This is a genomic window from Citricoccus parietis, from assembly GCF_042433045.1.
Classification (GTDB): Bacteria; Actinomycetota; Actinomycetes; order Actinomycetales; family Micrococcaceae; genus Citricoccus; species Citricoccus parietis.
Genome location: NZ_JBHLWH010000045.1, coordinates 55,679 through 98,869 on the forward strand (window position 1 = coordinate 55,679; position 43,191 = coordinate 98,869).

Genomic DNA, 43,191 nt, shown 5'->3' on the forward strand with positions numbered 1-43,191 from the left:
CGTGGCGCGGGCCCGCACGTGCAGCAGGCCCTCCCAGTTGGAGATCTCCTCGATCTGCGCCGGGGTGGCGAGCAGCTCCTCCACGAAGGTCACGGCCTCCATGGCCACGAGCTGCTCCACGTCCTCGCGGTGCGTGGCGTAGGGCATGCCGAGGGTGCGGCACAGGCGGTGGGCCAGCAGCCGGTAGAGCTTGCGGCGGGAGGCGATGAAGTCGTCCCGCAGGGCGGTGCGCTGCGGGGACGGGCGACCGCTGGCGATCATCCGCAGCTGATCCAGGGTAGAGGTCTCCAGGGCGGCGTCCGCCGTGGTGATCAGCTCGGTATCCAGCTGGTCGGCGCCGCCGGGGGAAACGGGGCCACGAGACGTGCAGACGATGGTGGTCAACGGGCACCCCTGTTCGTCTCCGGGTCGATCAGCACGGACCGGGCCATCGGATCGGACCCCACGTTCAGGGCGGCCTGGGCCCGCGCGGTGGACAGCTTGTCCTGGGGGTGCTCGAGACGGTAGGCCGCCACGATCTCGTCCAGGGTGGCACCGGGCATCTGGGCGGCCACGCGGCGGACCTTGGGCCCGATGCGGGGGTCGCCGATAGCACGGCGGATGTGGTCCTCGGCATCGCGACGCAGATTGCGACTGAGGTACATCAACGGATCCACCTTGGCGAAGCGGTCTGGACGCAGGCAATGCTCCAATAACCGCGACACGCTGGCGTCTTCAGCAGAATCCACTGCCGTCTCCCCTACCATCATGACGTTCACCACCTGTTCGATCCCCGTCTCGTGCAGCACGGCCTGGACCCGTCCGGAGAGCGCGCCGATCTCATGGCTCACTGCGGAGTGGGCCTTGTGAACGGTGGCGGTGACGAACGGTTCGAGACTGAACAGCAATTGCCACTGGGAATGACGGCCTGCGCGCACGAGGTCATGGAGACCTTCGACGGTGTAGCGGTGGATCCCGGGGGCGGAATAGTTACCGTCAGAAACTATAGCGTTCAAGCTCGTGACACGCGAGGGATTTTTCGCCCGCTGAGAATTGTTCGGTCGAAGTTCACCCGGGTGGCTCAGGTCACCGGAATCTGCCCACCCCATGGAGTGTGCCGTCCACCGGTACGGACGTTCCGGGCCCTCAGGCCCTTCCACGCGGATCAGGGCGTCATTGCCGCCCCAATCCAGGCGAACGGGCATGAGCAGGGTCTCCCCTGACTCGTGGTCACGACCCTTCCGGCCGATCTCCATCGCCGGAAGACGCCAGTCCCACGCCGGCAACAGGACCAGGGTGCGAGGCCCGGCCCCGTTCTCGGCGACGGTCCCAGGGGCAGCTCCGGCGGTAGGTCCGGCGGCGAGCAGCTGCTCAGCCGCCCTCCCCCAGAGGATCGATTCGAGGTGGGAACACAGGGATTCGAGCGTCGGGTGCCGACGCGGAGCGCTCCCGCCCCCGTCCGGCGCCCCTGCGCTCAGTACCTGTGCCTCAACCATGCCGACCCTATGCACAACCCGACGCCCCGGCGGTCGATTAGCGCATAGGCCTTCCGTGCCCCACCCCATCGCGCCACCTAGTCACGCCGTCGGTCAGAGTTGTCCGCACTTGACCACTACGCAGAAGCCGGTAGAGTGCGCGGCTTCGGCGTACCACAGAGTAAACTTGACACATACAGCAATCCCCTGCTGCGGAAGGCACCTGCAACAGAAGAGAGTGGGTGGAAACCTTGCCGATTCGTGACGCCGTCTCCCGGTGGACCATCACCCGATGCGATCCGCTCGTCGTGCATGCCTATCGCGAAGCTGCCGATGACGAGTTGCGCACCACGTCCGCCGATTTCCCGGACTGGTTCGCCATCTGGGCCTCCGGCGTGCTCGCCGACCTGATCGAGACCCTGGATCCGGAAGACCCCTGGCGGAACACCATCGTCAACGGCGCCGGCGCGGTCGTCCTGCCCGATGGTTCGGCCTTCGGGACCTGGCACAACGCGACCGACCTCCTGCCGTTGCCCCCGGAAGGCGACCCTGCGCTGGATGTGGGACTGGCCGCCGTCGCGCAGCCCCTCTCCGCCGAGTCCGCGCTCCTGTGGCATGCGGCCCAGGCGGGCCGCGATCAGGCGCGGGAGCAGCTGCTGACCATCGAGGTGGGCGGCGCGTACCCCGTGGCCGCCCCGGTGATCGAGCGCGCCATGTTCCGCCGCCGCGTGTTCATGGGCCAGGAGGACGCCTACATCCCGCAGGTCTGCACCGACTGGTCCAAGCGCGCGGACCTGATCACCAACGGCCAGCCTTGGGACGAGGCCGGCGCCGCCCGACTGCGCGTCGGTTCCCGCGTGGAGCCCGGCAGCTGGCGCCTCCTCGCCTGATTTCTCCGATCACACTTCCCCGTTCCATCTGAGTCTCACAAATTGCCCCTCTTCACCCGTGATCAGGGCCAATACGTGTGACTCAGCTGAAGGGGTTCAGGCGTCGGGGCCGCAGAGCGGGATGCGGACCGTGAAAGTGGAGCCCACGTCCTTCTCCGAGGACACGAGGATCTCCCCGCCGTGGGCCCGCACGAAGCCCTGCGTGATGGCCAGCCCCAGGCCGGTGCCCGGGATGGCCGCCTTGCGCACGTGCTCGGTCCGGTAGAAGTTCGTGAAGAGCTTCCCCCGTTCCGCCGCCGTCATCCCGAAACCGGTGTCCCGGACCACCAGCTCGGCCCATTCCCCGCCGCCGTCCACGCCGCCCACACCACCCAGCTGGCGAAGCGAGACGGTAATGGAGCCGCCGGAGGGCGTGTACTTGATGGCGTTGGACAGCAGGTTGTCCACCACCTGGCCCATCTTGACCGGGTCGGCCTTCGCGTCCATCCGGTCCGGGAGGTCCGCCTGCAGGCTCAGCCCGGCCTTCTTGGTCTGGACCTCCACGGACTCCGCGCTGTTGCGCACCAGCCGCGCCAGGTTGACCTCTTGCACCGTGACCTTGGAACTGTTCGCAGCGGAGTCCAGCAGGCTCGTCACGAGCCCCAGCAGTCGCTCCGCGTTGCGCTGGGAGGTATTCAGGAACTTCCGCACGATCGGGTCCAGGTCCTCCTCCAGCGCGACATCCAGGTAGCCGATGATCGAGGTCAACGGCGTGCGGAACTCGTGGGAGACCTCGGCCACGAACCTATCCCGGGTCTGGATGGCGTCCATCAGATCCGTGACGTTCTGGAAGACCACCACGGTGCCGTCGAAGTTGTCCTCCTCGTCATACATCGAGGAGGCCGAGACGGAGAGGTGCTGCTGGGCGCCGTCCGTGCCGATCGCGATGATGCGGCCGCGGTAGTCATGACCCTGGAGAGCCTGAGTCACGGGACGATCCTCTGCCGGGATGGGCGTGACGCCGTCCGCCTCGAAGAGCAGCAGCTCGTGTTCGGCGCCGTCGTCCCGGCCGGGCGGCAGGCCGATGAAATGGGTGCGCCGTTGGGCCTGGTTCATCAGGACGTCGTGGCCGTCCCCGTCCACCACCAGGATCCCGACGTCCGAGGTCTCCACCACCGCCTGCAGCAGCCTGTTCTGCGTCTTGGACGAATCCAGCGCCGCGCCGAGATCCCGGCGCTGACGGTCCATGCTGCGGGTCAGAACACTGGCCGCCACGGCCAGGGCCAGCATGATGAACGGCACCACGACCGGCCGGTGCAGGTCGTAGTCGATGAGGCTTTCGGCAAAGGCGGGTGTACCCGGCAGGTACGGCCACCACGTGACGGCGGCGCTGCCCACGAAGCCCAGGATCACGCCGATCACCGGGTAGATCCCGGACCAGGCGAGCCAGAAGACGGGAAAGGCCGAGAGCATGACCATGCCGTCCAGGCCGTGCCGCGCGGAGGCCCATATCGGGGCGATGGCCACGAAGTCCAGGAGCGGGATCACCCAGTAGACCACCGGCGGGAGCCGACCCCAGGGCACCACACCGGCCAGCACGGTCAACAGGGCCACCCCGCCCACTCCGCCCAGGAAGTACGGGTGATCCGTCATGATGTGGGGATGGAACACCGCCACGGCCACCACGATCAGTGCGACGGACAGCGTCAGCGGCATCTGAGAGAGCAGCACGCGTCCTCGCAGGGAGAACTGACCGAAGTGCCTGCGCCCCTCGGCGGCCTCGGCCGGGGGCAGTGTTGTCGGGGTAGCGAGTGACACGGCAGGGCTCCGTTCGTTGCGGGGCATGAGACGCCCCTACTACACGATAGCCTTAGACCAAACAATGCTTTGGGGGTGTTTCGCGTGGAGGATCGTCGTGTCGCCGTCGTCGTCGAGGATGACGAGGACATCCGCGGGCTCATGGTGGCCCTGTTGGGCCAGTCCGGCTTCGAGGTGATCGCCGCCGCCAATGGCACCGACGGGGTCACCGCCGTCCACGAGTTCGATCCCGTGTTGGTGACGGTGGACCTGGGCCTTCCGGACATCGACGGCTACGAGGTCACCCGCCGGTTGCGCCGCTTCACCGACGCCTATGTGGTCATGCTGACCGCGCGCAGCGAGGAGATCGACACCCTGATGGGTCTCGACGCCGGTGCGGACGACTACCTCACCAAGCCGTTCCGGCCGCGCGAGCTACGGGCCAGGATCGAGGCCATGATGCGCCGCCCCCGCGGCGGTCAGGCCTCCGGTCAGGACAGTGCCGCCCCCATCCTTTCCACCAGGGGCTCGACGCCGGCCCCGACACCTTCCGCGAACCACGGCCAGGTTCCCGCCACGGCACCCAGTGCGACGCCGGCGACCCCGGCCGCCGGAGTACCGGTGGTTCCAGCGGCGGCCGGCGGGCCGACGTCGGGCCCGGTGTCCGTGCCCGGCACCGATGCCGGCCTGGACCTGGACGGGCTGAGGCTCTTCCCCGACCTGCACCATGTGGAGACGGAAGGGCGCGCGATCCCCCTGACGCCGACCGAGTTCCTGCTGCTGGAGACGCTGATGCGCAGCGGCCGGGTGGTGCGGTCCAAGGCGGAGCTGTCCCGGATCATCCGCGGGGACGAGCCGGACCATGGGAGTTACGTCTCCGCTGCGGACGAGCGGACCGTGGAGGTGCATCTGGGCAACCTGCGGCGCAAACTGGGGGACGCCCCGAAGTCTCCACGCTGGGTGCAGACGGTGCGCGGGATCGGCTACCGGATGGCGGGCAGCCCGCAGCTGGTCGGTTAGCCGGCGTCAAGAAGCCGAGGGAACCTGCTGGAGGAAGATCCTCAGCTGGCGGGCCGTCTCCGCTGCCAATCGCCGGAGGCACTCCATGATCTCGGCGAGGCGTTCCACGGCGGGCCAGCGAACGGGCGTGGGCGGGCGGCTGGCGAAGTCCTCCTGCAGCTCGGCAGCCAGGGTGGACAGTGCCTCTGCGCCGGCCATGGCGGAGGACGTCTTCAGGCTGAGGACGGCATCCATCCAGTCCTCATGGTCCTGGGCGGTGAGGGCGCGCTGAAGTCGCTCGACGCGCTGGCCCAGCATGGCTTCGTAACGGCGGATGAATCGGCACAGCATGTCGGTATCGCCTAGTTGTTCCCCCAACCGGCCCAGCGCATCAGCATCGAGTACTGGTGCAGTGGTCATAGCGCCATGATGCCCTCCTTTCCGCAGGAGCACGCCGGACTTTTCCCAAAGCTTTGCTCAAGAACCACTCTGGTCACACCGACCAAAGGGAACCTCAAGACAGCAGTCGCGAATCTATGGGAAACCTTGTGGCGAATCGTCGCAAATCCCGAGGACGGATTTGAGGGGCCGGGACTCAAATAGAGCCATCAGGAAGCGAGCTGCCGCCACGACATCCCCGTCTGGCCGGAAGCCCGTTTTCCGAACAGCCGTCTCAGTATCGACGCCGGCGCTGGCATCCCCGCCAGCCCCGGCGAAGATCGTTCTCATACAAGGGGTTTACAAATGAAGAAGATGACCAAGGGTGCCATCGTGACCGGCCTGGGCGTGGCCCTCCTCCTCGGCGGCGGCGGGACGCTGGCCACCTGGAACATGGACCAGTCCGCCAGCGCCGGCACCATCACCACGGGCAACATGAACCTGGCCGCGGAACCGGGCGCGTGGACCTCCAACCTCAAGTCCGGAACCGTCGCCACGGGCGAAACCATCAAGGGCTACCAGATCGTTCCAGAGGAGCAGATGACCTACACGCAGGTCATCAATGTCAGCGCCGAGGGCAATCTGGAGGCCGTGCTGTCCATGAGCACCGGGACCCTGTCATCCGAACTCCTCGACAACCTGACCCTTCAGAAGTTCACCGTGACCAAGCAGGGTGTCGGCGGAGGCACCACCGTCATGGACCGGTACGACCAATCGGTCACCGTCGCTCCCGGGAAGTACACGGTGTCTGCCACGGTCCGGTTTGACGCCAACGGCAAGGACGCCATGAACGCGTCCCTCGACCTCAGCAATATCAAGTACGTCCTGACGCAGAAGAACCCAACGCCGGTCAACTGACCCCGAGGCACCCGCCACCACCGCACGACCCATGAGGAGTAGAGATGCGCATCAAGAGCATGCTGCAGACCACTGCGGTCCTCGGTCTCGCGGTGGTGGTGGGTCTCCTCGGTGTCGGCGGAACGTGGGCACTGTGGAACGTCTCGGCCGCCGCCGGCGCCGGCACTGTGCAGTCGGCCAATCTGGTGGTGGACGTCAACACTTCACCGATGCTGACTGACGGCACCTCCACCACTGTTGCCCTGGAGGGTCCCACCGCTCAGTTGACGCCAGATCAGCCCGTCTACGCCACGCTGAAGCTCACGAACAACAGCACGGCCACCTCGGGGCTCACCCTCCGGTCAACACTGAGGTCGGACCGGGCCACCTCGGACAATGTGGAACTGTCCAAGGCGCTGACCGTCCAGAGCGCCGCCGGAAAGTGTGCCGATGCCACCTTCCAGGCAACATCTTCTGCCGTAGTGGCCCAGGGCGATTCGCGGACCTTCTGCCTACGCCTGAGCCTGTCGGCGAAGACACCGGGGTCTCTGTCAGACAAGTCCGCCACGGTGACCATCCCCGTCCACGTCGAACAGGTGAGGTGAGCTGCACGCCATGTCCACGCACCATGAGAAGCGTCTTGCCCCGGCCGGTCTGCAGTGGATCGGCCAGGCCGTCTCCTTCCTTGCTCCTGGTGGTCTTCTCCCTGGCCGCCATCGTGCTGATCATCATCCCGATGGTCACCGGGTCCCAGACCTACTCGGTCCTCACCGGCTCCATGGCGCCGAGCTACCCGCCGGGGACCTTCCTGGTGGTCAAGCCCACGGACTTCGATTCACTGCAGACCGGAGACGTGGTCACCTACCAGATCGAGTCCGGCCGGCCCGACGTCGTCACCCACCGGATCATCGGCTTCACCCCCGGTCAGGACGGCGAGCCCCAGCTCATCACGCAGGGCGACAACAACGACCTTGCCGACGAAACCCCCGTCATGGAGATCCAGGTCCGCGGCGAGCTCTTCTACGCCGTCCCCTACGTCGGGTTCCTGGCCAACGCCCTGGGGCAGACCGACCGCAGCTGGGTCATCACGGCTCTGGCCGTCGCGTTGATCGGCTTCGGCGTCTTCTCCATGGTCCGCGGCATCCTCAAGGACCGCCGGGAGGCGCGGGACCGCAAGCTGATCGAGGAGACCTCCTCGGAACTCGAAGCGGCTCTCACGAAAGACGATGCGGCTTCCGTAAAAGGCAAGGTCCTGACATGAACCCCGACCACAGCACCGGGGGCGTTTCCCGCCGGACCTGGCGCACCGCCGTCGTGCTGTTCCTGGTGGTGTTCCTGGGCGGACTGGGCCTGACCGGCGCGAGTGCCCTGTGGTCGCAACAGGGTACCGTCCAGGCCACCGTCTCCACCGGCTCCTGGTGCTCCACCCCGGAGGAGAAATGGGAGCTGCCCATGAGGATCTACGCTGCCGATTTCGGTTGGGACGGAAGTGCGTGGGTCCGCACCGCCTGGAAGCCCGAGAACGGCAGGTCGTTCGATCCCTGTGTGACGTTCAAGGCCACCTTGGAGCCGATGAAGTCGGAAGACGGTCGGGTGATCTCCCGGAGGACTGTCGACGCCGGCCAGGATCCCCAGGCTTCGTATTGGGTCGCAACGGGCCAGGACAATACCGCCACCTTCAGGCTCACGGTCACGCCCTACATGAACAACGTGGCAGGGAAGCCGGAATCCGTGAACATCATCGTCAGGGTGTGGGACAGGCACCGGTCGACAAGGCAGGGGTTCTCCACCGACGCTTCGACGGACGACGCCGCACAGGACGAGACGACGCCGCAGGTCGAGGTCGAAGTCATCGACCAGTAGGCGCGCTGCTGTCACCATGGGGCCATCCAGGCCCGCAGCGACGCCCTGAGACGGTCGGTCAGACCAGCCGCCGCCGCATGATCAGCGCGTCCACCCGGCCACTACCGGCTCGAGCCCCAGTACCGCCCGCAGGATCCCCCGGGTAGTAACCCGCCCGCGTGTGGATGTGCTCGAAGCCGTAGCGCGCATACAGCGCCTGCGCCCGCGGGTTGTCCTCGCGCACCTCGAGCAGCAGGTCCCGCGCGCGGCGCCGGCCGGACTCCGCCACCATCCACTGCAGCATCGCGGTGCCCAGGCCCTGCCCCTCGGCCTCGGGCACCACGGCGATCGTCTGCACATCGGCCAGCGGTGGCACGCACATCAGCCCGCAATACCCCAGCACGACGCCGGCGGCCTCCCCCGCGTCCGCCTCACCTTCCGCTTCGGTCCCGGCCTCCATCCGGGCGACAGTATCCGTCGCGGTTCCCGGTCCGGCATCCGGGCCGACGACGACGCGGTAGGCGCGCGTGCCGCCGTCGTGCTCCGGGACGGCGTGGGAGAGCTCCTCCTCGAAGAAGGACAGCGGCCAGGCGTCCAGCGGGAAGAGCCGCTGCTCCAGGTCGTGCACGGCCGGCAGGTCGGCCCACTCCAGGGGCCGCATCGAATATCCGGCGGGCAGCACGGGGTCGGCGGCTTCGGCTTCACTGGGGTCCACGGGCCAAGGCATGCGCACCATTCTATGAACCGCTGTTCAGGCCCGGACCACGGCTCTCACCGCTGACCCGGCATCGGGATTAGGGTGACGACGTGAAGACGAATGAGGCGGGGGTGAGCATGGGCGCCAAGGCAGGCACGGGCAAGGAACCCCGCACGGGCGGCCGCTTCGACTGGGTGTGGGAACGGGTGAAGACTCCGGCCTTCTTCACCGCCACGTCCCAGACCGTCAAAAGCGTGATCGCGGCGTCGTTCGCGTGGTGGTTCTCGGTGACGGTGCTGGGAACCGAGATGCCGTTCCTCGCGCCGTGGACGGCATTGCTGACCGTGCACGCCACCGTTTACCAGTCGATCTCACGCGGCACGCAGTCCGCGGTCTCCTCGGTCATCGGCGTCGGCCTGTCCTTCGTCATCGGCAACTACCTCGGCGTGGACGTGTGGACCTACGCCCTGGCCTTGCTGATCGGTCTGATCGCGGCCCGCCTTCGCTGGATCCGGGATGAGGGGGTGGCCATCGCCACCACGGCGATCTTCCTGCTCAGCAGCGGCTTCGAGGATCAGGAACCCCTGTTGGTGGATCGCATGATCGAGGTCGGCGTGGGCGTCGCCGTCGGCATCGCCGTCAACCTGCTCATCATTCCTCCCCTGCGGGACCAGCAGGCGGCCCGCCACGTCGATTCCGTCAACCGCCGCATGGGAGGAGTCCTGGTCGACATGGCGGACCAGTTGGCGCAGGACTGGGACACGGACAACGCCGACGACTGGATCGGTGAGGCCCGGTCCATGGAGCAGGACACGGCAGCGGCCTGGACTCTGGTGCGGTCCGCCCGGGAGAGCCACCGAGCCAATCCCCGGGTCTACCTCCATCAACAAGGCCTGTCCAAGGATCACCATCCTGCGCCCGCAACGGAGGAAGGGAGCGGCTACGCGGACATCCTGGGCCGCGTGGACGAGGGCATCTCCCACCTGCTCAACCTGGCCCGCACCCTGCGGCAGGCCTCCTATGTTGAGGGCCCGTGGAACGACCGGTTCCGCACTCAGTGGGTGGCCATCGTGCGCGACTGCGGACGCGCCATCGCCGACCCAGATGCCGAGGTGGAGCCCATCGACGACCGGCTGACCGCGCTGGCCAACGACCTCTCCGACGACCACGAGCTCCCGCAGTCCGCGTGGCCGATCTACGGCTCGCTGATCACCAGCCTGCGCCACATCGCCATCATCGTGGACGATGTGGCGTCCTCCCGCGAGGCCCGGGAACCCGACGCCTGACGGACGGCTGCGGCGTCTTGTCTTCCGTCCCCTGCGTGGCATAGGAATCGTCCATGGGAACCCGTATGTTCGTGGCCGTCTACCCGCCCGAGGACGTCCGCGAGGAGCTGGCCGAGTTCCTCTCCGTCCGTCCGGGCCTGACCTGGACCGGCCCGGAACAGATGCACCTGACCCTCACGTTTTTCGGCTCCGTCCCGGACCGTTCGCTCGAGCCGCTCGAGGAGAACCTGGACGACGCCGTTGCGAGCGTCGAGTCCTTCCCCTGCGGCCTGCACGGGGCCGGAGCGTTCCCCCATCCAGACAGCGCCGCGGTGGTGTGGCTGGGCGTCGAGGACGGCGCGGAGGACCTGACCCGGCTGGCGCGTAAGGCCCGCGGGGCGGGCAACCGGGCCGGCGTCGTGCCCGATGGCAAGGCCTTCCATCCGCACCTGACGCTGGCGCGCCCGGGCCGCACGAATGCCACGCGGTGGATCCGCGTGCTCGAGACGTTCAACTCCCGGATCTGGACGGTGGATGAGGTGCACCTGGTCGAGTCGACGCTCCAGGGGCATGGTCACCGGCCGCGGCATCGGACCGTGATGACGGCACCTCTGAACCCCTGACTCAGCGCGCCGTCGTCGGTACCGTGGGTGGTGCCATGCCGTGATGCGGTCGGCAGCTCCATCACCAGTCGGCGGCAGCGGCGCGAGGAGAGGGAACACCATGCTTCAGCACACTGCCCGCAAGACCACCCTGATACGCACGACGGCGGCCCTGCTGGGCCTGGGCGGCATGCTCGCCCTGGGCGCGTGTTCGGACGGCGGCTCTGAACCGTCCGCCCCGGCACCCGGGCTCACCGGCAGCCCCGGGGAGACCGCACCCGACGGCGGCACCCAGTCCATGAGTCCCGGCGCCACCGCGGGCGCCGAGACCTCGGAGGCGACGCCGGCCGGCTTCACCGCCACCCTGCAGGACGCCGACGGCGGCGAACTCGGCACGGCGGAGATCCGGGATGTCGAGGGCGTCATGGAGATCCAGGTGGATGCCGCCGGCATGGACCCCGGGTTCTACGGCCTGCACGTGCACGGGATCGGCGAGTGCGAGCCGGACAGCGCCGCCCCGGACGACCCGGAGGACACGGGCGCCTTCAAGTCCGCCGGCGGCCACCTTGGTTCCCAGGAGGCCGACCACCCGGACCACGCCGGGGACCTGCCGACTCTGCTGGTGCAGGAGTCCGGGGACGCCCACCTGACCTTCCGGACCGACCGGATCAGCCTCGACGACTTCGAGGACGAGGACGGCGCCGCGATGATGGTGCACTCTGCCCCGGACAACTTCGCCAACATCCCCGAGCGCTACGCCCCGGACGGTCCGGACGAGGACACCACCGGTGCCGGCGATGCGGGCGACCGCCTGGCCTGCGGGGTGATCGAGCCGGCGGCCTGATCCCGCATCAAGCTCACACCCCCCCACGTTACGATCACGCTTGCGGTCGAGAATCGCCGATGCACTCGACCGCAGGCGTGATCGTAACTGCCTCTTCGACGTCACCGCATAGTCACGGTCAGTCGACTGAGGCCTGACGCTGGATCGCTCGGCGCAGTCGTTCCAGGAACAGCTGCTCGCCCCGGGCGGTGTAGATGTCATCGGCTGCCTTGACGGATTCCCAGCCGTGGTCGGTGAAGTCGCTGTCACGGTGGATGTCGCTGTTCAGCTGGGTGTTCTCGCCATGATGACGGCCGTCGTACTGGATGGCGATCCGCCAGCCGGGATAGTGGAGGTCCGGACGCCGTTTCAGGGTGGGCGAGAGCCACACCTCCTGGTTGACCACCGGTTCGGGCAGACCGGCCTGCAGGATGAGCATCCGCACGCGGGTCTCCGCTGCCGAGTCCACTCCCGCTCGGATCAGCTCGCGCGCCCGCCGGACGGCGTTGATGCCCTTGGTCCGCCGCCGCCTGGCCATGGCCGCGTCGATGTCCGCCAGGGTGGCCAGCGGGTGAGGTCGGCCCAGGACCTCGATCCCCCGCAGCGGTCCATCCTGCCGCTGCAGCAGGGCATCACCGGCCGCCACGAGCCTCAGCGGATCGTGGATCTGCGTCGCCAGGTCCAACCACGTGCGTTCGGGCGTCGTCAACCGGTGCCCGTCGGCCTCCACCACGTCCGAGGGATGCAGCTTCGCCTTGTGCCCCACGATCCCGGGTCTCCGCCGCGACCCGGCGACCCCTTTGCGACCGGTGATGTGGATCGGCAGGTCCTCTTCCAGGGACGCCGGCATCCAGAGGCCCCAGAGCCGGGCTGCCGTCGAATGGCTGAGGTAGTGATCCCCCGGCAGGGAGGACACTGCCTGCACCATCTGCGGCCAGGGCCTCTCCCCCACGTCCCAGAACCGGATCCCCGGCGTCGCCGTCACCAGGGCCGGGTGCCTCAACTGATAGTCCGTCATCCCGGCCGCACGGGCCTCTGCCGCGGTGAACACCACCTTGTCGAGGCCCGCTGGATACGCGCGGTCCTCGGGCCCCTCACACCCGTCGGTCTCCAGTGTCACGTCCATGGACATCAGCATGAACGTGCGCGACGAACGCCGCAGGAGTTATCCACAGGCCGGTTACGATCACGATGGCGGGTGGGTGCATCGGCGATTCTCGACCGCAAGCGTGATCATAACCAGGGTGGGGTGGCCGGTCAGAGCAGCGCGATGACCTCGTCCAGCATCTGCTCCGTCAAGCGCCCGGTGAAGGTGTTCTGCTGGGAGACGTGGTAGCAGCCGACCACGCGCACCTCCCTCGGACGGCCGGCGCTGACAGCGCCGGGGCCGTCGCTGACACCGTTCCCCGGCACCGTGAACACCGTCTGCGCCCCGTGGCCGAACTTCGCCCGGGGCCGCGGCACGCTCCAGCCCACGCGCAGCGCCGCGGCGTGCAGTGACTGCCAGCCGATACCGCCCAGCACCAGGATCGACTCGACTGAGTCCGCCAGCTGCAGTTCGCGGTCCAGCCAGGGCCCGCAGGCGGCTCGCTCGGCCGGCGTCGGCTTGTTGTCCGGCGGGGCGCAGTGCACCGGGGCCACCATGCGGACGCCCCTGAGCCGCTGCCCGTCCCCGGCTGACACCGACGTCGGCCGCGCGGCATAGCCGGCCCGGTACAGGGCGGCGTGGATCCAGTCCCCCGAGCGGTCGCCGGTGAACATCCGGCCGGTGCGGTTCCCGCCGTGCGCAGCCGGGGCGAGCCCCACCACGAGGACGCGCGGTTGCTCGTCCCCCAGGGACGGCACGGGCCGGCCCCAATAGGGCTCACCGAGGAACGCCTTCCGCTTGCCCACCGCCACCGACTCCCGCCAGTCCACCAGCCGCGGACAGGCGCGGCACACCGAGACCCGTGCGTCGACGTCGGCCAGGGACTGTGCCGTGCCCGCCAGCCTCCGGACCTGTGCGGCCGAGGTGGCGGCCGGCGTCGTAGGCCCCGCGGGGTCCTCCGGCCAGCCGGTGCCGGGCGGCACGGGCGAGGCGAACGGCTGGCCCGTCAGCGGGTGCGGCAGCAGATGGGGCAGCGGTGGGGGCAGGCCACCACCGAGGGGAAGGCCGGGAGGGGTGCCGCCGCCCGGGACCCCGGTCAGGACTGCTGTTCCCGGAGCCGGTCGATGTGCTCGGAGGCCTCGGCCTTGGTCAGGTTCGCGGGCAGTTCCTCGCCGGCCTGCTTGGCGAGGGTGTCCAGGTAGGAGCGCTGCGCTTCGGTCATCGGGTCGTCACCGCTGACCCAGTCGGCCGGGTCCTTCTCCAGTGCGGGGTCCTCGGCATCACCGGTGGCACCGATGGTCTCGGTCTCCGCGCCGGTGGCCGATTCCGCGGCGTTTCCCTGTCCGAGGACCTCTGCTTCTTCCTCCGGATCGGGGAACTGTGCGGGTGTCGTCGTCATCAGTGGCTCCTTCGGGACGTGGTGTCGTCGGTTTGGTGCACATGCTAACGGTAGGTCAACGCTGCAGTCGCTGCCCTGCGGACTTACAGTGGGCAGTGCACCACACGTCCAACTGCTGAACCAGGAGCGTCCGCATGAGCACACAGGAGCAATCTGCGCCACGTCGGCCCGAGGCCCCCGGCGCCGGTCCGTGGTCAGATCCGATGGGCCGGATCGGGGCGCGTGCGGGTCAGACGCTGCTGATCGCCGCCGTGGCCGTCGGCATCATCTGGGTGCTGCTGCGCGTGAGCGTCGTGGTCCTGGCCGCGCTGGTGGCCCTGATCCTGGCCTCCGCGGTCGCTCCTCTGGTGCGGTGGCTGGTCGGCAAGGGCTGGTCCCACCTTCTGGCCACCCTGACGGCCTTCCTGGGCATCGTGGTGGTGGTCGGAGGGGTGGTTACCGGGGTTGTCCTGGCGGTCATCAACGAGTGGGATTCCCTGGTCTCCTCGGCCCTGCAAGGTTGGCAGGCACTGCAGGACTGGGTCACGTCCGGACCCCTGCCGGTGGACGCCTCCGTCGTCGACGACGCCACGCAGCAGGTCACCGATTTCTTCGCCAGTGGTGACTTCGCCAGCGGCCTGGCCAGCGGCACCCTGACCGGGATCTCCGCGGCCACCACGTTCCTCACCGGCCTGGTACTGATGATCGTCGTGCTGTTCTTCCTGCTCAAGGACGGCTGGAAGTTCACCAACTTCTCCCTCCGCTGGTTCCAGGGCGGCACCCGGGCCAAGCTGGCGGAGTCCATCGACCGCTCATCCGAGGTGCTCGGCGGCTACGTGCGCGGCACCGCCACCGTGGCCCTCGTGGACGCCGTGCTGATCGGCGTCGCCCTGGCGATCCTCGGTGTGCCGCTGGCCCTGCCGTTGGCCGTGATCATCTTCATCGGCGCGTTCATCCCCATCGTCGGGGCCACCGCCACCGGCATCATGGCCGCGCTCGTTGCCCTGGTCACCAACGGACTGACCACGGCACTGATCGTGACGGCCGTTGTCATCCTGGTCAACCAGATCGAGGGCAACTTCCTCCAGCCGGTGGTCATGGGCCGGACGCTGAGCCTGCACGCCATGATCGTGTTGCTGGCCCTGACCATCGGCACGATCGTCGGCGGGATCTTCGGCGCCATCCTGGCCGTGCCCTACACCGCCGTGGCGTGGACCCTGATCCAGGTCTGGACGGACCGGTACCAGGCCGGCGACGATCCCGTCCTCGGCCCGGACCCCCTGGACGCCAAGGACCGCGCTGCCGCCAAGGCCAGCACGGCCCAACGCTTGCGCTACCTGCGCATCAGCCGCCAGCGCCCAGCCGGCGAGAACCTCGGCGCCGTCGATCAAGAGCAGGAAACCGGCCCGGCAGACGACCCTTCGGGGTCGGCGCCGCAGGGAACCTCTGAACCCATGGAACATCACGGGTCCACGAAGTCCCCCCGGCCCGCCTCGTCAACAGAAGACTAAGACGACTACCGCTCCCCGGTGCCCGCACGCTTGCGCGGGCCCGGCACCTTGGCGTCGGACTCTCGCAGATACAACGGAGTGACCGGCAGGATCCCCCGGCCGCGGCGCAGGGCGAGCTCGCCGACCAGGCCGAGCGAGCCGGCGTCGGGCACGGCGGTGGAGAACTCGACGACCGCGGCGAGGGCATCCGGGTACAGCCCGGCCCCGGCGCCGTAGGCCGGCAGCGGGGTGACCTCGGCGGGGGCCGTGACGAAGGGCCCGTGGAGGCGCTGGAACTGCCCGCCCACGGACGCATAGTGGGCCCAGTAGACCTCACGGCGGCGAGCGTCGGTGGCCACCACGAACTCCTCGACGCCCGCTCGGAAAGCTTCCACCGCCGCAGGCAGCGCGATCGCGTCCAGGCTCATCACCCCGTGCACCTGCAGCCCCCACACGAACGCAAGCGAACGCGCCGTCACCAGCCCGGCGCGCAGCCCGGTGAACGGCCCGGGCCCGACGCCGGCCACCACCGCCCGCAGATCACCCGGCTCCACGTTCGCCTCCTCGAGAACCCGGCGGACCGCGGGCGTGAGCACCTCGGCATGCGTGTTGGTCTCGGTGGAGGCGTAGCGGGCGAGGACCTCGCCGCCCTGCACCACGGCCACACTGGCGGTGGCGGAGGCGTCGATGGCGAGGAGGGGGCGGGAGGAGTCGTCGGGCATGGGGTCCAGTCTACGAAGGGGACAGAGCCAGTAACCTACGGGGACCGCCCCCGATGGCCGAACACCACGAAAGGACTCCATGCGACTATTCGACCCCCGCGACCGCGAGACCACCGGTCAGACGGCCCGCGTCTACGCCATCTTCGAAGTTCTGCACACCGCCGTGGACTTCCTCGCCGCCGGTTTGTTCATCGTCGGCAGTGTCCTGTTCTTCAGCGAGGCGACCAAGATGGCGGGTACATGGTGCTTCCTGCTCGGATCCATCTGCTTCGCCCTGAAGCCGACCATCCGCCTCACGCGCGAACTGCGGCTGGCCTCCCTGCGTCGAGTCGACCGACTGGCCGAGAAGGCGCCCGAGGCTCCGAGGGACCTCTTCTCCGGCCCTCAGCACTAACGGTGATCCACCTCCACACCCGGCTCAGCACCCCGCCATCACCCCGTCAACCGCCGGATCCCGTCCAGGATCGCGGCGTGCACCCGGCGGTCTCCGAGGGGCAGGAAGTGTCCGCGCGTGCCCAGTTCCACATTGTCCGCCCCTTCCAGACAGCTGCCCCCGGGGATGTGCGGGTCGAAGCGGCCGTAGATGGAGACGATGTCCCGGTCCACGTGGCGGCTCGCACTCAGCTCGGCCAGCTCCGGGGAGTTCGGCAGGAACACCCGCAGGGCAGGCAAGGGCAGCAGCCGGGCCAGCGGGGAACCGGCGAACGGCGTGTTGACCGCCACCAGCCCGTGAATCGCCCCGCCCTCGTTGTGGTGCGCCAGCAGCAGCTTGCCGACCAGTCCGCCCTTGCTGTGGGCCACCAGCACGCAGCGGCCTACCCGCTCCTGGCGGAGATACCGGTCCACCAGCTCGGCCATCTCCTCGATGGTTCCCCCGTTGTACCGCAGGTCCGTCACGGCGTGCACGTCATAGCCGTGGTCCCGCAGGGCGTCGGCCACCGGCAGCATGAACGTCCAGCTCTCGTAGATGCCGGGGATGAGCACCACCGCCGGCTTCTCGGTTTCGGACCGGCGATAGGCCTGGGCGTCGTATCGGTGCACCACTCCGGCGGCCTGCCAACGGATCGCATAGGCGTAGTCACGGATCCAGGCGGCGAGGTTCACGCCGATCTCAGCGACGTTCATCGGCCCACAGACTCCAGGAAGGGGGCGCAGGCTGCGGCGAGCTCCTCCGGCCGGTTGTACTGCACGGCGTGAGGAGCGCCGGGGATCTCGACCAGGCCGGCGTCGGGAGCCAGGCGCACCAGGTCCACGGCCCAGCCATGGGGCGCGATGGGATCACGGGTTCCCCGGACCACGAGCCCCGGCACGTGGCAGCGGATGATCGCCTCCTCGATCCGGTCGGCGAGCATGTGCCGCGCGGTGCGCAGGTACCGCAGCGGGCCCATCCGCAGGTAGTTGCGGAAGACCACGGCGTTGTTCGCCGCCGGCTCGCCGACGGTGTCCCGCAGCAGCCGCCAGGCCAGGGCCGGCCGGCTGTGCGCCGCCGGATCCACCGTGGGGCCGATCAGCACGTACCCGGCACACAGCCCCGGGTTCCGCACGATGGTGTCCACCACGATCTGACAACCCATGGAGTGACCCATGACGACGGCCGCGTCCAGTCCCAGCGTCCGGATCACCTGGGCGAGAACCTCACCTAATTCCGGAACGGTCAGCGCCCGCGGCGGAGTGGGCGTGGTGCCGTAACCGGGCAGGTCCAGTGCGTAGACGTCGTGGTCGGTGGCCAGCGCGTGAGCGAAGGGCAGGAAGTACTCCCCGGACATCCCGATGCCGTGCACCAGCACCACGGGCGGGCTCCCCGTCTCCGCCTTCTTCCCGTTTTCGCCGTGCTCCCCCTGTGGCGGCGCGAAATTGCCGCGCACGTCCACCGTGTGCCCGCCAGCCTGCAACCGCCGCGACTCCAGCCCGTGGCCGCGCCGGGGCGTTCGATCCCTATCGGCCGGAATCTCGCTGGGCCTTCGAATCGATGATGTCCGGGTCGGTGTTCGGATCGGCAGCCGACGCCGGCTGGTTCGGCCCGGTGGACTCGGCACCGGTGTTGCCGGCTTTGACCCGGTTCTCGGCGTCCGTCAGGTCCTCGGCCTCCGGGTCATCACCGGCACTAGGCTGCGGCTCGTAGTCGTCCTCGCTGTCGTCGTCGGGGTCGAGATCGACCTCGCCGCTGCCGTCGGATCCCAGGGCGGCGTTCTCGTCGTCCGGGTTCACCTCGGGCTGCCCTTGTTCGTCGCGTGGAGTGCTCATGCGCTCGTCCTTCCTCGATGTCTCGATGGCCCCTCACCCGCGCCTCGAGTGTGCCTCAGGTGCTCCACGAGCACGCCTCGACGGCTGCCTGCGCGTGGTCCTGCATGCCAAGACCATGCCAGATCCGGCCGTCGGCATGCTAGCAACCGGAGCCATGGCACCGGTTCCGCAGTCCCCCGGCCATCCCGTCTTCACGGCTGCTCCCGGCCGCACCTACGCTGGCCGGGACAGCGATTGACCACAACGGACGCCCGAGCCTGTCACGCCCTCCACAGACAGGCGGCGCCCGGGAGAGGTGCACATCATGGCCCAGCCCACCCCCGACGCCCCGGGGCAACCCGAACAGCCTCCACTCTCAACGGAAGCCCACATCCCGGCCGCGCACGTGACACTCGAGGGCCACTTCGTCCTGCCGCAGGTCAACGCTCCCGTGGTGGTCTTCGCCCATGGCAGCGGCAGCGGTCGGAACAGCGAGCGCAACCAGTACGTGGCGTCCGTCCTGCAGGATGCCGGCCTCGGCACCCTCCTGCTGGACCTGCTCACCCCGGAGGAGGAAACCGACCGGGGAAACGCCTTCGACATCCCCAAACTCGCCCAACGGATCACCGCAGCCGAGGCATGGGTGCACCGGCAACCGCAGAGCATGTCCTCACCGGTCGGGTTCTTCGGAGCGAGCACCGGGGCCGGTGCCGCGCTCTGGGCTGCTGCTGAGCCCGGCGCCCGTGTCGGTGCCGTGGTCTCTCGAGGCGGCCGGCCGGACCTGGCCGAAGGGCGATGGGGCACGGTGGAGGCTCCCACCCTGCTGATCGTCGGCAGCGAGGATCAGCAGGTGCTCGAGTTCAACCGCCAGGCCCAGTCCGAGCTGCAATGCGAGAACGCCCTGGAGATCATCGACGGCGCCACACACCTCTTCGAGGAGCCCGGCACCCTGGAGCAGGTCGCCCGTCTGGCGTCCGAGTGGTTCGCCCGGCACCTTCCCTCGGCGCCGGCCATCGACCCACAGGACGCCGAGCAGACTGCCGCGGACCCGCAGGGCGGGCCCTGACCTCGGCAGACATCCGCTGGAACGCCAGCGGCTGCCTCACCCGATAGAGCGTGCCTACCGCGCCTACCGTGTCTGCCGCGCCTACCCAGTCTGCTGCGCTTCCCACGCCTGCCGCGCACTCCAGGCCGAGGCCACCATGTCCTGAACGGAATGCCGCATGGTCCAGCCCAGGTCCCGCGCGGCCAGTGTCCCGTCGGCCACGATCCGCGCCGGGTCACCCGGCCGGCGGTCCTGCACCTCCGGTTCGAAGTCAATCCCGGTCACCGAGGCCATCGCGTCCATGATCTCCCGGACGGAGGTGCCCGCCCCGGATCCCAGGTTGTAGACAGGCTCCACGGACTCCCCCGCCTCCAGGCGCCGCGCCGCCGCCACGTGGGCCTCGGCCAGGTCGGCCACGTGGATGTAGTCGCGCACGCAGGTGCCGTCCGGCGTCGGGTAGTCCGCGCCGTTGATCCGCGGCGTCCTCCCGGCCACCAGCGCGTCGAAGACGAGCGGGAACAGGTTGTGCGGGCTGGTGTCACTGATGCGGTCCGTGCCCGAGCCGACCACGTTGAAGTACCGCAGCGAGGTGTGCCGCAGCCCGGCCGCCCGGGCCTGATCAGCCAGCAGCCACTCCCCGATCAGCTTGGTCTCCCCGTAGGGCGATTCCGGCACGGTCGCACTGGCCTCAGTCACCAGCTCGCTGTCCGGCGTGCCGAACGTCGCCGCAGAGGAGGAGAACACCATGTTCGCCACGCCGGCGCCCTCCATCGCCTCCAGCATGGCCACCATCCCGGTGACGTTGTCCCGGTAGGTGCGCAGCGGCTTCCGCACGGACTCCCCCGCGTACTTGTACCCGGCAATATGCACGACGCCGGCCACCCCGTACTCGGCGAACGCGCCTTCCAGCGCGGCCCGGTCATTCAGGTCTGCCTGGATGAACGGAACGTCCTCCGGCACGAATCCGCGGTGTCCACTGGAGAGGTTGTCCACCACCACCGTGCCGATGCCGACCTCGCGGAACGCCTCCACCACGTGCGCGCCGATATAGCCGGCCCCGCCGGTCACCATCCAAGTCATACCGCCAGTTTACGGAATCCACCTCCCCGCCTCATCTATGTTGCAACTCGTTCGCAATTGCATTTAGAGTGCTGCCCATGACCACATCACTCCCGCCCTACCGCACCTCTGCCCACTCCACGGCGGCTCACGCTGCCACCGTCGCCTCTGGCGCACCACGCACTCCTCATACCCGCCGTGCTCTCTCGGTCGCCGCCTTCGCCGCCGTTGCCCTGACTCTCTCGGCCTGCGCACCGGGCGCCGGAGCCGGCGGCGGCGGCGGATCGTCCTCCGAGGCCACCGGCGGCTCGGCCACCGCTGACTCCACGGACGGCGCAGATCCCGCTGAACCCGTCAATGCCGCGCAGCGGGACTCCCGCGCCGAGGTCCCCACGCTGAGCCCCCGCGTGGTCCTCAGCCACGACGGCGGGCTGGTGACACTGGATGGTGAGACCGGTGAAGTGGTCCACGAGGAGGAGCTGGCCGGCTTCCTGCGCCTGAACAATGCCGGGGACGGCCAGCACGTCATGGTGTCCAATGGAGACCAGTTCGAGGTCTACAACTCGGGCATCGATGCCCAGGGCCACGGCGACCACTTCCACTACTACGAGTCGGATCCGGGACTCAGCGGCATCGAGTTCGCCGCCCCCTACGCCGGCCACGTGGTGGTCCACCACGGCCTGACCACCCTCTTCGGGGACGGTGACGGATCCATCCAGACGTTCACCTCGGAACACCTCAAGGACGGCCAACCGCGTACCGAGGCGACCGCCACGGAGGATCCGCACCACGGCGTCGCCATGCAGCTCCTCGACGGCACCCTGCTGACCACCCAGGGCACCGAGGAGGGGCGGAACACCGTGCAGGTGAAGAGCACCGGGGACAACGGCGAGACCGGTGAAGTTCTGGCCGAGACCACCGACTGCACCGGTGTGCACGGTGAGGCGGCGGCCGCCCCGAACGAGAACGGCGACGTGGTGGTGCTGGGGTGCGAGGACGGCCCGGTCATCTACCGCGACGGTGAGTTCCACAAGGTTGCGGCCGAGACCGAGTACCAGCGCACCGGCAACCTGGCCGGATCCGAGGACTCCTCGGTGATGCTCGGTGACCTGAAGACCGACGCCGAGGCTGAGTTCGAGCGTCCCACGCAGGTCGCGCTGATCGACACCCTGACCGATTCACTGCAGACCGTGGACCTGGGCTCCTCCTACTGGTTCCGCTCCCTGGCCCGCGGGCCGGAGGGCGAGGCCCTGGTGCTGACCTACGACGGCGAGCTCAACGTCATCGACGAGGAGACCGGTGAGATCACCGTCGAGATCCCGGCCATCGAACCGTGGGAGGAGAAGGAGGAGTGGCAGCAGCCCGGCCCCATCCTCAAGGTCGCGGACTCCATGGCCTACGTGACGGACGCCGAGAACCAGCAGCTCGTGGTGATCGACTTGGAGGCTGGCGAAGTCGTCAACGAGTTCGACCTGGAGGTCACCCCGGTCGAGATGGCCGTGGTCACCGGCCATCCGGAGGCCCCGGAGCATGAAGCGAGCGCCAGCGACGCCGGCCACTCCGGCGATGCAGACTCAGCCACCGAAGACGCAGCCACCGAGGAAGAAGGGCACGAGGACCACGCCGGCCACGATCACTGACCACTGACCACTAACCACGCGCTGTGGGGGCAGAGATGGGCACTCATCTCTGCCCCCACAGCGGTGTCACCGGGTGGCCGGCATCTCCGGCGTCGGCAACTGGTGGGTCCCGGTCTGGGCCACGCCCAGCACCTCTCCCCCCGCTCGGGCGGCACCGCCGCCGTGGGACAGCACCCACAGGGTCTCCCAGACAGCCCGCGCCGTGACGGGCGCGATGCGCAGGAGGAGGCGGCCGGCGTCGCTTGAGGCGTCCGCATCCGCACCGAACACGTAATTGCCGTTGCTCTGGGTGCTGATGAAGGCCAGGTTCACGCCGAGGGCGGAGGACGTGGACTCCCAAACGAACCACGGCTCGGCCCACAGCTCCGCGAGTTCGGCGGGCGAGCCGTCCGGCGCGGGGTACAGCGGGTCGGCCACGCGGGCGGTGAACTCGTCCTCGTCCACCAGCAGCTCGCCGGCCAGCAGCGCGGGCCCGGTGCGCACGCCGGCCCACGTGCAGACCTGGGAGGCCAGGGCGTCGCGCTCGGCGAGCGCCACGGCATACCGGGAATGGCTCTGGTTCACGACGCCGGCCATCACGTCCGCGCCCGGCGCGCCGGACACGGTGGAGACCTGGGCCCCGGCGAGCCAGGACTGCATCAGGGTGCGCTCGGCGCCGCACTGGCCGCGCAGGGCCAGGACGTCCTCGGCGGTGGCGACGGGACCCATGAAGTCCTCCCCGGCGGTGTCCAGCACACCGTCCAGGGTCAGGAACCCCTCGCGGACCAGGCGGCCGATGGCGCTGCGGTTCCGCAGGGTGGCGAAGCGGCCGAGTGAGCCGAGATGGTGGATGGACTGCAGGACCTCGAGGTCGTTGCTGCGCAGCAGGCCCGGGTCCTCCGGGCTGGTGGACTGGCGGCGGCCGTCCCCGTTGACGTGGCGCTGCAGAGCCTCGACGTCCGCGATCGGCTGCCCGGACCGGCCCTGCCGGTCAGTGGCGGACATCAGGCCACGGCCCGTAGCGGGGCGCTCTCTGCCGGGACCTCGTCCGGAGCGAACCGAGCGCTGGCGATGGCCGCGTCGAAGACGGCGGTGAAGTGCTCGTAGTCGCTGATCAGGCAGCTGGCGCTGACCTCCAGGGTGGCCCGGCCCTCGGCGAGCGCCTCCTGGACCAGCCAGCGGCGGGTGAAGATGTTGTTGCGGCCGGTCCAGCGGGTCAGGTCCATCCGGCGAGCGGGATAGCCGCCGACCGTGCAGGTGACGTCCTCGACCACGTAGAGGCGGTTCAGGCCGCAGAGTCCGGCCGGCTCACCGGCATAGGTGGTGGCCACGATGTTCGGGGCCAGTTCGGGTTCGGGCAGGGGCCCGCCGGGCTGCAGTCCGTCCGTGAGCAAGCGCTCCGCGGACTCCGTCACGGGGGCGGTCGCCACCAGGTGAAAGCCGTCCACCGGGTACCGGACCCAGTCCCCCGGCAGGTCCATGGTCAGCGTCCGCATACGTTCTCCTCCCGCACCTCCGATGCCGTGAGCGCCGAGTGCGGCCGAACCGGAAGGTGAATTCCTCGTGAACCACGGTACGGACCGGGCGTCCAGACCGCGATGGGGAGAACTCCCCATCGCGGGCGCCAGCCCCCTTGCACCATCGGCAGCCCCGCACCAACTGAGTCGCACGAATGACCCCGGATCCACGGAGTCCCCCGTCAATTCGTGAGACTCAGTTGGGACGGGACGGGCCGGGACGGACCGGGACGGGTCAGGCCGAACCTGGCCGGACGTCGTCGTCCCAGCCCTGCTGTGGAGCCGTGCACGTCTCCCGGAAGACGAACTGGGAGGGGCGCCTGCGCTCCCGGCTGGACCAGTCGATGGCGGGCCGGTGGGTCCGCTCGGGCAGGTAGCCCAGCCGGTAGACCGCCATCAGTTCCAGCTCGTCCGGCACCTGCAGCATCCGCACGATGCGGTCCCAGTGGTGCGGTGCCTCCATGGGGAAGGAGACGAACTGGATGCCCATGCCGAGTTCCACCGTGGTCAGCCACAGATTCTCCATCGCGGCACCCATGCTGAAGACCGAGTAGAAGCCGGACAGCTCCCCGGGCCGGTACTCACCGCGTTCGAGCATGACGCCGATCAGCAGCGGTGAGCCGGCGACCAGTTTGCGGTTCTCCTCTCCGAGCTTCTGCGGCACCCGGAGCCGGTTCATCAGCGACTGGCCCGAGGGCGTGAACGCGCGGGAGGTGAAGGGGCGCAGCAGTGCGGGCAGCCTGTCGAAGAGCATGCCACTGCGGGCCGCGTCCATCTCCTTCTGGCTGAACCGGAAGTACTTCTTGTACCGGTCGAAGAACGTGCCCGCGCCCATCACCTCGGTCATGCTCTGGCCGCTGATGGCGGCCACCGACTCGATCGTGGTGCGGTCCTCGATGAGCACGAACCGCCACGGCTGGCTGTTGAACTGGGAGGGCGCGGCCGCCGCCGCCCGGATCAGCAGCTGCTGGTGTTCGGGGCTGACGGGGTCCGGCCGGAACGGTCCGTTCGTGGTCCGCCGGTTGAACACGGCATCGAGGAATTCCATGGGTTACCTCCAGGCCAGTAGGAGCGCGGCCGCATAGCAGGGAGCCGCCGCCAGGGCGTCATGGGTGTGCCGGTCCAGGGGCCTTGCTCCGTGCCGCTGCAAGAGGACCAACGGAACTGCGGCGGGGGCCAGGGCGACGGCGGCCGGCGACCGCCGCGCTGTGCAGGCCAGAGCCGCCACAGCCGTCGTCGTGACGGTCACGAGATAGAAACCGTGATGGATCCAGCGGATGCGTGACGTATCAATCCACCGGACGGCCACCGCGGCACCGAGCGCGCAGTTCGCCGCATAGGCGCCGGCTGCGGCCGTGACCAGCGTGCGGAGCAGCGTCATGGCCCTCCTCGTCAGCCGGTGATCATCACGCCCATCGTGCCATACGCCGGCCCGCCCCAAGCGCTGGTGATGCCGTGCCGCGGCAGGAAGTCCACAGGCACCGCACAGCATGGGCAAAGGCGAGACCGAAGGACCGGTGATGATCTGGTCATCGAACACGTTGAACGACGGACCAGACAACAAGGGATACCCCATGGCGACCACCGGCAAGACTCTCTCGCATCAGCCCACGGAGCCGTTCGCCCGGAACGACCCGGGCCGGACACTGTATGAGCAGCGTGCGCAATGGCTGCCCGGACTGGTCCAGCCACCAGCACCCTCCTGGGACGATCTGGACGAGTCCGTCCGCGAACGCTGGCGTGGAGACGCCAGGGCATGATCCAACGACTCAGGCTCAGCCCGGTAGGTCAGCTCCGGCCCAGCGGGGCCCATATCCCAGCACGAAGGCGGTGCGCGTCTCATCCGCGCCGGTGCCGTCCTCGTCGGAGAAGTCGGTGACGATGGTCCCGGCCTCCGCATCAGCCCGCGTGCCGGCGTCGCCCGGCTCGCCGCTGCCGGTGGCGCGGATCAGCTCGATGTCCAGCCAGGAGGCGCCCGGGTCGTCAGGCCAGCCGGCCAACGGCTCGGCCAGTCCGCGCCCCCACTCCACCACCGTGACCGAGCGGTCCACGGTGGCATCCAGGTCCAGGTCGGACAGCTCTCCGGCCGAGCCCAGCCGGTAGGCGTCCACATGCACGAGATCCGGCCCTCCACTGCCAGAACCGCCGGCACCGCCCGTACCGCCGGAACCGCCCGTACCGTCCGTACCACCAGGACGCTCCACCAGCGAGGGGTGGATGCGGGAGATCACGAAGGTCGGTGAGATGATGCCTTCCCGCACGCCGAGTCCGGCACCGAGACCCTGCGTGAAGGTCGTCTTGCCCGCGCCGAGCTCACCGGTCAGGATCAGCACGTCCCCGGCCCGCAGCACGGATGCCAGGTGCGCGGCCCACGCCTGTGTCGCCTCAGCCCCGTCCAGCTCCACCTCGATCCGCAGCACCGGATCGGGCCGTCGCGAGGCCGCCCCGGTCAGGTCCCTCACCGGCTCTCCCCCGTCGGGGCACCCACGTCTTCGCCGGGCCGGGTGTCCACGTGGATCCGCGGCACCCGGGCCCCGATCCGGGTCACAAGCTCGTAGTTGATGGTGCCGGCGGCGGCGGCCCACTCGTCGGCCGAGATCCCGGAGGCCGGCCCGAACACCTCCACGGTGGCTCCCACGGGGGCCACCGTGGCGTCGTCGGTCTTCAGGTCCACCACGAACTGGTCCATGGCGATCCGCCCGGCCACCTCGTACCGCTGCCCGCCGATCGCCACGGGTGCCGCGATCGTCGGGCGCGGGATGCCGTCCGCGTAGCCGAGCGGGATGAGTGCCAGGCGCGTGGCCGCCGCGGTGCGGTAGCGGTAGCCGTAGGAGATCCCCTGGCCGGCGGGCACGGCCTTGTTCTGCGCCACCGTGGTGGTGACGGTCATGGCGGGGATCAGATCGAAGTCCGTGGCGGGGCGGTCGGAGAAGGGGGTGAGCCCGTAGATGCCGAGGCCGGCGCGGACGAGGTCCAGGTGGGAGTCGGGGCGGTGCAGGATGCCGGGGGTGTTGGCGATGTGCCGCACATCCGGGTCCACGCCGGCCTCGCGCGCGGTCTCGACGGCCTGGTGGAACAGTTCAAGCTGCTCGTCGGTCTCGGCCTCGCGGTCCTCCTCATCGGCTACGGCCAGGTGGGAGAAGATGCCGACCACGCGGATCAGGCCGGATTCCTGCAATTCGGCAGCACGCGCCACCACGGCCGGCCAGTCCTCTATGGTGGCCCCGTTGCGGCCCAGCCCCGTATCGATCTTCAGGTGCACGCGGGCAGGACGCTCCAGGCGCTGGGCGGCCTCGGCAATGGGCTCGAGTTCCCAGCCGGAGACCCCGAGGTCGATGTTCTCCTCCACGGCCCGGCCGAAGGGGGTGCCGGTGGTGTGCAGCCAGGCGAGCATGGGCGCGGAGACACCGGATTCGCGCAGCTCGAGGGCTTCGGAGACGTGAGCCAGCCCGAGCCAGGTCGCCCCGGCGTCCAGGGCGGCGCGGGCCACGGGCAGGGCCCCGTGGCCGTAGGCGTCCGCCTTGACCACGGCCATCAGCGCGGCCGGTTGCACCCAGGAACGCAGCGTGGCCACGTTGTGCCGGATGGCGGCCAGATCCACGACGGCGGCGCGCTCGGCCGGTCCGTTGCGCTTCAGTGGTCCTGTGGTGCTGGAGGTGCCGGTGGGCCCGGATCCGGGGCGGGGGCGGTCCCGGAAGGGATGGCGGTGCTCGGGCAGATAGTCAGTTGACATAGTGCCTGCCATTCTTCCACCCGTCACAGGCACCGACCGGCTCATCCGCGCGACACGGTCCCTCCAGACCCCAGACCGTTACCCCATAGTGAGGAGCATGGCGAAGAAGACCGCCCTGGCCAGCAGGGTCAACAGCCGGTCGAAAACAACGCACCACGGCCCCCGGTGAAACCACGTAGAAGACGAGTACTGGCCCGCCTTATCCCGCCAACAGCCTCCCCCTAGGTTCGAGACCATGAAGGGCATCATCCTGGCCGGGGGCACCGGCTCCCGGCTGCACCCGATCACCCTGGGTGTGAGCAAACAACTGGTCCCGGTCTATGACAAGCCGATGATCTACTACCCGCTGGCCACCCTCATCCTGGCCGGCATCCAGGACATCCTGATCATCACGACCCCGCACGACGCCGGCGCCTTCCACCGCCTGCTCGGCGACGGTTCCCGATTCGGCATCAACCTCACCTACACCGTCCAGCCCTCCCCCGACGGCCTCGCCCAGGCCTTCCTGCTCGGCGAACACCACATCGGCACCGACACCGTGGCCCTGGTCCTGGGAGACAACCTCTTCTACGGCTCCGGCATGGGCGAACAGCTCGAACGCTTCCAGAACCTGACCGGCGGAGCCGTCTTCGGCTACTGGGTCAAGAACCCCTCCGCCTACGGAGTCGTGGAGTTCGACGAGAACGGCCGCGCCATCTCCCTCGAGGAGAAACCCGCCGCACCCAAGTCCAACTACGCCGTGCCCGGGCTCTACTTCTATGACAACGACGTCATCGAGATCGCCCGGCACCTGGAACCCTCACCCCGCGGCGAACTCGAGATCACCGACGTCAACCGCCACTACCTGGACCACGGCACCCTCCAGGTCTCGATCCTGCCCCGCGGCACCGCCTGGCTGGACACCGGAACCTTCGACGACCTCAACGACGCCTCCGACTTCATCCGCACCGTCGAGAAACGCCAGGGCCTCAAGGTCTCCGCCCCCGAAGAGGTCGCCTGGCGCCGCGGCTTCCTCACCGACGACGACCTCCGCCGCGTGGCCGAACCCCTCCTCAAATCCGGCTACGGCCAGTACCTCCTCCAACTGCTCGAGCAGGAGCGGAGGATCCCGGAACTGAGCCTGCGCGCAGCGTCCTAGGTCATTGTGCCGGCTCCCGGTCCGGCACAATGAAGGTCATGCGACACCTGACCTTCTGCGGCCTGGCCATCTCGTTTGACGAGCGCGTGCTGGAGCCACGGCCCTGGACCGAGGCGCAGTCCGCGTGGGCGGCCGAGTTGCTGGCCGAGGCGGCACCGGGCCCGGTGCTGGAACTCTGCGCCGGCGTCGGGCATATCGGTTTGGGCGCCGTGCGGGATTCGGACCGCCGCCTGGTCATGGTGGACGTCAACCCCGCCGCCGAGGAGTTCGCCCGGCACAATGCGGCGGCCAACGGCCTTCAGGAGCGCATCGACTTCCGCCTGGCCCGGCTGGATGAGGCCCTGGCGGAGGGCGAGCGCTTCGCCGTGGTGGTGGCGGACCCGCCGTGGGTGCGCTCGGCGGACACCTCGAGGTTCCCCGAGGATCCGGTGCTCGCCATCGACGGCGGCGACGACGGCCTGGACCTCGCGCGGACCTGCGTGGACCTCATGGACCGGCATCTGGCCGACGGCGGCTCGGGCCTGCTCCAGCTCGGCACCACTGCGCAGGCGGAGACGATCGCGGCCGAGGCCGCCCGGCGCCCGGAGGGCTCGGTCAGAGTCGCCGAGACCCGGGTCTTCGACCGCGGCGTACTGGTGCGCCTTGCGCGCTGATCTGCCGCTGATCTGGCGCTGACCTGCCGCCGGTCCGCGACCCGTGGCGGGATAGAATGTATGTATGACTGAGACCGAGCAGGGCACCACAGACGAGTGGCTCTATGACCTGTTGCTCGACAGCCCTGACCTGCAGGCGTTCCTGGACGACTTCACCACAGCGTTGCATGATGGCCTCTCCACGAATCCCGGCGTCTTGTGGTGCTCGGTGACGGTCTTGCGCCAGAAGCGTGCGGCGACCATGGCCTCGAGCGCAGGCTGGATTCACGAATTGGACGTCAAACAGTACGAGTTGGGCGACGGGCCCTGCCTGACCGCCGCGGCCGAGCTGGTGCCGCAGTATGTGCCGGACTGCGCTACCGATGTGCGGTGGCCCGCTTTTACAACCTTGGCTGCGGAAGCCGGAGTCAGTTCCATCCTGGCCTTCCCCTTCGACCTGGCTGGCGAGGCCTCCGGTTGCTTCAATATCTACTTCTCCGATCACCAGAGTTATGACGACCTCTCGCGGCATGAGATCGAGAGCATCCTCGGAATCTCTTCCAAGGGCCTGCGCTTGGCGGTGCGGTTGGCCAGTCACCACGAGACACAGGCGGACCTGGACGCGGCCCTGCAATCCCGAACCTCCATCAACCTGGCGGTGGGCATCATCATGGGCCAGAACCGGTGCTCGCAGGATGAAGCCTTCAAGATCCTGACCGAGGTCTCCAGCCATCGCAACATCAAGGTCCGCGACCTGGCCGCCAGTCTGGTTGGACAGGTAGGCCAGGCGCCGACCGAGACGCACTTCGACCGTTAGGCGCTACCAGCGCCCGGCCTCGTGAACAGGCCGACGGACGTCATGCGGTGCGTGTCCGGGGCCAGGTCGAAGACCTGCACGGCATCCAACTTCCACCCATGCTCATGGAGCCAGCGGGTGTCCTGGGCGAACGCCGCCGTCTCGCTCGAGACGTAGACGATCTTGCCGGGACCGAGCTCGTGAACACGGCTGAGCACCGCACGCCCGGCACCTGCCCGTGGCGGATGCATCACCACCGCGTCCACGCGGCGGCCGTGGAGTCCCCCTTGAGAGAATCCGATGGCCGGAGCATCCAACCAGCTGCTCACCACCTCATCGGCCTTCCCCTCGAGCACGATGGCCTGGGGGACGTCCTGCAGGTTGAACCGAGCGTCGCGGCTCGCGCTGGAATCGGCTTCGACGGAGAGGACTGCACCGTGCTGGCCGGCAGCATCGGCGAGGAACGTCGAGAACAGGCCCGCCCCGGAATAGAGGTCCGCGATCACCTGGCCATCCTGAACATCGGCGGCCTGCAGGACGGCCTCAACGAGCGTGGCCGGGGCGTCTCGGTGCACCGGCCAGTACCCTTCACCGGTGACGCGGAAGGCCTGGGTGCCGTACCGCTCCGAGCTGACGTCCTCCCGCACCCAGGAACGGCCGCGCAACTGCAGGTTCTCCACCGTTCCGTTCGATGACGTCTGGGTCTTGGTCTTCTGGATCGTCTGGGTGCTCCGGCGCACGGCGACCATGGCGGAGACCCGCTTCGGAAGGCTGGACAGCTGGCGCCGCCAGACATCCGCATAGCTCTTCAACGTCTCCGGTGAGTCGGAGATCTCCGGTACCGGGGTGATGATGATGAGGGCTTCGCGGCAGTGGCCGGGCGTGGTGACGTTCACGCTGGCTGCGCCGGAGAAGTCGATCTCCCACAGGTGCAGCTCATTGAGCTCCTGGACCGCCAGCGGGATGTTGCTCACCGGGATGGCCTCCTGGCCGCTGTGGACAGGGATGGACAACCGGCCGCCCGGGGACACCGCGAAGGTGGTGCGGGTCCGCCAATGCAGCCCTGCAGGTTCGTCAGCGTGCATCCCGTGGACGAGGACCTCTACATCCTCGACCGTCTGCCGGCCCAGCCGGACCATGGTGTCCCGGAACACCTGGGCTTTGAGCCGGCGCTGGTAGTCGAGGACGATATGGCCGTACTCTGCGCCGCCCACGGGCTGGCGGCCAGCCGGATAGGACCGGAGTGAGTCGGCAAGCTTCCACTGGTTCAAACGGCGGAATTCCGAAGCGCGAATCACCTTGACGGTATCGGCCCGCCAGAACTGGTCAGATGGATCGGCAGCGGTGAGTTCAGCCACGACGGTCTCGCCGGGGATCGCGTGGCGGACGAACACCGGCCGGCCCTCATGACGAGCAACGCAGTGCCCTCCATGGGCCATGGGCCCGACCTTGAGAATCAGCTGGCCCAGATCAGGAGCCGAGCGCGGGCGGGGATGCGGAGCGCTGGTGACGCCGGCCGGGATCGGTCCGGTCAATGAGGGGGCTGCCATGGGGGCACGCAGTGATTGCTCCACGATTCTCCTGAGAGTCGTAACGGAAGAGCCCACTGCTAGACCCAACTGTCACGCTAACGGATAACTCGTCCCCGGCCTAGCGCCAGGACGGATCGTGCTCGGCAGCCCGAGTTCTCGGCCCATGAGTGGACTCCTCGAGAGCTCGGGCGCCGCGGCACGTCAGGGAGCGGATGGATCAGTTGCGTCGATCGCGGCGGCCGGTGTCCGCGTCGTCTCCCTCCACCTCGATGTCCTCGTGCTGCACGGTTCCGGCGACCCGCTCGGTGTCCTGGACCTGGGTCTTGTCCACGGTGACCTTTTCAGCCGTGGCCGTCTTGTTCACCACCGGGACCTCTTCGTGGGCGGTGACCTCCACGTCCTGGTCACCGGTCTCCCGCCGCGCTTCAGCGGAGTCCGGGTCCACCGGCTCCCGCTCCACCACGATCTCCTCCCGGCTCACCGGGACCTCCACCGTCTCAGTGTCGGTATAGGTGTGCTTGCGCAACCGCACCCTGCCGGTCTCCCGGACCTCGGTGCCGACGTTGAGCTGCTCATTGCGGGCGGTGACGGACTCGGTGTCAGTGCTGACGTCGCGGCCTGCATCGCCACTGGTGTCATGCCCGGCATCAGAATCAGCGCCGGGGACAGTCCCGGCCGCGGTGCCCTGGCCGGTGCCGGCCGCAGTGCCCTGCCCGGTGCCGGCTGCGGTGCCCGAAGAGTCGATGGAGTAGTACTCGTAGATCCGCTGTTCCTCCTGCGGAGTCAGAGACCCATCGGCTTCCACGTTCGGGGCGTCCTTGACGAACGCCTTGTCGAAGGGAACCTGCAGTCCGTCCCGGGACGGGCTGGCCTCGGAGATGGGAACGAAGGTCTCCTTGGCTCCGAAGAGTCCCGTCTTCACCGTGACGAAGGTCGGCTGGTTCGTGCGGTCATCGAGATACACCTGGCCGACGGAACCGATCTTCTCGCCGTCAGTGCCGTAGACGGTGGCATCCTGAAGTTGCTCGACAGTGTTGTAGTCCTGCATGGCATGCTCTCCTGACTCGTAGAATCCGGCGTGCGTCCACACGTCGGTGTGATGACATGCGTTCAAGCTAACGAGGGCTCAGTGCGGGTGCAATGAATGCGGAACGCCGATTTAAAGTGTCCGCGTGGTCCTCAGCCAGCGGTGAACCAGCGCGTCGGAGGGGCGGGTGTGGGTGCTGTGCTCTCGGTGCGATACCCCCGCAGCGAGGTGGCGCAGGCGACGCCGGCGGCGGTCCCCTTGCCGATGGCGATCGGGACCAGCTGCAACCCCGCGGTGATGTCGCCTGCGGCATAGACCCCGTCGACGCTGGTGAGCTGGAAATCGTTGACGGCGAGGCGCCCCTCGTGGTCGAGCTGGCACCCCAGCTGTTCGGCCAGGTCGTTGGCGGCATCGTGGGCGTAGGAGAAGAACACCCTGTCACCTTCCACCAGCTCTCCCCCGGCCAACCGCACCCCCAGAAGTGCACCGGGCGCCCCCACCAGCGCTTCGGCAGCTCCGTCCACGACCTCGATCCCCTGGCCGTCCAGAACGGCCCGCTGATCGTCATCGATGAACCGGCCGCTGGTATCGGTGATGATCCGCACCACGGCCGCCCAGTCGAGCAACTCCGCAGCGAAAGCGGGCAGCTGCTCTCCGGCACCCAGTATGATCACCACCTGGTCCCGGGCGGTGTACCCATCGCAGGCGGGACAGTGGTGCACGTCAGTGCCGTAGTGGGCGTGGAAGCCGGCGATCTCAGGGACCCGGTCACGCACTCCGGTGGCCAGGACCACCCGATGCGCGAAGACTTCCGCGCCGTCGACGACGGCGCGGAACAGGCCGTCGTCGACCTGGCGCAGCATGGTCACCGTGCCCTGCCACAGTGCCACGTGAGAGTACTGTTCCAGCCCGGCTCGGGCCTCGGCCAAGAACTCCTGCGGGGTGGTGGGGTCCCGACCCAACAGTCCGTGGGCACGGTCAGCGGACAGGTTGCGCTGGTGTCCGGCGTCCACCACGAGCGTGGAGCGTCGGTACCGGCCCAGCCACGTCGCTGCGGACAGCCCTGCCGGTCCGCCACCGACCACGAGAGCGTCGAAGACGGGACGCAGGACTACTCCTTGTTGAGTTTGTCCTGGACGGTGCCGGCGGCCTTCTCCACTGAGTTCGGCAGTTCGGTGGTGCCGTAGAAGCGTGCGTCCGGGTGGGTGGGCGGCGGCATCGGGACACCGGCCATCGGCTCGGGCTGATAATCGAAGGTGCCCTTACCATCCGGGGACGGACCCGAAGCCCACGTCCCTTCGTCCATGGTCTGGCCATCGGAGAAGTTGTAGGCGGTATAGGCGTGCTCCGAGGCCTCCTTCGACTGCGGGAAGTTGCTCGGCACCGGCATCTCCTCCAAGCCGTCTTCCTGCAGCTCCCGGACGGCGGCGACCCACTGGTTCTGGTGCATGGTGTCCCGGGCCAGCAAGAAGGACAGCAGGTCACGGATGCCCGGGTCATCGGTCATGTGATACAGCCGGGCCACCTGGATGCGGCCCTGCATCTCCGCGTTGACGTTGGAGGTCATGTCCGCCAGCAGATTGCCACTGGCGGTGACGTACCCCGCCGTCCACGGGTTGCCCATACTGTCCACGGGCCGCGCGCCCGCTCCGGAGACAATGGCCTGCTGCATGTCGGTTCCACCGATGACCGCTGCGACGGCCGGATCATCCTGGATGGCATCCTCGGTGATCCCCAAGGGCGCCTTCTCCAACAGCTGGGCCACCATCGTGGCCAGCATCTCCACGTGCCCGAACTCCTCCGCCGCGGTACTGAACAACAGATCCCGATACTTGCCGGGAATATGGGCGTTCCATGCCTGGAAGCTGTACTGCATGGCCACCGTGATCTCACCGTACTGGCCACCGATCACCTCTTGGAGCTTGCGCGCATACACGGCGTCTGGCTTCTCCGGCGATGAGTTGTATTGAAGTTTCTGCTGATGGATAAACACAGGCGTGAGCCTTCCCTAGAGGGCGTAGGTGCGGAGAGCCGCAACTCAGATGCGAGCCAAAAGTACGGAGGGCATCTCAAGCGAATCTAGGGTTCATCAACGATGAATCTCGCGGATCGGTGGTTCCAGCACCTCGGACCTTCACGGGGGCGCGGGCACGAGGACATGATCGAGTTATGGCTGATCGCCTGCCAGAAGTCATCACTCGGAAGGACAGATCATGAGTACCACGCCAGACCGGTCCCCCGCCGGCAACTCCACCACCGCACACACCTCCTCCAAGCGCAGCCCCGTCCAGATCGCCGCGCTGGCCTTCGGCGTCGTCTTCCTCTTGGTGGGCATCGCCGGGTTCATCCCGGGGATCACCACCGGTTACGACACCATGCAGTTCGCGGGCCATCACTCCGAAGCCATGCTGATGGGCATATTCCAGGTCTCCATCCTGCACAACATCGTCCATCTGCTCTTCGGCATCGCCGGGCTGCTTCTCGCGCGGACCGGAACGGCGGCCCGGCACTACCTGCTGTGGGGCGGCATCATCTACTTCGTGCTCTGGCTCTACGGCCTCTTCATCGGGCACGAATCACCGGCGAACTTCGTGCCCCTCAACGATGCTGACAACTGGCTGCATCTCGGCCTGGCCCTGGCCATGGTCGCCTTGTCCTTCTTGCCCCGCGGAACGCAGCACACTGTCGGGGCTCCCACCCGGTCATCAGGTCGTCACCCCTGATCCCCATAGCCTCCGGATCGGCCCCTGATCAGGTGGTGCGCTTGCGCAGGACCTTGTGCGTGCCGTCGCACCACGGCTTCACCGCAGAGGCCCCACACCGGCAGACGGCACTGACCGGGCGCCACGTGCGGTGTTCGTTGCCGTCCTCGTCCTGCACCACGTGATCACCGCGTAGCAGCATGGGCCCGCCGGGACACAGGATCACGTCGGGGTGGTCCGCGGAGGGCTCCCCCGTGCCGCCCGTGCCGCTCACGCCGCCCACTGCTTCAGCATCCGTTCGGCGTAACGGTCCTCCAGGTCCAGGGACGTCCAGGCGCCGAAGTAGACGTCATCATGCAGGTCGGGTTCCTCCTCCAGGAGGGCACCACAGATGGTGCGCACCGCCAGCTGCTCGTGCACCGCGTCGGCTTCCACATGCTCGGTGTAGTACTCGATCATGGACTCCGGGAATCCGAGGCGCTTCAGCCCCTGGGCCATCCGGCGGGAGGGCCCGGAGCTGGTGGCCTCGAACGCAGCCAGGAACCCGAGCGACGCAGCCCGTAGCCGGCGGTTCAGCCCGAAGAGGGACATCGCGTTGTTCTCCTCGAGGACCTCCAGCGGCGCCTCGTTGATGTAGGCGCCGTACTCGGAGTTCAGGCCGCTGTCCTGAAGCCCACGGATGAACAGGTGGGCGTGGAGGAGATTTGGGTCCCCTCCCCCGTACTCGTCGAACTGCAGCTCCATCACGGCGGCCTTGACCCGGTCAGACAGGCGGGGAATCACCCAGGTGGTGTGGTCCGCCTCCTTCAGGTGGTAGATGGTGCGGTGCCGCAGCAACTCGCGCACCTGCTCCTCGGTGGCCTTCCGGTGGACATGGGCCGCCAGCGAAGGGCCGTCATGGTCCGCCACGAAGTCGAAGAACTTCTCCGCGAACCCGTCCGGTTCCGGTACCTCGGGCATCCGGGCCCGCAGGGTCCGCTCGAACTCCTGCTCCAGGCCGCGCCGCACGCCGATCAGCTGCGGGTCCCATTCCAGCTCTCCGGCCACGTCCTCGAAGCCGCGGTAGTGCTGCTCGTAGAGCGCCCACAGCGTGAGCTGCGCATCCTCGGCGGTGTCCGACGGCGGCGCCTCAGCCAGGTGCGACGTCTCACCGGAGCGCATGGCACCGAGAACGGCCTCGCTCAGCGACCCTCGGCTCTCGGGTGTCAGCATGGGCCCACCTCAATCCCGATCGGTATGAGCGGGACTGCCGCGGTCCGGCAGCTGGGGTGGGGCATCCTGGTCCTCTACTTACGGTTGCGGGAATTCGTTGCACGTGGCGCTGGTGCGCCTCTGTTGCTTAACCTATATGGAAACCTGGGCGGAATTTCGCCTCTTTGGAGCGGTGGCCTCCGCCTCCCCAGGGGCCACCAGGTCATCTCTCTGCTGGGACGTGGCGACCGCACCACGTGCGAGAGCGCCCCGGTCACCAGCTGGTGTACCGGGGCGCTCCCTCGTCATCGTGGGTGCCGGTCAGGAGTCCTGGGCGGCCCCCTTGACGTTCTGCGCCGACTGGGCCGACTCGTCTTTGAGCTGTCCGGCCTTGTCCTGGCCTTCGGTCTTGACGTGCTCTGCGCCGGTGGTGGCGGTGTCCTTGACGGAGTCCATCGCCTCCTGGGCTTGCGGCTTCAGGTGCTCACCCATGTCCTGGGCCATGGACTTGGCCTCATCCACCAGAGGCCCGGCCTGGTCCTTGACCTTGGTTGCCGCCTCTTGTTCCGGGCGGGAGGCCGGGATCAGGGAGCCGACCAGCCAGCCGGCGCCCAGGGCGATAAGTCCGGCCGCCAGCGGGTTGCCGCGGGTGCTGCGGCGGACCGCCGTCGGGGCCTCCTGCACGGCGTGCATGGCGTCCTCGGCCCGGTGTTGCGTGCCGTCCGCCACGGCCTGGGCACGGTCAGCAAGGCCGGTGGAGCTCTGCTGGCTGGAGTAGGGGTCGGTGGGGTTGCCCATCACGGATTCCTTCATGGTGCTCAAGCGTTCACGGACACGGTCGCCTTGGCGGTGGACGGCCTTGGTCGGGTTGGTCTTCTCGGCCAGGGCGTCCACGTCATTGCTGAGCTCATGGCGGGTGCGTTCGATGTCGGCGCGGATCTCATCGGGATTGTTGCTCATGGGGTCTCCTTGTCCGGGTTCAGGGTCGCGGGGATCTCCTGGACCGTCTGTTGGGTCTGGGGCAGACCCTTGATGCGTTCGAAGTGCTTCTTGCCCATCAGTGCGAGCACGGCGGCCGCAACTCCCCAGAGCACGGCGACGATCAGCGCCGCCCAGCCCAGGTGCATCACCGAGCCCAGGGCCCACATCAGGGCCGTGGACAGGAACAGCAGCAGGAAGACGGCGGCCAGCCCGGCCCCGGCGAACATCCCGGCGCCCGTTCCGGCCTTCTTGGCCTCCACCGTCGCCTCGGCCTTGGCCAGCTGGAGCTCCTGCCGCACCAACGTGCTCAGGTTCTCCGAGAAACTCCCGAACATCTCACCCAGGGACTCATTCCGGGCCCGGGTTTCAACTTCGGGTTCTGCTGCCTGGGTGGAGCCGGAACCCGGTGCCGCCGGGCCCGTCCCAGCGGCACCGGCAGCGGCACTACCGGTCGGCACGCCGTCATAGCGGGGATCGGTGGTCACGGGCGGCCTCCCGAAGGGGGACGGCCGGTTCCGTAGGGATCGTTCACCGCGGGTGTGCCCAGGACCTCCGTGGCCGGTGCGCCCGTGCCCAGGTCAGGTCTGGCCACGGCCGGTGGTTCTGCCGGGGGGCGGGGGATGCCCCCGGAGGGGCCGGTGGCCGGAACGTCATCCGGGTAAACAGAGCCCGGAACCCTCTCGATGGGCGCGGGACCGGAAGCAGCGCGGCGGGCTGGCGTGGACTGACCGTGACTGTCATCGTCGTGAGCGTCCTTCACTCCGCGGGTGAGCCGGCCAGCCACGAGCCCGACGCCGGCCGCGATCGCCAGGAACGTCCCGGGGCGGCGTGCCGCGAACCGGCGGACGTCGTCCAGCAGGTCCATGGGCTCCTTGGACTCCAGCTGTTCCGTGACCTGACGGGCCCGTTCCGACAGCTTCGAGACGGCCTGGTTCACCAGGTCCGATTCGGGCTTCTCCCCCCGGGAGATGCGCTCGAGGTCATCGGAGACGGTGCGGGACTGGGCGGCCAGACGGTCCTTCTGGGTGGACAACTGGGACGAGGCCTCCTGCTTGGCCGAATCCGCCAGATCCTTGGCCTGGCTCATCGTCTCGTCCTTGAGGTGGGCAACCTCCTCCTGGGCGGTGCCCGCCACGTCACGGGCCGCACTCTGGGCTTCCGAGCCCAAGCGTCCGGCCTCCTGTTGTGCGGCGTCCTTCGTTCCGCCGTCGTGCTCTGTGGGGTGATCCGGGTTCAGCGTCATGGGGTGTCCTTCCGGTAGACGGCCATGGCCCCTGATGTCCAAACGGCCTGTAGTTCGCGACACTAACGAGTGGTCATGCTCCCGGCGAGGGTTGCGCCACGGTCAGTTGCCATCGGCGCCGAGCGGTAGCGGTCAGCTGTCTCCGCCGCGGTGGTGGTCGGCTCCGTACTGGTCCACCTTCCGGTGGTAGCGCATGCCCAGGATGCCGCCCAGCACCGCTCCGACCAGCGCCAGCAGCACGGCGACGACCAGGGCGATGATGCCGCCGGTGGTCAAGGCCTCTGCCTCGATGGGCATGCCGGTCAGGCTGCCCAGTTGGCCCACGAGGTCGAACTGGCTGCCCGCCACCAGGCCCACGACCGCCAGGATGATGGTGATGACGATCGCCCACAACCAGACGGCGATGCCCTGCTTGGCCCCGTCGAAGCGGGCCATCCGCCCGGCCACGTAGCCACCGCTGAGGTAGGAGATCAGCAGGATGACGGCCAGGATGATCGCACCCGTGATGCCTACGGCCGTGGGTGACTGTGTGGCTTGCTCTGTGGCCTGCCCGGCGTCGGTGCCCGTCGCCAGGCCCACACCGACGCCGATGGCCGAGAGCACTGCGGCGAGCAGCACAGCCATGCCGGTGGCGGCCAGCCAGCCGAAGAAGGCCGCGCCGATCTTCATGCCGCCGAACTTCTGCTTCTCCGCGGTGACGAGATCATCTCGCCGTCCCCGGGGTGTGGTGGATCCGGATGGATTCTCGGTGCTCATGATGCGCTCCTCATGGTTGGGGCCCCTCATGGTCGGGGGCGAATCGCCAACGTGGGCTCAGGGTTCCTCATCTACCCCACGGGAGGCAATCATTCGCGAGCGGTGCGGACCGGCATCGCCTCAAGGGTGGACTCCGGGAATGCCAGACCACATCATGGACGCGTCAGGCCGTGGCGATCAGAACGGGTGCCACGGTGCGGAACGAGGGAAGGAAGTGCCATGTCGGGAATCAGTGACGCGGCTGACAAGGCCAAGCAGTACGGACAGGACAACCCCGAGAAGGTCGATCAGGCCAAGGACAAGGCCAAGGACTTCGTCGACGGCAAGAAGGACAAGGATCAGCAGGACGATCAGAAGTAGTCCGCGCGGGGGTCCCCCGCAGTCGACCAGGCCGGACCGCCCCTCGGGTGGTCCGGCCTGATCGTGACGTCATGAGTGGCGGCCGGCGCAGAGACAGGAACGCCGGCTCCCGCACCCTTCCACGAAAGGACCCACCGGATGGGAACCATCACCGGCGCCAACGAGAACCAACTGCACTACGAGGACACCGGAGGAACCGGGCAACCAGTGGTCCTGGTCCACGGCTGGCCGCTGCACGGACAGTCCTGGACGGACCAGATCGGCGCGCTGACCGCCGCCGGTCACCGCGTCATCACGTATGACCGCCGCGGCTTCGGCCAGTCCGAGCCGCAGCACCCCTACACGTACGACGCATTGGCCGGAGACCTGTCCGCCCTAGTCGACGCCCTGGACCTGCACGACGCCGTCCTGGTCGGATTCTCCATGGGCGGCGGAGAGGTCGCCCGCTACCTCGCGAAACACGGCAGCGACCGCATCGGCTCGGTGGTGTTCGCCGCGGCGGTGACGCCCTACATGCTGCACACCTCCGGCAACCCCGAGGGGCCGCTGAAGAAGACGGAGGCCGCGGCTATGGCGGCCCAGCTGACCACCAACCGGGAGAAGTTCTTCGACGGCTTCACCACAGACTTCTTCAGCGCCGGAGACACGCTGTGCGTGAGCGAGGCACAGCGTCAGGAGGCGATCGGGATGTGCCTGCAGGCCAACAAACTGGCCGCGCTGGAATGCATGGCGTCCTTCGGCTCCACGGACTTCCGCGAGGACCTGGAGCAGGTCACCGTGCCGACGCTGGTGCTCCACGGCGACGCCGACGGGGTGGTACCCCTCGAGGGCTCCGGCCAGCGCACCCACCAGGCCATCCCCCACAGTGAGCTCGTGGTGATCCCCGCGGCGCCCCACGGCCTGAACGTCTCCCATGCGGACGAGTTCAACGCCGCCCTGCTCGGCTTCCTCAGCCGCTGACCACCGAAGGCAGCGAAACGGGGCGGCGAGGTGGTCACCGCCCCGTTTCGTCGTCATCACAGCCTGGGCACCGGCACTATTGGACGGTCAGGATCACTCCGAGCAGGACGGCGATGATGACCACAACGAGGACGATCGCCCCGATCTGCAGCTGACGAGTGGAGAACCTCTTCCGCTTGATGTACTCGGTTCGGTACTTGATGCGTTTCTGTTCTTCAGACACGTGCACCCCTCACTCTCGAGATGGCCTCAGTGACGTCGCAACATATCAGTGCCATGTGCACCTCATTCAAGCCGAAACGGTGCGGCCGGTACATGGTCGGGGAACTGCCAGCTACCGTCCGGTGAGGGCGCGACGCACGGCGCTCGCCATCGTGGAAGCGCCGAAGGGCCCGTCACTGGCCGCCGTCGATCCAGCCGTCCCGTGCAGCCCGGCGGCCGCAGCCGCCTTCTCTACCGTCGCACCCGGTCCACCAGGCCCGCTTCGGGCCAGGGCCGAACCCACCAGCCCGGCCAGGCAGTCGCCGGTACCGGCGGTCGCCAGCTCCGCCCCGCCCTCGTTCTGCACCAGGGTCCTACCGTCGGGCGCGGCAATCACCGTCGTGGAGCCTTTGAGGAGGACGACGACGGCCAGCGCCTCGGCCGTGCGGCGCGCGGCGGCGACTGGGTCGGCTTTCGCCAGGTCCGCGAAGCCGTCAGCGAGGTGCGGCACCAGCCGGTCCACCAGTTTCACCAACTCCCCTTGGTGGGGCGTCAGCACCACCTCACACCCGGCGCTCCGCAACCGAGACAGATGATCCAGAGTCACCAGCCCCAGCGCCGAAGCATCCAGGGCCAGCGGCAGAGCACCGTCCACGCAGGCTTCGACGACCTCGGACAGCCGAGACCGGGCCTCGTCGTCCGACCCCAGCCCCGGACCCGCAACCCAGGCCTGTGCCTTCCCCTCCACGCCCGAACCGGCCACCACCTCTGGGTGGGCCGTCAGAACCAGATCGGCCGCCCGCTGTGGTCCGGCGTACTGCACCATGCCCAGTCCGGAGGCCAGCGCGGACGAGCACACCAGCACAGCCGCCCCCGGGTACTGCTCCGAGCCAGCACACACGCCGAGCACCCCGCGGCGGTACTTGTGGTCGTCCCAGGCAGGCGGGGCGAAGACCCCGAGCGCGTCGTCGCGCTCCAGTGAGGAGACGTCTGGTTCTCCCAAGCCCGGTTCAAGGCCGATGTCCACCAGTTCCACCCGGCCGGCCGCATGGGCGCCGGCGCCGACCACCAACCCGGTCTTGAGAGCCCCGAAGGTCACGGTCAGATCAGCCAGGATCACTCCCCCGGTCACCTCACCGGTGTCCGCGTCCACGCCCGAAGGCAGGTCGCAAGCCACCACGGTGATCCCCGCTGGTACCGGCGGCGGTTCCCAGCCGCCGCGCGCACCGGTGCCGAGCACACCATCGATCAGCACCACGGCGTCGTCGGGGATGCGATCCGCCACCCTCCCGCCAGCGCGGCGCAAGGCGTCCAGCCCGGCCTCGTGCATCCGATCTCCGGTGGGCACGGCCACGGCATCCACGCCGCGGCGGCGCAGGAAGGAGAGAGCCCACAGGGCGTCTCCCCCGTTGTTCCCGGTGCCGACCAGCGCCGCCACCGTGGAGCCGGCCACGGGCCCGCGGAAGCGCAGTTCGCGCACCACCCCGACGGCGAGCCCCCACGCGGCACGACGCATGAGCGCTTCGCCCTGACCGGCGCGCAGCAGTGGGCTTTCAGCCGCCCGTACCGCGGCGCCGGTGTACGCGTGGATCATGGCGTAAGCCTCCGATCAACGGATCAGCCCTCGGCGACGACCATCGCCGTGGCCACATCACCGTCGTGGCTGAGGGACAAGTGCCACTTCTTGACGCCCTTGGCATCGGCCACGTCGGCTACGGTGCCGATCGCCACGACGTGGGGAGCGCCCGCGGCATCGATGTCGATCTGGCAGTGCTGCCAGTTCATACCGGCCGGGGCACCGAGGGCCTTAGCAACGGCCTCCTTGGCCGCGAAGCGGGCGGCGAGGGACCGTGTGTTGAGTTCACGCTCGGCCGGTGTGAAGAGGCGGTCCCGCAGGGCCGGTGCCTTGGCCAGCTGCTGCTTGAAACGGGTTACCAGGACGACGTCCACGCCAATGCCGATGATCATGCGAGTAATGCTAACTGTCGGCAACCATACATTGAAGTTAGCCTTCGCTGCGCCGAATTTTGTGCACGAGAGCGCTTTCGTGACCGACGGTCACCTGCGCATTGAGGTGACGAAATGATCCTCGTAGTTCTCGTAGGCGCTCACTGAGTATTCGGCGTTCTGAGCGCCATCTGTATTGGGTTTGAGAGCCAGTGACTGCTTGAGGGGT

53 protein-coding genes (1 of these 53 running past the window's edge) are annotated in these 43,191 nt (G+C 68.5%); 21 read left to right on the forward strand and 32 right to left on the reverse strand.

What is annotated here, in order from left to right; translation table 11 throughout:
• Positions 1-384: the 5' end (the start) of a hypothetical protein gene (locus ACFFIO_RS15735; protein WP_378043287.1), read on the reverse strand. 543 nt of this gene lie to the left of the window's left edge; 384 of the gene's 927 nt are visible here — the first part of the coding sequence; it begins with the start codon at positions 382-384; its stop codon lies off the left edge, out of view.
• On the reverse strand, positions 381-1,475 hold the full coding sequence (locus tag ACFFIO_RS15740; protein WP_378043289.1) for a hypothetical protein: 1,095 nt from the start codon (positions 1,473-1,475) through the stop codon (positions 381-383). Before ACFFIO_RS15740 ends, ACFFIO_RS15735 begins: the two co-directional genes overlap by 4 nt.
• 230 nt (positions 1,476-1,705) lie before the next feature.
• On the opposite strand from ACFFIO_RS15740, the gene ACFFIO_RS15745 reads away from it, so the two are divergent.
• Positions 1,706-2,344, forward strand: coding sequence for a hypothetical protein (locus tag ACFFIO_RS15745; RefSeq protein ID WP_378043290.1), 639 nt, complete (start codon positions 1,706-1,708; stop codon positions 2,342-2,344).
• Positions 2,345-2,440: 96 nt separating this feature from the next.
• Here ACFFIO_RS15745 and ACFFIO_RS15750 read toward each other — a convergent pair whose 3' ends face one another.
• A complete protein-coding gene (locus tag ACFFIO_RS15750; protein ID WP_378043292.1) occupies positions 2,441-4,141 on the reverse strand; it encodes a sensor histidine kinase in 1,701 nt (566 codons plus the stop codon).
• 84 nt (positions 4,142-4,225) lie between these two features.
• Here ACFFIO_RS15750 and ACFFIO_RS15755 point away from each other — a divergent pair, with 84 nt between their 5' ends.
• On the forward strand, positions 4,226-5,140 hold the full coding sequence (locus ACFFIO_RS15755; protein ID WP_378043293.1) for a response regulator transcription factor: 915 nt from the start codon (positions 4,226-4,228) through the stop codon (positions 5,138-5,140).
• A gap of 6 nt (positions 5,141-5,146) precedes the next feature.
• Here the strand turns inward: ACFFIO_RS15755 and ACFFIO_RS15760 are convergent, their stop codons facing one another.
• Entirely contained in the window at positions 5,147-5,539 is a 393-nt protein-coding gene (locus ACFFIO_RS15760) for an Hpt domain-containing protein (RefSeq protein WP_378043295.1), read from the reverse strand.
• Between the two features lie 324 nt (positions 5,540-5,863).
• On the opposite strand from ACFFIO_RS15760, the gene ACFFIO_RS15765 reads away from it, so the two are divergent.
• The 4 genes from ACFFIO_RS15765 to ACFFIO_RS15780 all read left to right on the forward strand — a co-directional run bounded on the left by ACFFIO_RS15765 (position 5,864) and on the right by ACFFIO_RS15780 (position 8,257).
• Positions 5,864-6,415 (forward strand): alternate-type signal peptide domain-containing protein, encoded by a 552-nt coding sequence (locus ACFFIO_RS15765; RefSeq protein ID WP_378043297.1) that lies wholly within the window; start codon positions 5,864-5,866, stop codon positions 6,413-6,415.
• A gap of 44 nt (positions 6,416-6,459) precedes the next feature.
• Positions 6,460-6,999 carry a hypothetical protein gene (locus ACFFIO_RS15770; protein WP_378043299.1) on the forward strand — a complete coding sequence of 180 codons (540 nt, stop codon included), beginning with the start codon at positions 6,460-6,462 and terminating at the stop codon, positions 6,997-6,999.
• An 89-nt stretch (positions 7,000-7,088) separates the two neighbouring features.
• Positions 7,089-7,655, forward strand: a complete 567-nt coding sequence (locus tag ACFFIO_RS15775; RefSeq protein ID WP_378043382.1) for a signal peptidase I — start codon at positions 7,089-7,091, stop codon at positions 7,653-7,655.
• Positions 7,652-8,257 carry a hypothetical protein gene (locus ACFFIO_RS15780; RefSeq protein ID WP_378043301.1) on the forward strand — a complete coding sequence of 202 codons (606 nt, stop codon included), beginning with the start codon at positions 7,652-7,654 and terminating at the stop codon, positions 8,255-8,257. The genes ACFFIO_RS15775 and ACFFIO_RS15780 overlap by 4 nt, the downstream gene beginning before the upstream one ends.
• Before the next feature lie 58 nt (positions 8,258-8,315).
• Here the strand turns inward: ACFFIO_RS15780 and ACFFIO_RS15785 are convergent, their stop codons facing one another.
• Positions 8,316-8,963, reverse strand: a complete 648-nt coding sequence (locus ACFFIO_RS15785) for a GNAT family N-acetyltransferase (protein WP_378043303.1) — start codon at positions 8,961-8,963, stop codon at positions 8,316-8,318.
• 80 nt (positions 8,964-9,043) lie between these two features.
• Here ACFFIO_RS15785 and ACFFIO_RS15790 point away from each other — a divergent pair, with 80 nt between their 5' ends.
• The 3 genes from ACFFIO_RS15790 to ACFFIO_RS15800 all read left to right on the forward strand — a co-directional run bounded on the left by ACFFIO_RS15790 (position 9,044) and on the right by ACFFIO_RS15800 (position 11,644).
• Positions 9,044-10,219, forward strand: a complete 1,176-nt coding sequence (locus ACFFIO_RS15790; protein WP_378043305.1) for an FUSC family protein — start codon at positions 9,044-9,046, stop codon at positions 10,217-10,219.
• 53 nt (positions 10,220-10,272) lie between these two features.
• Entirely contained in the window at positions 10,273-10,821 is a 549-nt protein-coding gene (gene thpR, locus ACFFIO_RS15795) for an RNA 2',3'-cyclic phosphodiesterase (RefSeq protein ID WP_378043307.1), read from the forward strand.
• Positions 10,822-10,921: 100 nt separating this feature from the next.
• Complete coding sequence (locus tag ACFFIO_RS15800) at positions 10,922-11,644, forward strand: superoxide dismutase family protein (protein WP_378043309.1); 723 nt, start codon at positions 10,922-10,924, stop codon at positions 11,642-11,644.
• Between the two features lie 118 nt (positions 11,645-11,762).
• Here ACFFIO_RS15800 and ACFFIO_RS15805 read toward each other — a convergent pair whose 3' ends face one another.
• The 3 genes from ACFFIO_RS15805 to ACFFIO_RS15815 form a co-directional block, all read right to left on the reverse strand.
• Complete coding sequence (locus ACFFIO_RS15805) at positions 11,763-12,749, reverse strand: hypothetical protein (RefSeq protein WP_378043310.1); 987 nt, start codon at positions 12,747-12,749, stop codon at positions 11,763-11,765.
• A 131-nt stretch (positions 12,750-12,880) separates the two neighbouring features.
• On the reverse strand, positions 12,881-13,693 hold the full coding sequence (locus ACFFIO_RS15810) for a uracil-DNA glycosylase (protein ID WP_378043312.1): 813 nt from the start codon (positions 13,691-13,693) through the stop codon (positions 12,881-12,883).
• Positions 13,694-13,806: 113 nt separating this feature from the next.
• Positions 13,807-14,109 carry a DUF3072 domain-containing protein gene (locus ACFFIO_RS15815; protein ID WP_378043314.1) on the reverse strand — a complete coding sequence of 101 codons (303 nt, stop codon included), beginning with the start codon at positions 14,107-14,109 and terminating at the stop codon, positions 13,807-13,809.
• Positions 14,110-14,243: 134 nt separating this feature from the next.
• Between ACFFIO_RS15815 and ACFFIO_RS15820 the strand changes: the two genes are divergently transcribed.
• Positions 14,244-15,599, forward strand: coding sequence for an AI-2E family transporter (locus ACFFIO_RS15820; protein ID WP_378043316.1), 1,356 nt, complete (start codon positions 14,244-14,246; stop codon positions 15,597-15,599).
• A gap of 5 nt (positions 15,600-15,604) precedes the next feature.
• On the opposite strand, the gene tsaB is transcribed toward ACFFIO_RS15820, so the two are convergent.
• Complete coding sequence (tsaB, locus tag ACFFIO_RS15825) at positions 15,605-16,300, reverse strand: tRNA (adenosine(37)-N6)-threonylcarbamoyltransferase complex dimerization subunit type 1 TsaB (protein ID WP_378043318.1); 696 nt, start codon at positions 16,298-16,300, stop codon at positions 15,605-15,607.
• A gap of 79 nt (positions 16,301-16,379) precedes the next feature.
• Here tsaB and ACFFIO_RS15830 point away from each other — a divergent pair, with 79 nt between their 5' ends.
• Positions 16,380-16,694, forward strand: coding sequence for a YrhK family protein (locus tag ACFFIO_RS15830; RefSeq protein WP_378043320.1), 315 nt, complete (start codon positions 16,380-16,382; stop codon positions 16,692-16,694).
• A gap of 38 nt (positions 16,695-16,732) precedes the next feature.
• On the opposite strand, the gene ACFFIO_RS15835 is transcribed toward ACFFIO_RS15830, so the two are convergent.
• The 3 genes from ACFFIO_RS15835 to ACFFIO_RS15845 form a co-directional block, all read right to left on the reverse strand.
• Positions 16,733-17,425, reverse strand: coding sequence for an esterase/lipase family protein (locus ACFFIO_RS15835; protein ID WP_378043322.1), 693 nt, complete (start codon positions 17,423-17,425; stop codon positions 16,733-16,735).
• Complete coding sequence (locus tag ACFFIO_RS15840) at positions 17,422-18,165, reverse strand: alpha/beta fold hydrolase (protein ID WP_378043324.1); 744 nt, start codon at positions 18,163-18,165, stop codon at positions 17,422-17,424. The genes ACFFIO_RS15835 and ACFFIO_RS15840 overlap by 4 nt, the downstream gene beginning before the upstream one ends.
• 70 nt (positions 18,166-18,235) lie before the next feature.
• A complete protein-coding gene (locus tag ACFFIO_RS15845) occupies positions 18,236-18,544 on the reverse strand; it encodes a hypothetical protein (RefSeq protein ID WP_378043325.1) in 309 nt (102 codons plus the stop codon).
• Between ACFFIO_RS15845 and ACFFIO_RS15850 the strand changes: the two genes are divergently transcribed.
• Together ACFFIO_RS15850 and ACFFIO_RS15855 are read left to right on the forward strand one after the other, a co-directional pair.
• Positions 18,543-18,782 carry a hypothetical protein gene (locus ACFFIO_RS15850; protein WP_378043327.1) on the forward strand — a complete coding sequence of 80 codons (240 nt, stop codon included), beginning with the start codon at positions 18,543-18,545 and terminating at the stop codon, positions 18,780-18,782. The two genes, ACFFIO_RS15845 and ACFFIO_RS15850, sit on opposite strands and share 2 nt — an antisense overlap.
• A gap of 66 nt (positions 18,783-18,848) precedes the next feature.
• The gene (locus tag ACFFIO_RS15855) at positions 18,849-19,589 is read left to right on the forward strand and encodes a dienelactone hydrolase family protein (RefSeq protein ID WP_378043329.1); all 741 of its coding nucleotides are present in this window, start codon (positions 18,849-18,851) and stop codon (positions 19,587-19,589) included.
• An 81-nt stretch (positions 19,590-19,670) separates the two neighbouring features.
• Here the strand turns inward: ACFFIO_RS15855 and galE are convergent, their stop codons facing one another.
• Positions 19,671-20,648 carry a UDP-glucose 4-epimerase GalE gene (gene galE, locus ACFFIO_RS15860; RefSeq protein WP_378043331.1) on the reverse strand — a complete coding sequence of 326 codons (978 nt, stop codon included), beginning with the start codon at positions 20,646-20,648 and terminating at the stop codon, positions 19,671-19,673.
• A gap of 77 nt (positions 20,649-20,725) precedes the next feature.
• Between galE and ACFFIO_RS15865 the strand changes: the two genes are divergently transcribed.
• Complete coding sequence (locus tag ACFFIO_RS15865; protein ID WP_378043333.1) at positions 20,726-22,267, forward strand: hypothetical protein; 1,542 nt, start codon at positions 20,726-20,728, stop codon at positions 22,265-22,267.
• A gap of 66 nt (positions 22,268-22,333) precedes the next feature.
• Here the strand turns inward: ACFFIO_RS15865 and ACFFIO_RS15870 are convergent, their stop codons facing one another.
• From ACFFIO_RS15870 to ACFFIO_RS15885, 4 genes are all read right to left on the reverse strand, one after another.
• The gene (locus tag ACFFIO_RS15870) at positions 22,334-23,251 is read right to left on the reverse strand and encodes a hypothetical protein (protein WP_378043334.1); all 918 of its coding nucleotides are present in this window, start codon (positions 23,249-23,251) and stop codon (positions 22,334-22,336) included.
• The gene (locus ACFFIO_RS15875) at positions 23,251-23,742 is read right to left on the reverse strand and encodes a hypothetical protein (RefSeq protein WP_378043336.1); all 492 of its coding nucleotides are present in this window, start codon (positions 23,740-23,742) and stop codon (positions 23,251-23,253) included. Before ACFFIO_RS15875 ends, ACFFIO_RS15870 begins: the two co-directional genes overlap by 1 nt.
• Positions 23,743-23,998: 256 nt before the next feature.
• Positions 23,999-24,811 carry a nitroreductase family protein gene (locus ACFFIO_RS15880; protein ID WP_378043338.1) on the reverse strand — a complete coding sequence of 271 codons (813 nt, stop codon included), beginning with the start codon at positions 24,809-24,811 and terminating at the stop codon, positions 23,999-24,001.
• Between the two features lie 3 nt (positions 24,812-24,814).
• On the reverse strand, positions 24,815-25,144 hold the full coding sequence (locus tag ACFFIO_RS15885) for a hypothetical protein (protein WP_378043339.1): 330 nt from the start codon (positions 25,142-25,144) through the stop codon (positions 24,815-24,817).
• 139 nt (positions 25,145-25,283) lie between these two features.
• Between ACFFIO_RS15885 and ACFFIO_RS15890 the strand changes: the two genes are divergently transcribed.
• Positions 25,284-25,523 carry a hypothetical protein gene (locus tag ACFFIO_RS15890; protein WP_378043341.1) on the forward strand — a complete coding sequence of 80 codons (240 nt, stop codon included), beginning with the start codon at positions 25,284-25,286 and terminating at the stop codon, positions 25,521-25,523.
• A gap of 15 nt (positions 25,524-25,538) precedes the next feature.
• Here the strand turns inward: ACFFIO_RS15890 and tsaE are convergent, their stop codons facing one another.
• Together tsaE and alr are read right to left on the reverse strand one after the other, a co-directional pair.
• Positions 25,539-26,168 (reverse strand): tRNA (adenosine(37)-N6)-threonylcarbamoyltransferase complex ATPase subunit type 1 TsaE, encoded by a 630-nt coding sequence (tsaE, locus tag ACFFIO_RS15895; RefSeq protein ID WP_446681848.1) that lies wholly within the window; start codon positions 26,166-26,168, stop codon positions 25,539-25,541.
• Positions 26,169-26,221: 53 nt separating this feature from the next.
• Positions 26,222-27,496 (reverse strand): alanine racemase, encoded by a 1,275-nt coding sequence (gene alr / locus ACFFIO_RS15900; protein ID WP_378043345.1) that lies wholly within the window; start codon positions 27,494-27,496, stop codon positions 26,222-26,224.
• A gap of 235 nt (positions 27,497-27,731) precedes the next feature.
• Here alr and rfbA point away from each other — a divergent pair, with 235 nt between their 5' ends.
• From rfbA to ACFFIO_RS15915, 3 genes are all read left to right on the forward strand, one after another.
• Positions 27,732-28,634 carry a glucose-1-phosphate thymidylyltransferase RfbA gene (gene rfbA, locus ACFFIO_RS15905; RefSeq protein WP_378043346.1) on the forward strand — a complete coding sequence of 301 codons (903 nt, stop codon included), beginning with the start codon at positions 27,732-27,734 and terminating at the stop codon, positions 28,632-28,634.
• 38 nt (positions 28,635-28,672) lie between these two features.
• A complete protein-coding gene (locus tag ACFFIO_RS15910; RefSeq protein ID WP_378043348.1) occupies positions 28,673-29,287 on the forward strand; it encodes a methyltransferase in 615 nt (204 codons plus the stop codon).
• A gap of 64 nt (positions 29,288-29,351) precedes the next feature.
• Positions 29,352-30,083 (forward strand): GAF and ANTAR domain-containing protein, encoded by a 732-nt coding sequence (locus tag ACFFIO_RS15915; protein ID WP_378043349.1) that lies wholly within the window; start codon positions 29,352-29,354, stop codon positions 30,081-30,083.
• Here the strand turns inward: ACFFIO_RS15915 and ACFFIO_RS15920 are convergent.
• The 4 genes from ACFFIO_RS15920 to ACFFIO_RS15935 form a co-directional block, all read right to left on the reverse strand.
• Entirely contained in the window at positions 30,080-31,612 is a 1,533-nt protein-coding gene (locus tag ACFFIO_RS15920) for a class I SAM-dependent RNA methyltransferase (RefSeq protein WP_378043351.1), read from the reverse strand. The genes ACFFIO_RS15915 and ACFFIO_RS15920 overlap by 4 nt on opposite strands.
• Positions 31,613-31,811: 199 nt before the next feature.
• On the reverse strand, positions 31,812-32,642 hold the full coding sequence (locus tag ACFFIO_RS15925; protein ID WP_378043353.1) for a DUF2382 domain-containing protein: 831 nt from the start codon (positions 32,640-32,642) through the stop codon (positions 31,812-31,814).
• Between the two features lie 131 nt (positions 32,643-32,773).
• Positions 32,774-33,706, reverse strand: a complete 933-nt coding sequence (locus ACFFIO_RS15930) for an NAD(P)/FAD-dependent oxidoreductase (RefSeq protein ID WP_378043354.1) — start codon at positions 33,704-33,706, stop codon at positions 32,774-32,776.
• A 26-nt stretch (positions 33,707-33,732) separates the two neighbouring features.
• Positions 33,733-34,614: a manganese catalase gene (locus ACFFIO_RS15935; protein ID WP_378043356.1), complete on the reverse strand. Its 882-nt coding sequence runs from the start codon at positions 34,612-34,614 to the stop codon at positions 33,733-33,735.
• A gap of 220 nt (positions 34,615-34,834) precedes the next feature.
• Here ACFFIO_RS15935 and ACFFIO_RS15940 point away from each other — a divergent pair, with 220 nt between their 5' ends.
• Positions 34,835-35,344 (forward strand): DUF4383 domain-containing protein, encoded by a 510-nt coding sequence (locus ACFFIO_RS15940; protein WP_378043358.1) that lies wholly within the window; start codon positions 34,835-34,837, stop codon positions 35,342-35,344.
• A 28-nt stretch (positions 35,345-35,372) separates the two neighbouring features.
• Here ACFFIO_RS15940 and ACFFIO_RS15945 read toward each other — a convergent pair whose 3' ends face one another.
• The 6 genes from ACFFIO_RS15945 to ACFFIO_RS15970 form a co-directional block, all read right to left on the reverse strand.
• Positions 35,373-35,597, reverse strand: a complete 225-nt coding sequence (locus tag ACFFIO_RS15945; RefSeq protein WP_378043360.1) for a CDGSH iron-sulfur domain-containing protein — start codon at positions 35,595-35,597, stop codon at positions 35,373-35,375.
• Complete coding sequence (locus tag ACFFIO_RS15950; protein ID WP_378043362.1) at positions 35,594-36,535, reverse strand: iron-containing redox enzyme family protein; 942 nt, start codon at positions 36,533-36,535, stop codon at positions 35,594-35,596. Before ACFFIO_RS15950 ends, ACFFIO_RS15945 begins: the two co-directional genes overlap by 4 nt.
• A gap of 300 nt (positions 36,536-36,835) precedes the next feature.
• Positions 36,836-37,474 (reverse strand): DUF3618 domain-containing protein, encoded by a 639-nt coding sequence (locus ACFFIO_RS15955; RefSeq protein ID WP_378043363.1) that lies wholly within the window; start codon positions 37,472-37,474, stop codon positions 36,836-36,838.
• Positions 37,471-37,980 (reverse strand): phage holin family protein, encoded by a 510-nt coding sequence (locus ACFFIO_RS15960; RefSeq protein ID WP_378043365.1) that lies wholly within the window; start codon positions 37,978-37,980, stop codon positions 37,471-37,473. Before ACFFIO_RS15960 ends, ACFFIO_RS15955 begins: the two co-directional genes overlap by 4 nt.
• A complete protein-coding gene (locus tag ACFFIO_RS15965; RefSeq protein WP_378043367.1) occupies positions 37,977-38,738 on the reverse strand; it encodes a hypothetical protein in 762 nt (253 codons plus the stop codon). Before ACFFIO_RS15965 ends, ACFFIO_RS15960 begins: the two co-directional genes overlap by 4 nt.
• Before the next feature lie 132 nt (positions 38,739-38,870).
• A complete protein-coding gene (locus ACFFIO_RS15970) occupies positions 38,871-39,494 on the reverse strand; it encodes a hypothetical protein (RefSeq protein WP_378043369.1) in 624 nt (207 codons plus the stop codon).
• 219 nt (positions 39,495-39,713) lie between these two features.
• Between ACFFIO_RS15970 and ACFFIO_RS15975 the strand changes: the two genes are divergently transcribed.
• Positions 39,714-39,854 (forward strand): hypothetical protein, encoded by a 141-nt coding sequence (locus ACFFIO_RS15975; RefSeq protein WP_378043371.1) that lies wholly within the window; start codon positions 39,714-39,716, stop codon positions 39,852-39,854.
• 138 nt (positions 39,855-39,992) lie between these two features.
• Entirely contained in the window at positions 39,993-40,814 is an 822-nt protein-coding gene (locus ACFFIO_RS15980; RefSeq protein WP_378043373.1) for an alpha/beta fold hydrolase, read from the forward strand.
• A gap of 76 nt (positions 40,815-40,890) precedes the next feature.
• Here ACFFIO_RS15980 and ACFFIO_RS15985 read toward each other — a convergent pair whose 3' ends face one another.
• The 3 genes from ACFFIO_RS15985 to ACFFIO_RS15995 form a co-directional block, all read right to left on the reverse strand.
• Complete coding sequence (locus tag ACFFIO_RS15985) at positions 40,891-41,037, reverse strand: hypothetical protein (protein ID WP_378043375.1); 147 nt, start codon at positions 41,035-41,037, stop codon at positions 40,891-40,893.
• A 111-nt stretch (positions 41,038-41,148) separates the two neighbouring features.
• A complete protein-coding gene (locus ACFFIO_RS15990) occupies positions 41,149-42,609 on the reverse strand; it encodes an NAD(P)H-hydrate dehydratase (protein WP_378043376.1) in 1,461 nt (486 codons plus the stop codon).
• A 23-nt stretch (positions 42,610-42,632) separates the two neighbouring features.
• Entirely contained in the window at positions 42,633-42,983 is a 351-nt protein-coding gene (locus ACFFIO_RS15995; protein ID WP_159552186.1) for a holo-ACP synthase, read from the reverse strand.
• Positions 42,984-43,191: the final 208 nt, after the last annotated feature.

Bases quoted from the DNA above. Each gene is read 5' to 3' on its own strand.
- ACFFIO_RS15915 (WP_378043349.1), top strand. From the start codon at position 29,352: ATGACTGAGACCGAGCAGGGCACCACAGACGAGTGGCTCTATGACCTG.
- ACFFIO_RS15940 (WP_378043358.1), top strand. From the start codon at position 34,835: ATGAGTACCACGCCAGACCGGTCCCCCGCCGGCAACTCCACCACCGCA.
- ACFFIO_RS15855 (WP_378043329.1), top strand. From the start codon at position 18,849: ATGGCCCAGCCCACCCCCGACGCCCCGGGGCAACCCGAACAGCCTCCA.
- ACFFIO_RS15885 (WP_378043339.1), bottom strand. From the start codon at position 25,144: ATGACGCTGCTCCGCACGCTGGTCACGGCCGCAGCCGGCGCCTATGCG.
- ACFFIO_RS15785 (WP_378043303.1), bottom strand. From the start codon at position 8,963: ATGCCTTGGCCCGTGGACCCCAGTGAAGCCGAAGCCGCCGACCCCGTG.
- ACFFIO_RS15835 (WP_378043322.1), bottom strand. From the start codon at position 17,425: ATGAACGTCGCTGAGATCGGCGTGAACCTCGCCGCCTGGATCCGTGAC.
- alr (WP_378043345.1), bottom strand. From the start codon at position 27,496: ATGTCAACTGACTATCTGCCCGAGCACCGCCATCCCTTCCGGGACCGC.
- ACFFIO_RS15815 (WP_378043314.1), bottom strand. From the start codon at position 14,109: ATGACGACGACACCCGCACAGTTCCCCGATCCGGAGGAAGAAGCAGAG.
- ACFFIO_RS15965 (WP_378043367.1), bottom strand. From the start codon at position 38,738: ATGACGCTGAACCCGGATCACCCCACAGAGCACGACGGCGGAACGAAG.
- ACFFIO_RS15890 (WP_378043341.1), top strand. From the start codon at position 25,284: ATGATCTGGTCATCGAACACGTTGAACGACGGACCAGACAACAAGGGA.
- ACFFIO_RS15740 (WP_378043289.1), bottom strand. From the start codon at position 1,475: ATGGTTGAGGCACAGGTACTGAGCGCAGGGGCGCCGGACGGGGGCGGG.
- ACFFIO_RS15780 (WP_378043301.1), top strand. From the start codon at position 7,652: ATGAACCCCGACCACAGCACCGGGGGCGTTTCCCGCCGGACCTGGCGC.
- ACFFIO_RS15865 (WP_378043333.1), top strand. From the start codon at position 20,726: ATGACCACATCACTCCCGCCCTACCGCACCTCTGCCCACTCCACGGCG.
- ACFFIO_RS15800 (WP_378043309.1), top strand. From the start codon at position 10,922: ATGCTTCAGCACACTGCCCGCAAGACCACCCTGATACGCACGACGGCG.
- ACFFIO_RS15850 (WP_378043327.1), top strand. From the start codon at position 18,543: ATGCGCTCGTCCTTCCTCGATGTCTCGATGGCCCCTCACCCGCGCCTC.
- ACFFIO_RS15765 (WP_378043297.1), top strand. From the start codon at position 5,864: ATGAAGAAGATGACCAAGGGTGCCATCGTGACCGGCCTGGGCGTGGCC.
- ACFFIO_RS15950 (WP_378043362.1), bottom strand. From the start codon at position 36,535: ATGCTGACACCCGAGAGCCGAGGGTCGCTGAGCGAGGCCGTTCTCGGT.
- ACFFIO_RS15880 (WP_378043338.1), bottom strand. From the start codon at position 24,811: ATGGAATTCCTCGATGCCGTGTTCAACCGGCGGACCACGAACGGACCG.
- ACFFIO_RS15995 (WP_159552186.1), bottom strand. From the start codon at position 42,983: ATGATCATCGGCATTGGCGTGGACGTCGTCCTGGTAACCCGTTTCAAG.
- ACFFIO_RS15970 (WP_378043369.1), bottom strand. From the start codon at position 39,494: ATGAGCACCGAGAATCCATCCGGATCCACCACACCCCGGGGACGGCGA.
- ACFFIO_RS15875 (WP_378043336.1), bottom strand. From the start codon at position 23,742: ATGCGGACGCTGACCATGGACCTGCCGGGGGACTGGGTCCGGTACCCG.
- ACFFIO_RS15830 (WP_378043320.1), top strand. From the start codon at position 16,380: ATGCGACTATTCGACCCCCGCGACCGCGAGACCACCGGTCAGACGGCC.
- ACFFIO_RS15980 (WP_378043373.1), top strand. From the start codon at position 39,993: ATGGGAACCATCACCGGCGCCAACGAGAACCAACTGCACTACGAGGAC.
- ACFFIO_RS15770 (WP_378043299.1), top strand. From the start codon at position 6,460: ATGCGCATCAAGAGCATGCTGCAGACCACTGCGGTCCTCGGTCTCGCG.
- ACFFIO_RS15805 (WP_378043310.1), bottom strand. From the start codon at position 12,749: ATGGACGTGACACTGGAGACCGACGGGTGTGAGGGGCCCGAGGACCGC.
- thpR (WP_378043307.1), top strand. From the start codon at position 10,273: ATGGGAACCCGTATGTTCGTGGCCGTCTACCCGCCCGAGGACGTCCGC.
- ACFFIO_RS15990 (WP_378043376.1), bottom strand. From the start codon at position 42,609: ATGATCCACGCGTACACCGGCGCCGCGGTACGGGCGGCTGAAAGCCCA.
- rfbA (WP_378043346.1), top strand. From the start codon at position 27,732: ATGAAGGGCATCATCCTGGCCGGGGGCACCGGCTCCCGGCTGCACCCG.
- ACFFIO_RS15845 (WP_378043325.1), bottom strand. From the start codon at position 18,544: ATGAGCACTCCACGCGACGAACAAGGGCAGCCCGAGGTGAACCCGGAC.
- ACFFIO_RS15925 (WP_378043353.1), bottom strand. From the start codon at position 32,642: ATGCAGGACTACAACACTGTCGAGCAACTTCAGGATGCCACCGTCTAC.
- ACFFIO_RS15975 (WP_378043371.1), top strand. From the start codon at position 39,714: ATGTCGGGAATCAGTGACGCGGCTGACAAGGCCAAGCAGTACGGACAG.
- tsaB (WP_378043318.1), bottom strand. From the start codon at position 16,300: ATGCCCGACGACTCCTCCCGCCCCCTCCTCGCCATCGACGCCTCCGCC.
- ACFFIO_RS15820 (WP_378043316.1), top strand. From the start codon at position 14,244: ATGAGCACACAGGAGCAATCTGCGCCACGTCGGCCCGAGGCCCCCGGC.
- galE (WP_378043331.1), bottom strand. From the start codon at position 20,648: ATGACTTGGATGGTGACCGGCGGGGCCGGCTATATCGGCGCGCACGTG.
- ACFFIO_RS15910 (WP_378043348.1), top strand. From the start codon at position 28,673: ATGCGACACCTGACCTTCTGCGGCCTGGCCATCTCGTTTGACGAGCGC.
- ACFFIO_RS15760 (WP_378043295.1), bottom strand. From the start codon at position 5,539: ATGACCACTGCACCAGTACTCGATGCTGATGCGCTGGGCCGGTTGGGG.
- ACFFIO_RS15955 (WP_378043363.1), bottom strand. From the start codon at position 37,474: ATGAGCAACAATCCCGATGAGATCCGCGCCGACATCGAACGCACCCGC.
- ACFFIO_RS15920 (WP_378043351.1), bottom strand. From the start codon at position 31,612: ATGGCAGCCCCCTCATTGACCGGACCGATCCCGGCCGGCGTCACCAGC.
- ACFFIO_RS15870 (WP_378043334.1), bottom strand. From the start codon at position 23,251: ATGTCCGCCACTGACCGGCAGGGCCGGTCCGGGCAGCCGATCGCGGAC.